This window comes from Allomesorhizobium camelthorni (assembly GCF_011045125.1).
Classification (GTDB): domain Bacteria; phylum Pseudomonadota; class Alphaproteobacteria; order Rhizobiales; family Rhizobiaceae; genus Allomesorhizobium; species Allomesorhizobium camelthorni.
In genome coordinates this window covers 1-55807 of sequence record NZ_JAAKZF010000028.1, presented here as the reverse complement: position 1 = coordinate 55807, position 55807 = coordinate 1, and the positions used below count along the sequence as shown (strand labels likewise).

Sequence of the window (55807 nt, the reverse complement as noted above, 5' to 3'; positions counted from 1 at the left end):
CCGCGCGACGTCGGCAAGCACCCCGAAAGCGCCAAGATGATCTCCGCCGGCCTCGGCCGCTACGGCCCCTTCGTGCTGCATGACGGCACCTACGCGAACCTGGAAAGCATCGAGGACGTGTTTTCGATCGGCCTCAACCGGGCGGTTTCGGTGATCGCCGAAAAGCAGTCCAAAGGCAGGGGTGGCCGGAACGGCGGCACGCCAGCGGCGTTGAAGGACCTCGGAGAGCATCCGAACGGCGGTGGATCGATCACCGTGCGCGACGGTAAATACGGACCCTACGTCAATTTCGGCAAGGTCAATGCGACGCTGCCGAAAGGCAAGGATCCGATGTCCGTCACGGTCGAGGATGCAGTGACGCTGATCGCCGAAAAGGAAGCGAAAGGCGGCGGCGGCAGGAAGCCGGCGCGCGGCGCGAAGGCGGCGGCAAAGAAACCGGCCGCGAAGAAATCCACGGCCAGGAAGCCGGCGGCGAAGAAAAAGGACTAGGACGAATTGGCGAGAAGCATTTCCGGAAGCAAGGGCAGCGGCGGGAAAACCCGCTCCTCCGACACGCCTGCCTCCGGAAGCGCTGCCCGCGATTTCCGCCCGTCGCGCGACGACATCCTACGCTATATCGCATCCAATCCCGAAAAGAGCGGCAAGCGCGACATTGCCAAGGCGTATTCGCTGAAGGGCGAGGACCGCCTGTGGCTGAAGGACCTGCTGCGCGACCTGCAGGATGAGGGACTTCTGACCAAGGACCGCAAGCGGCTGATCCGCCGCGGCGCCCTGCCCCATGTGGTGGTGCTCGACATCTTTTCGCGCGATGCCGAAGGCGGGCTTCTGGCGCGGCCGGCAGAGCGCTCGACCGAGGACGACGAGTTCAATCCGATCGTGTCGATCAAGCTGCGCCGCGACGCAAGCGGACCGGCGCCTGGTGTCGGCGACCGCGTTCTCGCCAAGACGTTCCCGACCAACGACCCGACCGGCCCGGCCTATACGGCGCGGGTGATGAAGGTATTCGACCGGCAGCGCGAGGCGGTGCTGGGTGTGCTGCGGGTCGGGCATGACGGGACGTTCCGCATCGAACCGGTGGAACGGCGGCAGGCCGAACTGGTGGTCGAGGCGGAATTTTTGAACGACGCCAAGCCAGGAGATCTGGTCGAGGCCGAGCCGGTGCGCGCCGGCCGCTACGGCCTGCCACGCGCCAAGGTGCTGACGGTGGTCGGCTCGCTGACCAGCGAGAAGGCGGTCTCGATGATCGCAATCCATGCCCACGAAATCCCACATATCTTCCCGAAGGACGTGATCTCCGAAGCCGAGGCGGCGAAGCCGGCCAGTCTCGAAGGCCGCGAGGATTGGCGCGACCTGCCGCTAATCACCATCGATCCGGCGGACGCCAAGGATCACGACGACGCGGTGTTCGCCGAGCCGGACAGCGACCAGAAAAACCCCGGCGGCGTGGTGGCGACCGTGGCGATTGCCGATGTCGCCGCCTATGTGCGCTCGGGCACGGCAATCGACCGCGAGGCGCTGAAGCGCGGCAATTCGGTGTATTTTCCGGACCGTGTCGTGCCGATGCTGCCGGAGCGCATCTCCAACGACCTCTGCTCGCTCAAGGAAAAGGTCGACCGGCCGGCGCTCGCGGTGCGAATGGTTTTTGCCGCCGACGGCCGCAAGATCCGCCACTCCTTCCATCGCATCATGATGCGCTCGGCGGCGCGGCTCGCCTACCGACAGGCGCAGGCCGCGATCGACGGCGCGCCGGACGAGACGACCGGCCCTATCCTCGAAACCATTCTGAAGCCGCTCTGGGCGGCCTATGAGGTTCTGAAGCGCGGCCGCAACGCCCGCCAGCCGCTGGAACTCGACCTGCCCGAGCGAAAGATCCTGCTCAAGCCCGACGGCACGGTCGACCGCGTCATCGTGCCCGACCGGCTCGACGCCCATAAGCTCATCGAAGAGTTCATGATCCAGGCCAATGTCGCGGCAGCCGAGACGCTGGAGGCCAAGAAGCAGTTGCTGGTCTACCGCGTCCATGATGCACCGTCGCTGGCCAAGCAGGAATCGCTGCGCGAATTCCTGGCGACGATAGGGCTGTCGCTGGCGCGCGGCGCGCAGATGCGGCCCGCCCAGTTCAACGGCATTCTCGAGCGCGTGCGCGGCGAGGACAATGAAGCCCTGGTCAACGAGGTGGTGCTGCGCTCGCAAAGCCAAGCGATCTATTCGCCGGAAAACCTCGGCCATTTCGGCCTCAACCTGCGGCGCTACGCGCATTTCACCTCGCCGATCCGCCGCTATTCGGATCTGATCGTGCATCGTGCGCTGATCGGTGCGCTCGGGCTCGGCAAGGACGGGCTGACGCGAAGCGAGGAAGAGCGGCTGGAGGATATTTCGGCGCTGATCTCGGCGACCGAGCGCCGCGCCATGGCCGCCGAGCGCGACACGGTCGACCGGCTGATCGCCGCCTATCTCGCCGAGCGGCTCAACGACACGTTCGACGCCCGCGTTTCCGGCGTCACCAGGGCTGGGCTGTTTGTCCAATTGCCGCAGTACGGCGCTGACGGCTTTATTCCTGTGTCATCTCTCGAAGGCGACTACTATATGTTCGACGAAGCCGCCCGTTCGCTCTTCGGCGAGCGCACGGGCAAGGGCTTTCAGCTTGCAGATCGAGTCGAGGTTCGCCTGGTCGAGGTCGCGCCGCTGGCAGGAGCCATGCGCTTTGAGATGCTGACCGATCCAAAACCCCTGCCCGGGTCGAAGCGGTCGTTTCACAAGGCGAAGGGCCAGAGATCGCGGGCCCGCGCATCGCAACCGCGCGGAGGCTCCAACAGGAGACGATGATGGAACAACAGGCTTTTGGCGGCGTGCACCATACTGGCCGCCCCGTGCGGCCGCTGTGGGAAGCCATGAAGCGCGGCTTTCTCGGGCGTTGCCCGCATTGCGGCGAAGGAAAGCTGTTCTCGTCGTTCCTGACGACCGTGGAGCGCTGCGAGCATTGCGGCGAGGAGATGCATCACCACCGCGCCGACGATCTGCCCGCCTATCTGGTCGTCGTCATCGTCGGCCACATCGTCATCGGCGCGTTCATGAGCGTCGAAGCGACCAGCACGCTTTCGACCTGGCAGCATCTCGCCATATGGGTGCCGCTGACCATCATTTCAGCGCTGGCGCTGCTGCGACCGATCAAGGGCGCTGTCATCGGCCTGCAATGGGCATACTACATGCACGGTTTCGGCGGCGAAGAGGATCGCATCGAAACGCATCCCGAGATGTGAACCTTCCAGCCTGGCGCTGGAACAACAGTCAATCGGGTGGGACAATTCCGTTCCGGCGGGCGGCACGGTAGGAACTTTGCATGGACGGCATGACCAGAAAACAGGTCGACAAGGCCGAATCGCGCGATTTCGCGCTCGGGCCTGGACCGTTGCGGCCGCGCGACGCGGCGACCCTCATCCTGCTCGACAAAGAGGGCGGCGAAATCCGGGTGCTGATGGGCCGCCGCCATTCGCGCCACGCCTTCATGCCCGGAAAATTCGTCTTTCCAGGCGGCCGCACCGACCCGGCCGACAGCCGCGTGCCTGTCGCCGAAAACCTTCATCCCGACGAGGAAGCCAAGCTGGCCGGGGCGCCGGGGCGCACCAGCCCTGCCCGCGCTCGCGCCATCGCCATGTCGGCGATACGCGAAACCTATGAGGAGGCAGGCCTGCTGATCGGCCGCAAGGGGCCGTTCGCGACAGCCAAATCCGACTGGCAGGGCTTTGTCGATCAAGGCGTGCAGCCTTCGCTTGAAGTTCTGCGCTTCGTCGCCCGCGCGATCACCCCGCCCGGACGGGTGCGCCGCTTCGACACGCGCTTCCTGGCGGCATGGCGAAGCGACGTGGCCGTCGAACTCGCCGATGGCGGGCCGACCAACGAACTCGAGGAACTTGTCTGGCTGCCGCTTGGCGAAGCCAAAGAGGCGGACGTTCCGACGATTACAAGGACGGTGCTGGACGAACTGGAAAAGCGGCTGGCGGAGGACCCGCTGCTGAGGCCGGGCGGCGCGGTGCCGTTCTACCGCATGATCCGCAACCGCTTCGTCCGCGACGTCCTCTAGCTTTCCCGGCCAACAATGTCCGAGACCATTCAACCGCAAGCCGAAGCCGTGCGCATGCGCTGGCTGTCGATCTCGGCCGCCATCGCCTCGATCAGCGTTGTCGGCATCGCCATCGGGCTCGGCATGCCGCTGCTCAGCATCATCCTGGAGACGCGCGGCCACTCGGCCAGCATGATCGGCCTCAACACCGCTATCGCCGGTCTCGCCTCGATCGCGGCGGCGCCGCTCGCGACCCCGCTCGCGGTGCGCTTCGGCGTCGTCTGGACGATGCTGGCAATGATCGTCGCCGGCGCGCTCGCCTTTGTCGGCTTCTATTTCGCCACCGCCTTCTGGATGTGGTTTCCGCTGCGCGTGGTCCTGCACATCGCGCTGACCGTGCTTTTCATCCTGTCCGAATTCTGGATCAGCACCTCGGCGCCGCCCGAAAAGCGCGGCTTCGTGCTCGGCATCTATGCGACCGTGCTGTCGCTGGGCTTCGCGGCCGGACCCTGGCTGTTCTCGCAGATGGGCAGCAGCGGCTTTCTTCCTTTCGGCGCAGTCTTCGTGCTGGTCATGCTGGCCACAATTCCGGTGCTGGCTGCGTGGCGCGAAAGCCCGAAGATCATCGTCGACGGCGACGGGTCGCGCGACTTCTTCCGCTATATCTGGCTGGTGCCGACAGCGACGGCCGCGGTGCTGGTCTTCGGCGCTGTGGAGACCGGCGGCTTCGCGCTGTTTCCGGTCTATGGCAGCCGCATCGGCTATTCGGAAGGGGACGCTGCGCTGCTCCTCACCATGATCGGGCTCGGCAACGTCGTCATGCAGATTCCGCTCGGCATGGTCAGCGATCGCATTCGCGACCGCCGGCACCTCCTGCTCGCCTGCGCGACGGTGGGGCTTGCTGGCATGATCGTGCTACCGCTCGTATCCGGCAACTGGCACCTGATGGCGGCGCTGCTCTTCGTCTGGGGCGGCGTGGTTGCGGCGCTCTACACGATCGGGCTGGCGCATCTCGGCTCACGGCTTTCCGGCCATGACCTTGCCAATGCCAATGCAGCCTTCGTGCTGTGCTACGGGCTCGGGATGGTGCTCGGCCCGCAGGCGATCGGCATCGGTATGGATCTCATAGGAACCGACGGCTTCGGCTGGTCGCTGGCGCTGTTCTTCGCGGCCTACATTGTTCTGGCCGTCAACCGCATCGCCGCGAGCCGGCGATAGCGCGGATCAAACGGTGTTTGCGAACCCGCTCGACGGCCGCCGGGGTAGTGTCTCAGTTTGAATTTTGGCTCACGACCCCTAAGCCAACCTCGCCTATTCAGGCTTCCGCACTGTAATGGCAACCCAAGGCCCTTGCTGACCATCATAGCCGCCTCCCAGATGCTCGGTGACTGACACGATTTCCCATGGACCGGAGCAGCGATATGCTTCGGTGACGTCCTCTCGCGAGAGATAGTTGAAGTAACGACCGTAACGGTCGCGCCCTTCTGTGCCCCCACCCTTGTAACTGGCGAAGTGTAGGCCGCCGGGTTTCAACGCCTTGAAGACAAGCGCGAGTATTTGCGGCAGGGCCTCTCGGGGCACGTGCAGCAGGCTCGCACTCGCCCAAACGGCGTCATAAACCTCAACGGCATCAAGTTCATCAAAGCGCATAACGCGGACGTTTCGGCCAAGACATTCCTCGGCCTTTCGGGCGATTTCAGGCGTACCGTCCGTTGGATCGACCTCGAACCCTGCGGCGATCATTGCTTCGGCATCTCGCCCTCCGCCGCACCCAAGCTCCAAAATGCGCGCTTCCGGCGGGAGCAGATCGAGAAAGGAGGCAAGATGCCTGCTGACCCTCCCGATCCCGCTCGCTACATACACCGGGGCCGATGCGGAGTAGAAATCCAGCGTTGCGCTGTCTCGTGCGGTATCCAATTGCATCTCTCTTGATCGTCTGGGCAGGCCGACATCTAGCAGACAACCGGTCCTATAGGCTACGTCGGCTCACCACCAGCCGCCGAAATTCAGGCTGAGACACTACTGCCGCCGTCTCATATGTCCTGAACCCGGACACGGACTTGACATTCCGGCAACGTTCTTTATGTGTCGCGCCAAGTTTTCCGCGTCCGGGTGATCGCCCGTGTTCCGCCGGCTCGAACTCCAGACACATTAACGGACGAAAATCATGGCCAAAGCCGCAAACATCAAGATCAAGCTTCTGTCGACCGCCGATACCGGCTTCTTCTACGTGACCAGCAAGAACAGCCGCACCAAGACGGACAAGCTGTCCTTCCGCAAGTACGATCCGGTCGCCAAGAAGCACGTCGAATTCAAGGAAACGAAGATCAAGTAATCTTCATCCTGCACGGGTAACGCAAAGCCGCCTTCGGGCGGCTTTTTTGTTGCCTGCTCGGCCTATGCGAGCTTCTGGATTTGCGTCGGTTGGGAAAAAGGGGGCCGGCCAGCGATCTGACAGCGGTACGAGGAGGCCACTATGTGTCAGTGCCGGCCGGCCAACCCCATGGACCCAGGAGATGCGGCGGACCTGAGCATCATGGGGTATCCTGCTTGCGCCGCGCCAACGTCCCTCGCACCGGCGCTTTCAGAAGACATTTGCGCAAGAGCTTTTAAAAATCAATAGTTTCTTAACCAAGCCTGCCGAATCGCTTGGAACAAGGTTAAATTCCCGGTTTTGGGGGCCTGTCTTCACCCCATGGGGCGGGCGGCGTCAGGCAGCCTTGGCGACCACCCGGTTGCGGCCGCCGGTCTTGGCCTCGTAGAGCGCCAGGTCGGCCCGCTTCATCAGCGCCTCGACCGTGTCGGTTCCGCGCTTCAGGGACGAGACGCCGACGCTGACGGTGACGTCCATCGTCTGGCCCGACTTGCCGACCGGAAACGGCGTCTGCGCGATCTCGGCGCGGATGCGCTCGGCCACCTTTTCGGCGACGCCGCCATCGGTGTCGGGCATCACCACGACGAATTCCTCCCCGCCGAAACGGCAGGCGAGATCGATGCCGCGCACATTCTTGCGCAGGCGCCTGGCGAATTCGCGCAGCACATCGTCGCCGCCGTCATGGCCGTGCGTATCGTTGATCAGCTTGAAACGGTCGAGGTCGGTGATCATCACCGAAAGCGGCCGGCGGCGCGCCACCGCGCGGTCGAACAGCGTTTGCAGATGGCTATCGAGGTAGCGCCGGTTGTGCAAACCGGTCAACCCGTCGGTTACCGCCATCTCGATGGTCTGCGTGACGCTGGCGCGCAGATGGTCGTTGTAGCGCTTGCGCCGGACCTGGGTGCGCAGCCTGGCGATCAGCTCCTGCTGGTCGATCGGCCGGATCAGATAATCATTGATGCCGAGTTCGAGGCCGCGGATCAGGCGCGCATCCTCGCCCTCTTCCGCCAGCAGTATGATCGGCAGGAAGCGCGTGCGATCGAGCGAGCGCAGCTGCGAGCAGAGCCGCAGCGGATCGAAATCGGCGAACGACGTGGAGACGATGACGCATTCATAGGGCTCCTCCGCCGCCTGGAAGAAGCCGGCATGCGGATCGGTGGCGACATCAAGGTCGGCCTTGTCGCGCAGCATCTTCCTGACGCGGTCGCAGGAGGACTGGCGCTCGTCGATCAGCAGCACCTTCGGCCGCGTCTCCTCAGCGGCGGGCTTGCGGCTCAGCAGCTCCTCTATGCCGATGTTGCGCGTGGTCGAGGCGCGCAGGCGCAATTCGTCGGTGAGCACCTTCAGCCGGACCAGGCTTTTCACGCGGGTCATCAGCTGGAGGTCGTTGACCGGCTTGGTCAGGAAATCGTCGGCGCCGGCTTCGAGGCCGCGGATGCGGTCGGAAACCTGGTCGAGCGCGGTGATCATCACCACCGGGATGTGCGAGGTGGCCGGGTCGTTCTTCAGCCGGCGGCAGACCTCGAAACCGTCCATGTCGGGCATCATCACGTCGAGCAGCACGACGTCGACCTTGCCGTTCTCGCAGGTTTCGATCGCGTCCGGCCCGCTTGTCGCGGTCAGCACCTCGAAATATTCGGCCAGAAGCCTCACCTCGAGCAGCTTCACATTGGCTGGAATGTCGTCGACGACAAGGATGCGGGCGGTCATGCTAGTTAAGCTCCGGAACGGGCATCAGGCGTCGCCCAGATAGGATTTTATCGTTTCGACGAAGCGCGGCACCGAAATCGGCTTGGAAATATAGGCCTCGCAGCCGCCCTGGCGGATGCGCTCCTCGTCGCCCTTCATGGCGAAAGCGGTGACCGCGATGACCGGAATGGTGTGCAGGTCGTCGTCCTCCTTCAGCCATTTGGTCACTTCGAGGCCGGAGACTTCGGGCAGCTGGATGTCCATCAGGATCAGGTCCGGCTTGTGCAGACGGGCGAGATCGAGCGCTTCGAGGCCGTTGCGGGTGCGCACGGTCTCGTAGCCGCTGGCCTCTATCAGGTCGCGAAAGAGCTTCATGTTCAGCTCGTTGTCCTCGACGATCATCACTTTCTTGGTCATAGAATTCCCGTCCCGATCGCTGCTTTCGCATCCGCGACCACCATGCACCCGCCAAGGTGCATCAAACCCCGCCGCAAGGCTAACCCAAGATGATTGACGAAACGGAAACCTGGACGCGGAAACGTGTCAGGACTTTCTCGTCGATGATCGCAGGGCGGGCCGGCGGCCTTGCCGGGCGGGGCGGTTGCGGATACTGCGAAGTTGAGTTTCCATTCTAACCGCACGAAAGCCGATATGGCCAACAATCGCTCAACGCGCGAGAACGCCGAAAGCATCGCCATCGAGGCGCTGGGCTTCGTGGCCGCCGACCCGGAGCTTCTGCCGCGCTTCCTGGCGATCACCGGCATCGAGGCGCAGGCGATCCGCCACGCGGCGCGCGAGCCGGGATTCCTGGCCGGCGTGCTGCAGTTCATACTGGCGCATGAGCCGACCCTGCTCCGCTTCGCGGCCGAATCGGGCGTGGCGCCCGCAGACGTGGCGAAAGCCATCCGCTACCTGCCGCTCGGCGACGACCGCCACGACATCTCGACCTGACCCTGCCCTGCGGTCACAGAACGAGGCGCATCAGAGGCCGGCCGGCCTTGCGCTCGGCGAGCCGTTCGAAGCCGGCACTTTCGAAAACGCGCGTCGAGCCGACGAACAGGCCGAGGGAGCGCGAATCCTTCGACTGGTCCATCGGGCAGGCTTCGAGGAAGCGCGCGCTGCTTTTCCTGGCGAAATCGACGCCGGCCGCGACCAGATGGTGGGTCAAACCTTTGCCGCGCGCGCTGTTGCGGATGAAGAAGCAGGAGATCGCCCAGACCGCGGGATCGGCAGCGTCGGCCGGATCGACCGGGGCGGAGCCCCTGCCCTTGTTGTTCCACTGCGGCACGTCGGCGCGCGGGCCGATCTGCATCCAGCCGGTTGCAATATTGTCCTCGAAAGCCAGAAGACCGGGCGGCGGACCCGATTCGATGAAGGCGCGGATGAAATCCTTGTTGCTGGCGTGACTTGCGTCGCGGCGGGCGGCCGGCGGGAGACGGAAATAGGTGCACCAGCAGCCGTAGCAGGCGCCCTGCTTACCGAACAGATCCTCGAAAGCCGGCCACAGATCGGGGGTAAGCGGGCGAATGTCGGGGACCATGAAGCACCTCCGCGGCCGCCGCCTTGCCGGCGGGCGTCAGCTATCCTACCATTTGCGATGTTCCGCATATGTTCTCAGAGATGACCCTTCCTGTCAACGATCCCATGCATGGTTTTTGCCGCGACTGCTTCGCTCCGCAGCCGCGCGCAACCATGCGCTGCGCAAGCTGCGGGAGCCCGCGGCTCGCCCGGCATCCGGAACTCTATTCGCTGGAGATCGCGCATATCGATTGCGACGCCTTCTATGCGGCGGTGGAAAAGCGCGACAACCCCGAGCTGAAGGACAAGCCGGTGATCATCGGCGGGGGCAAGCGCGGCGTCGTCTCGACCTGCTGCTACATCGCCCGCATCCACGGCGTGCGCTCGGCCATGCCGATGTTCAAGGCGCTGGAGGCCTGCCCGGAGGCGGTGGTGGTGAAGCCGGACATGGAAAAATACGTCCGCGTCGGGCGCGAGGTGCGCGAAATGATGCTGGCGCTCACCCCTCTGGTCGAGCCGATCTCGATCGACGAGGCGTTTCTGGATCTCGCCGGCACCGCGCGGCTGCACGGCAGGCCGCCGGCGCTGGTGCTGGCCGGCTTCGCGGCTTCCGTCGAGAGGGAGATCGGCATCACCGTTTCGGCGGGGCTCTCCTACTGCAAGTTCCTGGCCAAGTTGGCGTCGGATTTTCGCAAGCCGCGCGGTTTTTCGATCATCGGCGAGGCCGAGGCCGTGGGGTTCCTGGCGGAGCAGCCGGTGACGATGATCTGGGGCGTGGGAAAAGCATTCGCGGCGACGCTGGAGCGCGACGGCATCCGGCTGATCGGGCAGTTGCAGCGGCTGGAGCGCGGCGAGCTGATGCGGCGCTACGGCGCGATGGGCGACCGGCTTTTTCACCTGTCGCGCGGCATGGACGAGCGCCGCGTGCATCCCGAGCACGACGCAAAGAGCGTGTCGGCCGAGACGACGTTCGACACCGACCTCGCCTCGCCCGCCGACCTCGTGCCGATCCTGCGTGCGCTGTCCGAAAAAGTCTCGGCGCGGCTGAAGAAGGCGGGGATCGCCGGGCGCACGGTGGTGCTGAAGCTGAAGACGCAGGATTTCAAGCTGCGCACACGCAACCGCCAGCTCGGCGACCCGACCAGGCTCGCCGACCGGATTTTCCAGACCGGGCTGCAACTGCTGGAGAAGGAGACCGACGGGACGAAATACCGGCTGCTAGGCATCGGCGTTTCCGACCTTTCCGGCTCGGAAAAGGCCGACCCGCCGGATCTGGTCGATTTGCAGTCGCGAAAGCGGGCGATGGCCGAGGGCGCTATCGACGCGCTGCGCGAAAAATTCGGCGGGCGGGCGGTGGAGACGGGATACACGTTCGGCCGGGGCCACCGCGGCCGCCCCGCGGGCGCGGAGGAGGATGACGAGCCGGAAGTGCGGCATCCGTGGGAGCGGATTTGAGGGGTGCGTCCTTCGAGGCTCGCTGCGCTCGCACCTCAGGATGAGGGAGGTTGGTGGCTCCGGCGGTCCAGTCCAATGCCGCTGGTACTAGCTGGGAATAAGGCCGGTGTTCGCTGCGCGGAGGTTTCCTCGATTCATGCGAGCTAAGCTGAGATTTTCCGCTACGGACTTGCGCTGAAAATATGCTCTCTGTGAAAGCGCAGCAGTTGACGATCAGGAAGAAAACGACGTGGCATTTTGAGAGTAGGGGCATTCGCCAATTGGAGCATCTTATCGCGCGTATCAGGCTTTAATCGTGGGGAAAACACCATGTATCCGTCATCTTCAAACGTTATCAAGCCCTTGTCGAACGCACGGTCGTGAAGCCGATTGAGACAGATTCCGTTTGTGGGATCAAGTCGGCGACCGATTTCCAGAGACCACGGCTTTATGTGGCCGGCGACGAGGAGTTCGGGCTGCTCAATTCCGGTAACAGCGCACCGATAGTCATAGGCACTGAGAACCATAGTCCGAAAAAGATCCTGTCTCGATCGTTGTTTGGCAATTCCGAATCGATCCAATGAAGTTCCATCGTGGACGTATTCGTTAGTAGACTCCTCATGAAACGTCAGAGAACTATGCAAGCTTTCTTCCAGAGCGTGCGATTCATACAAAAGTGTTTGGAAAAATTCTGACCAAACTGTACGATCCAAGGCGCTGGCGTTTTGCATCCCGGCTCGTGGCAATGTCTCGTCCAGAGCAGCCAAGTTCGCAAGTTTCAATGCTACAGATGACGGAGATCTGTCGATCCCCTTGGACAGTTCGATGATTTCTGGATTTCGAGAATGAATCCGCCCGAACGGTATCTGAACGTATAGAGCGATAGCCAGACGTACTTCATCCGCTGTCCACAATCGTCGCGTCACTAGAACCATCCCTGTTGGGATGCCTTTCTGATCCGGTGTCGAAATTCGCTGGCCGTCATTTGAAATTTCCGCCCTTCGACCGCCCGGCAGTCTTCGATAGAATGCAGCAGGTGATCGTCATCATTTGTCGCGTCTGGCCGGAGCGTAGCGAGGCCGATCTTATCGGGGATGAAGAACTCGCCATCGAAAAGATATTCCTTTAACTCTTCGGCACTTAAGCTCTCCAAGCACACAGAAGTCGCCTCGAAATTTATAATTGGAGGCGTCTCTATATAGATACGTTACTTGGGTCAGCAGGGTCATTCTGAATCAGCTTGCGTTCGGTGCCGACGCTCAAGAGCAGACTAGGCAGTCGGATGCTAGAATGATGCACATGAATTGTCGACATTCATTCTGCTGCCACCGCAAGATGATGGCGGCGATCTGAACACGGCATTTTTCCTCGAATCAACGCGCTGGGACAATTTCGGAGATAATGTCACGAACGTTCCAAGATGCAACGCCAAGTTCATTTTTGTTCCCGACAGTAATAACTCGCGCCCAACCAAGTGCATCGCCGTCCGCCAATGCCTGTTCTATATTCGGTTGACCTCTGCGCATGGGGTGAATCAAGGAGTCCCCTCACACCAGTTCCACCTCCACCACCCCCGGTACGGCGCGCATGGCGGAGGCGATCTGGGGCGAGATGCGGTAGCGGTCGGGGAGGCCGATCTCGATCTCGCCCTGCCCTTCCGGCTTTATCACCACGACGCTGACCTGGCCGTCGCCCTTGACGGTCAGTTGGCTTTGCAGCGCCGGCACCGGGCGGTCGTCGCGGACGAAGATGCGCAGCGCCTTCTGGACGCGGCTTGCCTCGTCCTCCAGCGAATGCACGGTCTGGATGCGCAGGTTTATGCCTTCCGGCCGGTCCTCGGCGGCGACGGTGATGACCACCGAGCGGCCGGCCTCGAGCAAATCGCGATATTGCGCCAGCCCTTCCGAAAACAGCACCGCTTCGTACTGGCCGGTGGTGTCGCTGAGCGCCACGACGCCCATCTTGTTGCCGGTGCGCGTCTTTCGCTCCTGCCTGGAGGTGACGGTGCCGGCGAGCCGGCCAGCGGAGGCGCCGCGCTTCACGGCCAGCGAGAAATCGGCGTAGTTCTGCACCCGCATTCGCTCCAGCACCGCCTTGTACTCGTCGAGCGGATGGGCCGAGAGGTAGAAGCCGACGACCTGGAATTCGCGGTGCAGGCGGTCGGCCGGCAGCCACGGGTCGGCCGCGGGCAGGATGAGCGTCTGCGACTGGCCGGCGAGCGAGACGCCGAAAATGTCGGCCTGGCCGGAAGCGGCGTTTTCCTGGGCGCGGGCGGCGAGCCCCATCATGCGCTCGACGCCCGCCATCATGGCGGCGCGCTCATGGCCGAAGCAATCCAGCGCGCCGGCGGTGATCAGGCTTTCGAAGACGCGCTTGCCGACGATCTTCGGGTCGATGCGCTCGCAGAAATCGGCGAGGCTGGCGAAGGGCTTTTCGCGGCGCTTTTCGACGATGTGCTCGACCGCCGCCTCGCCGACGCCTTTCAGGGCGGCCAGCGCGTAGAAGATGCGGTTTTCCTCGACCTCGAAATCGCCGAACGAGGTCATGACCGAGGGCGGCACGACGTCTATGCCCATGCGCATCGCGTCCTGGCGGAAATCGGCAAGCTTGTCGGTGTTTCCCATGTCGAGCGTCATCGACGCGGCCAAAAACTCGACGGGATAATGCGCCTTCATGAAGGCGGTCTGGTAGGAGACGACCGCATAGGCCGCGGCGTGCGATTTGTTGAAGCCGTAATCGGCGAATTTTGCCAGGAGGTCGAAGATGAAGTCGGCCTGCGGCTTGGCGAGACCCTTCTCCATCGCACCCGAGACGAAGCGGGCGCGCTGCTGGTCCATCTCGGAGCGGATCTTCTTGCCCATGGCGCGGCGCAAGAGATCGGCTTCGCCGAGCGAATAGCCGGCAAGCTCCTGCGCGATCTGCATGACCTGTTCCTGGTAGACGATGACGCCCTGGGTCTCGCGGACCAGATGGTCGATCATCGGGTGGATGGAGGCGATCTCCTCCTCGCCATGCTTGCGGGCGTTGTAGGTCGGGATGTTCTCCATCGGGCCGGGGCGGTAGAGCGCCACCAGCGCGATGATGTCCTCGATGCGGTCGGGCTTCATGCCGATCAGCGCCTTGCGCATGCCGGCCGATTCCACCTGGAAGATGCCGACCGTCTCGCCGCGCGACAGCATGGCGTAGGTCTTTTCGTCGTCGAGCGGGAGCTTTGCCAGGTCGATCTCGACGCCGCGGCGGCGCAGCAGCTTGACCGTGGTTTCGAGCACGGTGAGCGTCTTCAGGCCGAGAAAGTCGAATTTGACGAGGCCGGCGTCCTCGACCAGCTTCATGTTGAACTGGGTGACCGGCATGTCGGAGCGCGGATCGCGATACATCGGCACCAGTTCCGACAGCGGCCGGTCGCCGATGACGATGCCGGCGGCGTGGGTCGAGGCGTGGCGGTAGAGGCCTTCCAGCTTCATCGCCATGTCGAGCAGTGTCTGGACGATCGGCTCCTTCTCCGCCTCCTCGGTGAAGCGCGGCTCGTTGGCGACCGCTTCGGCGAGTTTCACGGGATTGGCCGGGTTCTGCGGCACCATTTTGCAGAGGCGGTCGACCTGGCCGTAGGGCATCTGCAGCACGCGACCGACGTCGCGCAACACCGCACGCGCCTGCAGCGTGCCGAAGGTGATGATCTGGCCGACCTGGTCGCGGCCGTATTTGCCCTGGACGTAGCGGATCACCTCCTCGCGGCGGTCCTGGCAGAAATCGATGTCGAAGTCGGGCATCGAGACGCGGTCAGGGTTCAGGAAGCGCTCGAACAGCAGCGAGAAGCGCAGCGGGTCGATGTCGGTGATGGTGAGCGCGTAGGCGACGAGCGAGCCGGCGCCCGAGCCGCGGCCGGGACCGACAGGAATGCCTTGCGCCTTCGCCCATTTGATGAAGTCGGCGACGATGAGGAAGTAGCCGGGGAATTTCATGCGCTCGATGATGCCGAGCTCGAATTCCAGCCGTTCGCGGTACTGCCCCTCGCTGTAGCCTTGCGTCAGCCCGGCGGTCTCGAAGCGCATTCGCAGGCCTTCGCGGGCCTGGCGGCGCAGTTCGTCCGCCTCGGCCTTGAGCGCGGCGGTCGGGTCGGCTTCGTCGCCGCCGGTGAAGCGCGGCAGGATCGGCGCGCGCTTCCTGGGATAGAAGGAGCAGCGCATGGCGATCTCGACCGTATTGTCGACCGCTTCGGGCAGATCGGCAAAAAGCTCCGCCATCTCCTTCTGGCTCTTGAGGAAATTGTCGGGCGAGAGCCGCCGCCGCTCGTCCGAGGCGATCACCGCGCCCTCGGCGATGGCGATCAGCGCGTCATGCGCCTCGTAATCCTCGCGGGCGGGGAAAAACGCCTCGTTGGTGGCGACCAGCGGCAAAGCGAGGCGGTAGGCGAGGTTCACGGTGGCGGCCTCGACGGCGCGGTCGTAGCCGGAGACGCGTTCAAGCTCGACATAGAGCCGGTCGGAAAACAGCGAGATCAGCGATTGCAGCCGGCTTTCGGCGAGATCCGCATGGCCGGCCTTGAGCGCTGCGCCGATCGGCCCGCGCGGTCCGCCGGTGAGGCAGATTAGCCCGTCCGACATGCCGGCCAGCCATTCGGTGGTGATCTGGACGGGCTCGCCGGGTGGCGTGTCGAGATAGGCGCGGCTGACCAGGCGCACCAGATTGCCGTAGCCGGCCTCGGTGGCGGCGATGAGCACGACCGGATAGAGGTCCGGCCCTTGGCGGCGGTGGCCGTTGCTTCTTGAAGCTTCGCTGGTCTCGCCGGCGAAAAGCAGGTCGGCCTGGCAGCCGATGATGGGCTGGATGCCTTCCTTCACCGTCTTCTGGGCGAATTCGAGCGCGCCGAACAGATTGTTGGTGTCGGTGATGGCGATGGCCGGCGCGCCGTCCTTGACGGCATGGCCGACGATCTTGCCGATCGGCAGCGCGCCTTCGAGCAGCGAATAGGCCGAATGGACGCGCAGATGGATAAACGCGCGGCTGGCTGGAGCCGGCGCTGCCGTTCTGGCCATCGCCTCCCGCATCAGCGGATCGCGTGGAAGTCTCTCATCCGCCATGGTTTTTGCCGCTCGAAGGACTCAGGGGAAAGGTGAGATGTATTGTCCGGGAACGCGCCGCGCCAGTCCAGCCTGAATGGACGCCGGCCACAGGCTTTTGAATGCGCAGCGCAACCGGAATATGTCCGGGCTTTATTCTGTGCGGCTAACCCGTTTGGCTAACTGTTTGCGCGCAAGCGTCAGGAAGCGTTGCCGCACGTGTTCAAATAGACCTGGTGGCAGATAGCCGAGCGCCACTGTCTCCGGCTTCTTCCCTGTAGCGGACGAAGGTCTGGGCCAGGCCACAGGAAGTCATTCCATTCACTCAACATGATCCAAGAACGTTGATCGTCGAGGCGGAGCCGTCGTTTCGTCTCTTGCGGCAATTCGATAGCAAATTCCATGTCTCTGGGCGGCGAATGGGTTATTGGCAACGCCAGAACGCGTTTTCGCTCGCCAACGCCGGCTGCGACGACAACGATCGCACACGGGCGGTCTTTCAAGCCTTCTTCGCGGCCAGAAGCGGCTTCGGAAAGCCAGAGATAGGAATATCGTATAACCAGACCGGGCTTAGGGTCCGGCCAAGTCAAGGCCGCCAGCCCTTTAATTCTTCGTCGAGTTCCTCATGTCCGGCTTCCATTCTGGAATCTTCGATGAGTTTCAGGTCTTCATCGGTGATGTCTTCGATCGACACGACCCGCCGATCGCGTCGCTTCAGCCGCTCATATTCGTCCGCCGAGATCAGCACCAGCCGCGGGCGGCCGTTGCGGGTGATCGTCACCGGCTCGGACAGCGCAGCATCGGTGACGCTGCCGTATTTCTTGATGAACTCTGCCGACGTGACGCGCATCTCCGAACCTCCGAAACATTCGAATGCTTCGAATTATACAGAAAACGAGAAAAGCTGCAAAGTCGACACTGCTACGTGCCGTTCCCAGCCTCCGGCGCCCACTCAAAGCAGCGCGGCGATCGATCCCCGCAGTTCGGCCGGGCTGGCGATGATGCGCGCCGCGCCGGCGGTCTCGAGTTCCTGCCGGTCGCCATAGCCCCAGAGCACCCCGATGGCCAAGACGCCGTTGGCGTTGGCGCCGGCGACATCGTGCGCGCGGTCGCCAATCATCACGGTGCGGCGGGCGTCGAGAGCTTCGACGGCGAGTATATGGGAAATGAGTTCGGCCTTGACGGAGTTTTGGCCGTCCAGTTCGGAGCCGTGGACCACGCTGAAATAGCGGCGAAGGTCGAAATGATCGATGATTTCGCCGGCATAGGTCTTCAGTTTCGAGGTCGCGACCGCCAGGAAAAAGCCGTCGGCGACGAGTTCGGCCAGCACCTCGGGAATGCCTTCGATCAGCGTGTTCTCGAACTTGCCGATTGCCGCGTAACGCTCGCGGTAGAGCCGGACGGCCTCGCCGATCACCGCGGCGTCCTCGGTTTCGAGCAGCACCGCGAAGGAGGACTGGATCGGCGGACCGATGCACCAGCGCAGGTCATCCGCCGCCGGCGCGGCGCGGCCGAGCTTTTCCAAGGCGTAGCCGAGCGACCTGGTGATGCCGACGAACGGGTCCGTCAGGGTTCCGTCGAGGTCGAAGAGAACGGCCTGGCGGCCCGACGATACGTCCATCCTACAAGAACTCCATGATAACGGCGTCGACGGCCAGGCTGTCGCCGGGTTTTGCGTTGATCTTCGCGACGGTCAGATCGCGCTCGGCGCGCAGCACGTTTTCCATCTTCATCGCCTCGACCACCGCCAGCATTTCGCCGGCCTTCACTTCCTGCGCCTCTGCAACGAGGATCGAGACCACCAGTCCCGGCATCGGGCAGAGCAGCAGCTTCGAAGTGTCGGGCGCGATCTTCGCCGGCATCAGGCGGTCGAGCTCGGCGGTGCGCGGGCGCATCACACGAGCCGTCGCCGCCATGCCCTTCCAGGCGATGCGGACGCCGTTCTCGACGGGGCGGATTTGCGCGGCGACCTGCCGCCCGCCGACGGTTCCTCGCCAGACCGGCTCGCCAGGCCGCCAGTCCGACGCCACCGTCAGCGGAGCGCCCTCCTCCACCGACATATCCATTTCGAGCGGAATCGAAACCATGCCTTCGCCGAGCGCAACGTTCAGATATTCATTGCCGAGGCGGACCACCCAGTCGGGTTTCAGCGCGCCGGAATGCGGCGCCAGCCTGCCCGACAGCCGGTCGAGCCGGTCGCGGCGTAGAAGCTCGACGGCGGCTGCGACCGCCGCCAGCACCGCCTTTTCATCGGCGTCCGGAACGATCGCCGCAAAGCCGTCCGGATATTCCTCGGCGATAAAAGCCGTTGAGATGCGGCCCTCGCGCCAGCGCGGATGCCGCATCAGAGCGGCGAGGAACGGGATGTTGTGCTCGATGCCGTCGACCACGAATTCGTCGAGCGCCTCCGACATGGCGTCGATGGCCTGCAGCCGGTCGGGCGCCCAGGTGCAGAGTTTTGCGATCATCGGATCGTAGTGCATCGAAATCTCGGAGCCTTCGGTGACGCCGGTATCGTTGCGGATGACGATGTCGCCGGATTTGCCTTCCTCCGGCGGGCGGTAGCGCGTCAGGCGGCCGATCGACGGCAGGAAGTTGCGGTACGGATCTTCGGCATAGAGCCGGCTTTCGACCGCCCAACCGGTCAACTTCACGTCGTTTTGTTTTATCGCCAGCTTCTCGCCTGCCGCGATCCGGATCATCTGCTCGACCAGGTCGATGCCGGTGACGAGTTCCGTCACCGGATGCTCGACCTGCAAACGCGTATTCATTTCAAGGAAATAGAAGTTTTTCTCCGCGTCGACGATGAATTCGACCGTGCCCGCACTCTGATAGTCGACGGCCTTGGCCAGCGCGACCGCCTGCTCACCCATGGCACGCCGTGTCTTCTCGTCGAGAAAGGGCGACGGCGCTTCCTCCACGACTTTCTGGTTGCGGCGCTGGATCGAGCATTCGCGCTCGCCGAGATAGATGCAATTGCCGTGGGCGTCGCCCAGGACCTGGATCTCGATGTGGCGCGGATCGACGATGAACTTTTCGATGAAGACGCGGTCGTCCCCGAACGAGCTCTTGGCCTCGTTCCTGGATGACTGGAAGCCGTCGCGCACCTCACGCTTCGACCAGGCGATGCGCATGCCCTTGCCGCCGCCGCCGGCCGAGGCTTTGATCATGACAGGATAGCCGATCTCGCCGGCGATCTTTTCCGCATGGGCGGCGTCTTCGATGACGCCGAGAAAACCAGGAACGGTGGAGACCTTCGCGGCGTTGGCGAATTTCTTCGATTCGATCTTGTCACCCATGGCGCGGATCGCCTTGGGTTTTGGGCCGATGAAGATTATGCCCTCGGCTTCCAGCGCCTCGCAGAAGGAGGCGCGCTCGGAAAGGAAGCCGTAGCCTGGATGCACCGCTTCGGCGCCGGTGGCCTTGCAGGCTTCGATGATCTTCTCTGGCAGGAGATAGCTTTGCGACGCAGCCGCCGGCCCGATATGCACCGCCTCGTCCGCCATCTCGACATGGATCGTATCGCGGTCGGCGTCGGAATAGACGGCGACCGTCGCAATGCCCATTTTCTTCGCGGTCTTGATGACGCGGCAGGCGATCTCGCCGCGATTGGCGATCAGGATTTTCTTGAACATGCGAGCGGCGTCCCTCCCGGCGTGGCGCTCCGTTCTATGGGCTAAGCGGGAATGTCTCAAGCGCCCGAAACGTCATCATGCGAGCGGCTCAAAAATGCATGTCGCGTTGGAACGGGCCGAAGCGGATTCCGGAAGTGACCATATAGGCCGCCGACCAGCCGATGATCAGGAAGCCGGTGACGCCCTCCAGTGAGGCGAGCAAACGCCATTTCTCGGCCGGGGCGACGTCGCCGAAGCCTATGGTCGCGAAAGCCGAAGTCGAGAAATAGAAGGCGGTGTCGAAATCGGCAAAGGCGCCGACGCCGACCAGGCCTGCCGCCCACAGGGCCATTTCCACGCAGAGGAGGATCATGAGACCCGACGCCAGCGCCAGCAGAGCCACCACTTTGGCCCATGAGCGATTTTCCAGAACAGGGCGCGCGACGAGGAAGTCCATGAGGCGGGTAAGCGCCACCAGCCCCATCGCATGGATGAGGAAGGTCAAGAGGTTCAGAATCGCCGCAAGCAGGAGATTTGCCGCCATGGCGGATGCTTAGCGCGGGAACCGCGTCCCGGCTATGCCGAAAGCCGGCGCTCTACACGTCATGAGTGCTTGATCGGGCGGTGAAAAGCTGAAACTTTGCCGACCGAATCCGTATGGGAGCAAGAAGATGAAAACACGCGCCGCCGTGGCTGTCGGGGCCGGAAAACCGCTGGAAATCATGGAAGTCGACCTGGAGGGACCGCGCGAGGGCGAGGTTCTGGTCGAGATCAAGGCGACCGGCATCTGCCACACCGATGAGTTCACGCTGTCGGGCGCGGACCCGGAAGGCATCTTTCCGGCGATTTTGGGCCATGAGGGCGCCGGCGTGGTGGTCGATGTCGGCCGCGGCGTCAGTTCGCTGAAGAAGGGCGACCACGTCATCCCGCTCTACACGCCGGAATGCCGGCAGTGCCCGTCCTGCCTGTCCAGGAAAACCAACCTCTGCACGGCTATTCGCGCGACACAGGGCCAAGGGCTGATGCCGGATGGCTCGAGCCGGTTCTCGGTCGGCGGCGAGAAGATCTTTCACTACATGGGCTGCTCGACCTTCTCCAATTTCACTGTGTTGCCAGAGATCGCGCTGGCCAAGGTCAATCCCGACGCGCCCTTCGACAAGATCTGCTACATCGGCTGCGGCGTCACCACCGGCATCGGCGCGGTGATCAACACGGCCAAGGTCGAGATCGGCGCGACGGCGGTGGTGTTCGGGCTGGGCGGCATCGGGCTCAACGTCCTGCAGGGCCTGAAACTCGCCGGGGCCGACATGATCATCGGCGTCGACATCAACAATGACCGCAAGGCATGGGGCGAACGCTTCGGCATGACACATTTCGTCAATCCGAAGGAGATCGACGGCGACATCGTGCCTTACCTCGTCAACATGACCAAGCGCGGCGCGGACCAGATCGGCGGGGCCGACTACACGTTTGACTGCACCGGCAATGTGAAGGTGATGCGCCAGGCGCTGGAAGCGAGCCATCGCGGCTGGGGCAAGTCCGTGGTCATCGGGGTGGCCGGCGCCGGCCAGGAAATCGCGACCAGGCCGTTCCAGCTGGTCACCGGGCGAACCTGGATGGGCACCGCCTTCGGCGGCGCGCGCGGCCGCACCGACGTGCCGAAGATCGTCGACTGGTACATGGACGGAAAGATCCAGATCGACCCGATGATCACCCACACGATGCCGCTCGACGACATCAACAAGGGTTTCGACCTGATGCACAAAGGCGAGAGCATCAGGAGCGTGGTCATCTATTAAGGTCGCTGTAAGCTCAACTCCGCCGGCAGATTAGTTAGCAACTGCCACACGCCGTCCACCGAGGAGGTATGCACATGCTCTTCCCATCGACGATAGCCGGCAGTCTGCCGAAACCGGGATGGCTGGCCGAGACCGAAAAGCTCTGGCCGAAATGGAAGCTGGAGGGCGAAGCGCTGGACAGCGGCAAGCGCGACGCGGCGCTGATCTGGATCAAGGAGCAGGAGGACGCCGGCATCGAGACGGTGTCGGACGGCGAGCAGTTCCGCACGCATTTCGTGCACGGCTTCCTTGAGACGGTGGAAGGCATCGACTGGACGCTGATGACCAAAATGGGCATCCGCAACAACCGCTATGAGGCGGATGTGCCGACGGTGACCGGCAAGCTGCGGCGCAGCGGCCCGGTGCATGGCGACCAGGCCGCATTCTGCCGCCAGCACACCAAGAAGCGCCTGAAATTCACCCTGCCCGGCCCGATGACCATCTGCGATACGCTGGCCGACGCTCATTACGGCCGGCGGGCCGACATGGCTATGGCTTTTGCGGAAATCCTGAACGAGGAGGCGCTGGAGCTGGAGGCTGCGGGCGTCGACGTGATCCAGTTCGACGAGCCGGCCTTCAACGTGTTCATGGCCGAGGTGAACGATTGGGGCATCGCCGCGCTGGAGCGCGCCGCGCGGGGACTGCGCTGCGCGACGGCGGTGCATATCTGCTACGGCTACGGCATCGAGGCCAATCTGAAATGGAAGGAGACGCTGGGGTCGGAATGGCGGCAATATGAGGCGATTTTTCCCGCCATCAACGCATCTTCGATCCGCCAGGTCTCGCTGGAATGCGCCAACTCGCGCGTGCCGATCTCGCTGATTTCGCTGCTGCCGGACAAGGAACTGCTGGTCGGCGTTATCGACGTGGCGTCGAACTTGGTCGAGACGCCCGAACAGGTGGCCGCGACCATCGCCGAGGCGCTGGGATATGCCGACGCCGAGCGCATCCAGCCCTGCACCAATTGCGGGATGGCGCCGCTGTCGCGCGCTGTCGCCACAGGAAAGCTGCGCGCGCTCGGCGCGGGCGCGGCGCTGGCCAGGAACCTTCAGCCATAGTGCCGATGGAACAGCCGATCATCTATGTCGACGCCGATGCCTGCCCGGTGAAGGCGGAGGTGGAGAAGGTCGCCGAGCGGCTCGGGCTGGTCGTTACCTTCGTGTCGAATGGGGGCCTGAGGCCGTCGCGCGACCCGATGATCAGGCATGTCGTGGTGCCGAAGACCGCCGCAGACGCCGCCGACGACTGGATCGTCGAGAATGCGAAAGCCAACGACATCGTCATCACGGCCGACATTCCGCTGGCGGCGCGCGCGGTGGCGCTGGGGGCGTATGTGCTCGGCCCGACCGGAAAGCCGTTCACGCCCGAGACGATCGGCATGGCTGTGGCTATGCGCGACCTGAAGCAGCATCTGCGCGAGACCGGCGAGAGCAAGGGCTACAATGCCGGCTTCACGCCCGCCGACCGCTCGCGCTTTCTGGGCGCGCTGGACCAGATGGCGCGCAAGGCGATCAAGGCGACGGAATAGCGCCCACACTGGCGCATCGCCCAGGTTGCAAAGAATTCTCCACGCCGACCGCGATCCGGATTAAGGTCTGCGCTTGCAACTTAAGCGATGAGGAGGACCGTTTCATGCCAGTGCATTTCATCGGAACCGTTTCCGTTTCCTGGCTCACACAGCCGGGCGCCGACCGCGACGTGAAACTGGATCAGGACTTCGGGTTCGAGGATTCCGGCGGGCTCGTCTGGACCGCAAAGAAGAAAGCGATCGTCAACGGCGCGTCGATACCGCAGATCTTCTGGTCGACTTTCGGATCGCCCTTCATCGGCGACTATCGCCGCGCCTCAGTGCTGCACGACTATTATTGCGAGGTGCGGACCCGTCCTTCGGCCGCGACGCATCTCATGTTCTACGAAGCCTGCCTGGCGGGCGGCGTCGGGCCGGTGAAGGCGAAGACCATGTACATCATGGTCAAGACGTTTGGACCAAGCTGGACCGTGGTGGCCGAGAGCATCGTGGTCAACGGCCACACCGTGATCGAGAAAGGCGGCATGCTGACATTCTCGCGCACCATGCCGCGAGCCGAGTTTTCCGAGATGATCCAGTGGATAGAAACGGAGAACCCGCCGATCGCAGACATCGATGCGGAAATCGAGAAACGCGCCGTGGTGGTGCCCGTTCTGCCGCTCGCGGAACTGGGAATTGAGGTTGATTGAGTTGAGGAGCCGGCGCACAAATGATATCATTACGATATCAGGGAGAGATTTGTGATGGGCAGTATGGTGATCAGAAACATTCCGGACGATGTACTCGAGCGATTTAAGCAACAGGCCCGGAGCGAGGGTAAATCGGCAGAGCAGCTTGCCCGCGAGGCCTTAGCCGAAAAAGCCAAACCGTCGCGAGAAGAGATTATTCGCCGCATGGACGAAATACGCTCTCGATCCCAACCGGTGGATCTGGAAACCGCGCTTCGCATCATGGAGGAGGCGCGCGCCGAACGGGATGCAAGGCCCTATGTACCGGGCCTCGATAATGATCATTGATGCAAACGTCGCTACGTACTGGTGCGTACAGACGCCCTTGACTGCCTCGGCCAAAGCGATTTTAGCCCGGTCGGACTTGCGAGCGCCCGCTCTGATAAGGATCGAAACCACCCATGCTCTGTTGAAATATGTGCGCGTAGGACTGATCACACATGACCAATTTCGCGACGGCATCCAGAGTATCCAGGACGCAATCTTTGAATTTGCCGATGACGGACATCTCTTGGGCGTCGGAACGGAGATCGCGCTCGCAAACAGTCACGCCATCTACGACTGCCTCTACCTTGCGCTGGCGCTTGAACGGCGCGAGCCGTTGGCGACGGCTGACAAACGCCTGGCCTCGCTGGCGCGAAGCCTCAACATCGAAACGCAACTGATCGGGCCTGAACCTTGAAACCAATCTCTCTCTCAAAATCCCATGGCGGCATCCAGGGCGTCTATTCGCATGCGTCGGAGGCCTGCGCCTGCGACATGAATTTCGCGGTATTCGCGCCGCCTCAGGCGGTGGAACAGCACTGCCCGGTCGTCTGGTACCTGTCCGGCCTGACCTGCACGCACCAGAACGTCATGGACAAGGGCGAATACCGGCGCATGGCCGCCGAACTCGGGCTGATCGTCGTCTGCCCCGACACCAGCCCGCGCGGCGCCGAGGTGCCCGACGAGAAGGACAACTGGCAGTTCGGCTGCGGCGCAGGCTTCTATGTCGACGCGACGCAGGCGCCCTTTGCGAAGAACTACCGCATGTATTCCTATGTCATGGAGGAGCTTCCGACGCTCATCGGCGAAAACTTCCCGGTCGACATGGATAGGCAGGCGATCTTCGGCCACTCCATGGGCGGGCACGGCGCGCTGACGATGGCGCTGAGAAATCCGGGCCATTTCAAAAGCTGCTCGGCCTTCGCGCCGATCGTCAATCCGATGACCGCCGGATGGTCGAAGCCGGCGCTCGAAAAATATCTCGGACCGGACGAGGCCGCGTGGCGGGCATACGACGCCTGTGCGCTGGTCGAGGACGGCTATCGCTTTCCGGAGTTTCTGGTCGACCAGGGCACGGCGGACGGCTTTCTCGACGACGGGCTGCGGCCGTGGCTGTTCGAAGCGGCTTGCGCAAAGGCCGGCATTCCGCTGACGCTGCGCATGCAGGAAGGCTACGACCATTCCTATTTCTTCATCTCGACCTTCATGGAAGATCACCTCAGGTGGCATGCGGCGAAGCTTGGCGCGTAACGGCGGGCTCGCGAAAATTTCACTCCTGGCCTGAAACACGCCATTAGGGCGAAGCGTATCTTAGCGGCAGTCTCATAAACGTTGCGGCCGCCGAGCCGCAGGGAGGAACCGCGCATGGACAACCCGCATATCCGCGAAATGGCCGACGCAGCTTCCGCGTCCGCCGAGGCCGGGACGCTGGTCTACCGGCAATCGGCCTGGACCCGCCTCACCCACTGGGTCTGGGCAATCTCGCTGTTTTTCCTGCTGCTCAGCGGCTTGCAGATCTTCAACGCGCACCCGACGCTTTATATCGGCGACCAGTCCGGGTTCGGCTTCGACAATGAAATCCTCGCGATCAGGGCGGAAAACACGCCGGAAGGTCCGGTCGGCTATACGCGAGTGTTCGGCCAGCGCTTCGACACGAGCGGCGTGCTCGGGCTCTCCTGGGTTGGAGACACGCCGGTCGGGCGTGGCTTTCCGGCCTGGGCGACGATCCCGTCCTACCAGGATCTGGCGACCGGGCGCGTGGTGCATTTCTTCTTCGCCTGGATCCTCGTCGTCACGCTGCTCGTGTGGCTTGCGGCCAGCCTCGCTAATGGCCATCTGCGCCGCGACCTAGCTCCGCAGCTCCAAGATTTGAGGCGGCTGCCGGGCGACATAGCCAGCCATGTGCGGCTGCGCTTTCACCATGCGCGCGAATACAACACGCCGCAGAAGCTCGCCTATGGCGGCGTGCTCTTCATCCTGCTGCCGCTGATGATCCTGACCGGGCTGGCGATGTCGCCGACGATGAACGCCGCGATCCCGTTCCTGGCTGATGCGCTGGGCGGGCGCCAGACGGCGCGCACAATCCACTTCGCCGCAATGCTGCTCCTGGTCGGCTTCTTCATCATCCACATGCTGATGATCCTTGCCGCCGGGCCGATCAACGAACTGCGCTCGATCGTCACCGGCTGGTACCGCACCGACCCGCCTATTGATGGCGAAACCAATTCCGGAAGGAGCGCGTGACCATGCAGAAATTCCAGATAAGCCGCCGTAAATTCCTGACCGCCGCCGGCATCGGGGCGTCCGGCCTGGCGCTGTCCGGCTGCGACGTCTTCGACGGGCTCGCCCGCGACAGCGCGGTGCGCGATTTCATGGAAGGCACCAACGGGCTCACCTACCGCGTGCAACGGCTGATAACCGGCCGCGATGCGCTGGCGCAGGAATTCACCGAGGCCGACATCCGCCAGCCGCAGCGACCCAACGGCGTGACCGCGCCGGACGACGAATTCTACAAGGGGCTTTTGCGCAACGATTTCGCCGACTGGCGGCTGGAGGTCACGGGCCTCGTGGAAAAGCCGCTGTCGCTGTCGCGCGCGCAACTGCTCGCAATGCCATCACGGACGCAGATCACCCGGCACGACTGCGTCGAGGGCTGGAGCTGCATCGCCAAATGGACGGGGGTGCCGCTGTCACTGGTGCTCGACGAGGCGAAGGTGAAGCCGCAGGCGCGCTATGCCGTCTTCCATTGCATGGATCCGATCGAGCAGGGCCTGGCGGGCGACATCAAGTATTACGGCTCGGTCGATTTGATCGACGCGCGCCATCCGCAGACCATCCTTGCCTACGGCCTCAACGGCAAGCCGCTGCCGGTCGAGAACGGCGCGCCGCTGCGGGTCCGGGTCGAGCGGCAACTCGGCTACAAAATGCCCAAATATCTGCACCGGATCGAGCTGGTCGACACTTTCAGCGCAATCGGCGGCGGCAAGGGCGGTTATTGGGAGGATAATGGTTACGACTGGTATGGCGGAATTTGAAGATTCAGGTGATGCCGGCCTGCAATGGCGGCTTTCTGCGCTGCCAGTGCTCACGTATCCGAAAGTGCGCTCCGCTCCGGTTCTCGAAATCCACCATTTTGGTCGCGGCACGCCTATCTTCGATTCCGGCTCGGCCTGACCTGAATCTCAACAAACCTTAGCTGGTCTCCAGTCAAAGAATTCCCACTTAAATACAAGCGTTTGCTCGATAATTCCTTCGAGAGGGTTGTACTCCCAACTCCTGTCCGCCATTATTGTCGTCCGATCCACGCTCATTGCGGGCGCGGCGATTTCAGCCACCACAGGAGGTATATCGGGTGTCCGACACCACGAACATTTACGAAGAAACGCCGGATCTCGACACGATCGGCGGCCGTCTGTCGCGAGCCCGCGAGGGAAGCGGACTCAGCCTTAAGGAGCTTGCCCTGCGGCTTGGGGTGAAGACGGCGACAGTCCAGGCATGGGAAAGCGACCGCTCGCAGCCCGGTTCGCACCGGCTGACAAAACTGTCCGGCCTGCTCGGCGTCAGCCTTTCATGGATACTCCACGGCGTCGGTATCGCGCCCTCGGAAGAGAGAGATGCTTCTCAAAGAGCCGATCTCGTCAACGCTCAACTCGCCCGCCTGGTGCTGCTGCACGCCGAAACCGGCCAGTTGATCAACCGTTTGCAGAACGACGTGGAACGGCTGGGCGCAACTCGCTAACCGGATCTGCTTCAGGCCACCCTGTCGATCAGCGGCAGCAGGTCGGGGTGGATGGACGGCGACACCTGCTTGATGAACTTCAGCAGTGCGCGCTCGTTTTCGTGCAGCGCCGGCTTGCCGCCGATCCGCTCGACCAGCCACCTGGCTTCGCAGGCGTCTATGGCTTCGGCGCGGCGGGCCTGCGCCTCGCGCGAAAGATTGTGGGCTTCCCAATCGGTGTCGATGCTCGCCGACGGGCTGTAGGCGTCGAGTATGCCGGCGACGCTGCCAGCGGCCATGCGTGCGAAAAAGCTTCCGATGCCAGCTTCAGGCGCGTCAACGAAGGCATCCTGGTGCAGTGCCTTCTCGCGCGTCGGCGCCTCGTAGCCCGATCCGCACATGACGAAATTGGCCATCGCCTTGACGAAAAGGTCGTTCCACGACGGATCGTTCTGGGCGCCGGCGGCGCGCTCGTTGATCGTCAGCAGCACCTCGGCCTCGGCGCGGGTTATGGCGATGTTGCCGTCGCCGCCGAAGGCGTAAAGGATCCGGCGCAGCAGATCGACTTCGCCCCTGGTGATGCGACCGGGCGCAAGCTCGCCGCCCTTGGTCAATGCCCCCTTGCCGTCCACGACCGCATGCATGACCTGCTGCAGCGCGTAGGCCGAGAGCTTGTCCGGCGAGAACTTCGCCTTTTCCAGCACCGTCACCAGAAGTTCGAGTTCGGCCCGCGTGTCGACCACGCCGTCGCGCGAGACGACGCCGATCAGCCACTCGGCATTGGCGGCCGAGACGTAGCCGGAGGGCTTTTCCTGATGGACGATATAGTCGGTGATCGCCTCGATGAAGAAGACCGGCCATTCCGCGCATTTCTCGATCGCGGAAACGTCGAGCGCGAACAGTGATTCGGCCTCTTCGGATGTGACGACACCGTCGCGGAACACCTGGCCGCGCAGCAGGAGCACGTCGTCAGCGGTGATGCGGTTCTTCGCTGCAAGTCCGCCAACGGGTGCAGCCACGATGCCTTCGCCCATTTTCCCGTCCCCAAACCAACGAAAGCGGTCATTGCCGCCTCCAAGCCGGGAGCAAGACTAGCAGCATTGGTTTGAAGAACAGGTAAAGGGCGTGGTTAGCGAAGGGTTGTTGAAAGCCATGTCGCAAGCACGTGACAAAGTGTCGGGCATGAGCTACACACGGGCCGTCGAGGGGCTTTCGAGTCCCTACCTGTTTGCGGGAGAGAGCAGCGAGAGCTGCCGCCGAAGGGGAAATCGCCCGAAATCTCTCAGGCAAAAAGAACCGTAGACGGGAAAGACACTCTGGAAAGTCGGGGCTGGACCCCGCGCCGAAGGTGTAAGCGTCGCCGACAGAGTTCCGGTTGCGCGAGTCTCTCAGGCTTCAGACAGAGGGGCACGGAATGGCCGCCATAGCGGCCGCTTGCGTGCGCTCTGGAGAAGTCATGACCGACGGATCGACAAGAACACTACCCCTCGATGATCTGCACAGGTCGGCAGGCGCGCGCTTCGGAGCGTTCGCGGGCTGGTCGATGCCGCTGACCTATCCTGCCGGCGTGATGAAGGAGCACCTTCACACACGCGAACAGGCAGGGCTGTTCGATATTTCCCACATGAAGCTGTTCGAAGTGTCCGGGCCGGACGCCGCGGCGCTGCTGTCGAAGGCCTGCCCGCTCGACGCCAATGGCCTCGAAGTTTCGCAATCGAAGCTGACTTTCTTCCTGAACGATCAGGCCGGCATCCTGGACGACCTGATCGTCACCAGGCTCGGCGCAGACCGCTTCATGGTCGTGGCCAATGCAGGCAATGCGGCAGCGGACGAAGCGCATCTGCGCAATCTGGCGAAGGGCTTAGACTGCAAGGTCGATCTGCTCGACCGCGTGTTCCTGGCCATTCAGGGGCCGGAAGCCTGGGCCGTGCTTTCCCGCGCCGGGATCGAGACCGGATCGCTCACCTTCATGCACGGCATCGAGCCCCGACAAAACTGGTTCATGAGCCGGTCGGGCTATACGGGCGAGGACGGGTTCGAGATCGGCCTGCCGGAAGCCGACGCGCGGGCGCTGGTGGAGAAACTGCTCGCCGACGAGCGCGTCATGTGGATCGGGCTTGCGGCGCGCGACAGCCTGCGGCTCGAAGCCGGGCTTTGCCTGCACGGGCAGGACATTACGCCGGAAACCGATCCGGCGAGTGCGGCGCTGATGTGGGCCATTCCCAAGGATCTCCGCGCCGCCGGCGCTTTCATCGGAGCGGAAGCCTTGCGTGAGATCGCTGCGCGCGGACCGGCGGAAAAGCGCGTTGGCCTGAAGCCGGAGGGCCGCCAGCCGGTGCGCGCCGGTGCGCAGCTTTTCGACGAGAACGGCAATCCGGCCGGCCGGGTCACGTCGGGCGGCTTCGGTCCTTCGGTCGGGCACCCGGTCGCCATGGGCTACGTCTCGTCCGGCTTGGCCAAGCCCGGAACGAAACTTTTCGCAGATGTGCGCGGCACCAAGATCGCCGTCGACACGCATCCCCTTCCCTTCACGCAGCATCGCTACCGCAAAGGATAGTTTTTCATGGCGACCACCTATTACACCGAAGACCACGAATGGATCCGCGTCGAGGGCGGCGTCGCGACCGTCGGCATCACCGACTATGCGCAGGAGCAGCTAGGCGACCTGGTGTTCGTGGAACTGCCGGAGGCCGGGCGCAAGGTCGCCAAGGGCGACGTCGCAGTCGTCGTCGAATCGGTAAAGGCGGCGTCCGACGTCTATGCGCCGGCGGACGGCGAGATCGTCGAGGCCAACACCGCGCTCTCCTCCGACCCGGCGCTGGTCAATTCGTCGCCCGCCGGCGACGGCTGGCTGTGGAAGATGAAGCTGTCCGACGACAGCCAGTTGACCGGCCTGATGAACGAGGCCGGCTACAAGGCAATGATCGGCTGAGGAACTGGACATGACAGACAACCGCGCTGAATTCGCCGGCCGCCATATCGGGCCCGGCCCTGCCGATACGAGGGCGATGCTCGCCGCGCTCGGCCTGCCCTCCGTCGAAACGCTGATCACGCAGACCGTGCCGAAATCGATCCGGCTCAACCGGCCGCTGCACCTGCCCGGTCCGGCGACCGAGGCCGAGGCGCTGGCCGAGCTTTCCGAGAAGATGGGCCGCAACCACGTGCTGAAGAGCTTTATCGGCCAAGGTTATCACGGCTGCCGCGTGCCGCCGGTGATCCAGCGCAATCTGTTCGAGAACCCCGCCTGGTACACAGCCTACACGCCCTACCAGGCCGAGATCAGCCAGGGCCGTCTCGAACTGCTGTTTAATTTCCAGACGCTGGTCACCGAACTGACCGGCCTGCCGGTGGCGTCGGCCTCGCTGCTGGACGAGGCGACCGCGGTGGCCGAAGCGGTAGGGATCGCGTTCCGCCACCATCGCGAGAAGCGAAGCCGCGTCGTCCTGGCCGGAGAACTGCACCCACAGATAGTGGACGTGGTGAAGACCCGCGCCGAGCCGCTGGGGATCGAGGTCAATGGTGGCGAGATCGACGCCGACACGGCGGCGGTCATCGTGCCGTGGCCCGACACGTTCGGTGTTTTCCACGACCACTCGACAGTGATCGCGAAAGCAAAAGCCGCGGATGCGCTGGTCGTCGTCGTCGCCGACCCGCTGGCGCTGACGCTGCTCGAAGCACCGGGAAAACAGGGCGCCGACATCGCCGTCGGGGCCATGCAGCGCTTCGGCGTTCCCATGGGCTACGGCGGTCCGCACGCCGCCTATCTCGCCGTGTCGGACCGGCTGACGCGGCTGATCCCCGGCCGGCTGGTCGGGCAGTCGACCGACACCAAAGGGCGGCCGGGATACCGGCTGGCGCTGCAGACGCGCGAGCAGCACATCAGGCGCGACAAGGCGACCTCGAACATCTGCACGGCGCAGGCGCTGCTGGCAAACATGGCGGCTGCCTTCGCGATCTGGCACGGGCCGCAGGGTCTGCAGACCCTGGCACGGCGGGTCCATGCGCCGGCGGCGCGGTTTTCGGCCGGGCTCACGGCGGCCGGATTTGCGGTCGCTGGCAAGGAGATATTCGACACGGTTACAGTGACGGTCGAAGGGCAGGCCAAAAGAATTGCCGCCGAGGCCGAACGCACCGGCCGGCTGATCCGCGTGATCGACGAGAACCGCGTCGGGATCAGCTTCGACCAGACTTCGGTCGAAGAAGACCTGCAGGCGCTGTCGGGCCTGTTTGGGGCTACGCCGCCTTCGGAAGCGGAGCTGATGCTGCCGGAACGGCGGCGCGGCGAGAACTTCATGACGCAGCCGGTGTTCCACGAGGTCCGTTCCGAAACGGAGATGATGCGCTATCTCAGGCGGCTGGCCGACAAGGACCTGGCGCTCGACCGCACCATGATCCCCCTCGGCTCGTGCACGATGAAGCTCAACGCGGCGGCCGAGATGATGCCGGTGAGCTGGCCGGAAGTGGCGAACATGCACCCGTTCGCGCCGGCGGAGCATGCCGTGGGCTATCGCGCCATGACCGACGAACTGGAGGGATGGCTCGCCGAAATCACCGGCTTCGACAGGGTCTCGCTGCAGCCGAACGCCGGCAGTCAGGGCGAATATGCCGGCCTGCTCGCCATCCGCCGCTACCACCACTCGCGCGGAGAAGCGCACCGCAAGGTCTGCCTGATCCCGTCCTCGGCGCATGGCACCAATCCGGCGAGCGCCCATATGGCCGGCATGGATGTCGTCGTCGTGCGCTGCACGGAGGAAGGCGATATCGACACCGCCGACCTCACGGCGAAGGTGGAGCAGCATTCGCAAAACCTCGCGGCGCTGATGATCACCCATCCCTCGACGCATGGCGTGTTCGAGGAAGGCGTGAAGGACATCTGCGCGCTGGTGCACGAGCATGGCGGACAGGTCTATCTCGACGGGGCCAACCTGAACGCCCTGGTCGGCCTGGCGCGGCCGGGCGACATCGGCGGCGACGTCTGCCACATGAATTTGCACAAGACCTTCTGCATTCCGCATGGCGGCGGCGGACCGGGCGTCGGGCCGATCGGCGTCAAGTCGCATCTGGCGGCGTTCCTGCCCGGCCATGTCGAGGCGGGGACGGAACACGCTGTGTCGGCCGCGCCCTATGGCAGTGCGTCGATCCTGCCGATCACCTGGATGTACATCCGCATGATGGGCGGCACCGGCCTCAAGCAGGCGACGGAACTGGCGATCCTCAGCGCCAACTACATCGCCGAGCGGCTGAAGGCGCACTATCCGGTGCTGTTCAAGGGCCGCAATGGGCGCGTCGCGCATGAGTGCATCCTCGACACGCGCGTGTTGAAGGAAAGCGCGGGCATCGGTGTAGAAGACGTCGCCAAGCGCCTGATCGACTACGGTTTTCATGCGCCGACCATGTCGTGGCCGGTGGCCGGGACGCTGATGGTCGAGCCGACCGAATCCGAGCCGAAACGGGAGATCGACCGCTTCTGCGACGCGATGATCGCGATTGCGAGGGAAGCCGAGCGCGTCGCCAAGGGCGAGTGGCCGGCCGGCGACAACCCGCTGGTAAACGCGCCGCATACGGCCGCCGAAACGCTCGCCGCCGACTGGACGCATCCCTACACGCGGCTCGAAGCCGCCTATCCGGATGGCGATCCGGACAGTTCGGCCAAATACTGGCCGCCGGTCTCGCGCATCGACAATGTCGCCGGCGACCGCAACCTGGTGTGCTCGTGCCCGCCGATCGAGGCGCTGGCCAGCTGACAGCGAGCATTTCGGAGGAAAAGGCCGGCACCACGCCGGCCTTTTTCAATTCGATCGCCGTGATGTGGTGAACGGCGGCCACCCTTACGCGATCGTGAAAATCTAGAACGGGATCGCGGTTGTCTCCTTGGCTGTGCGGATCACGAACATTGTGTAGTAGCGCGCGACGTTGCTGCGGTCCCGGAAAAGCCGCTCGCACAGTGCATCGAACTCGTCCATGTCGCCGAGGCGCAGCATCAGGATAGCGTCGGTCTCGCCGCTCACGCTGTAGGCTTGGATCACCGCCCGCTCCCTGGCGGCAAGGTCGAGAAAGCGGCGCATGTGCTGCTCGCCATGGCGCTCGAGTTCGACTGTAACGATCGCCCTCAGTCCCTTGCCGGCCTTGGCCGGATTGAGGATGGCAACAACGCGCTCGATGACGCCGGTGGATTTGAGCCGCCGGATACGGCGTAGACAACTCGAAGGTGAAAGTCCGACCTCCTCCGCCAAGTCGGCGTTGGTTCGGGAAGCGTCCTGTTGCAAAAGGTCGAGGAGTTTCCTGTCGATTTGGTCCATTTTGTCCGCCAACAGATACGAAGTCTCTTCATGCAATATTATTGCATGAAACCGCAAATTTTGACCACAAATGCGAATGGCACCGCGCTAATCATTTTGGCGGCAACTACGGAGACACCGCAATGACTATGCGATCTGCCCTTTATCGAAGGACTCTGGAAACCCTTGAAATCTATTGGGAACTCGTGCGCATCATCGTACCGATCACGCTCGTCACGCAAGTCTTGGTGGAACTTGGATTCATTCGAGCGGTCTCACCGTACCTCGCGCCGCTCATGAAGCTGGTTGGCCTGCCGCCCGAACTCGCCCTTGCCTGGTTGACAGGATTGCTTGTGGGAATCTGGGGAGCGGTGGTGATTGTATTCACGCTGGCACCGATTTCCGCGCTGAGCGCTGGAGACATGACCGTTTTTTCAGCACTTTTGCTGTTCGCGCATGCCCTCCCCATCGAACAACGCATCATTCAGAAGGCTGGACCAAGTTTCGTGGTCACCGTCGTGCTTCGCATAGGCGGCGGGCTAATCTTTGCCGCGCTGCTGCACCAGATATTTTCGGTAACAAGCTGGTTGTCCGCGCCGTTGGAACCGGCGTGGGTACCCATGAGCGATAGTACCGACTGGAGCGATTTTACTCTAAGCACAGTAAAGACCCTGGCAATCATGCTGATCATTTTGCTGGGCCTGAGCTGGTTGATGGAGCTTCTTAAGGTATCCGGCATCTTGGGCTGGCTGAACAAGGGGCTTACGCCACTCTTCCGCCTAGCCGGCATTCAGTCACAAACCGTACCGTTCGCCGCCGTCGGCCTGTTTCTTGGAATCTCATACGGTGGAGGGCTGCTTATCCGTGAGGCCCGTGTGGCGTCCATCGAACCACGTCAGATCTTCCTTGCCTGTGTCTTCATGGGTTTTGCCCACAGCATCATAGAAGACACTTTGGTTGTCGTCGCTCTGGGCGCCGACTTTACCAGTGTTTTCTTCGGCCGTTTGGTTTTCGCTGTAGTTGCGACAGCACTGATTGGGCGGACAATAGGCTCGGTGTCAGATAGTATGTTTTTCAGGACGTTGTTCCGTGAGAACAGCCCAAAACTTCCACAATCGGAACCTGCGCTTGGCAGCTGATTGCGTTGCCAATCGGCTGGACAGCACCTGGTGCTCTCCAGACTGTGTGGAAATGCACTGCCTCCAAGCGAGAGCGCTTTCCGCGTGCCGCGCGGAACGGTCGTTCCGTGTTGTTCGTTATGCTGTCGATTTCAACCGGAATCCGTCCCAAGGATCCGACCGGAAACCGAAGGCCGAATGTATTTCATCGCGTTCGCAACGGACTATGACGGCACGCTCGCGCATAATGGGTTGGTCACAGCCGCCTCCCTGGACGCGCTGAGGCGTCTGAAGGAAAGCGGCCGGAAACTTATCCTCGTCACAGGGCGCGAGTTGCCGGATCTCAAGCATGTATTTCAAGACCTGGCCATGTTCGACAAGGTCGTGGCTGAAAACGGCGCGCTGATCTACACGCCGGCCAGCGAGGAGGAGCGCACTATCTCGCCCCCGCCGCCGCCCGAATTCGTCGAGGCGCTGGCGCGGGGCGGGGTCGCGCCGCTGTCGGTAGGACGCTCGATCGTGGCGACGTGGGAGCCACACCAGACCACGGTGCTCGAAGTAATCAAGGATCTCGGCCTCGAACTCGAGATCATCTTCAACAAGGGCGCGGTCATGATCCTGCCAAGCGGCATCAACAAGGCCGCCGGCCTCGCCGTCGCGCTGGAGGAACTCCGGCTGTCGGCCCACAATGTCGTCGGCATCGGCGACGCTGAGAACGACCATGCCTTCCTGCGCGCCTGCGGCTGCAGCGCCGCGGTCGCCAACGCGCTTCCCGCCGTCAAGGACACGGCGGACCTCGTTACGCGTGGGGCGCGGGGAGAAGGGCTGGAAGAACTGGTCGAGCAGTTGATCGCGCGCGATTGGGACCTCGGTTTCTGCCGCCGAAACGGCATTCTTGTCGGCACGGAAGAGGACGGAAGCGAGGTTCACCTGTGGCCGACGGACACCGTGCTCATTGCCGGAAGTTCCGGCATAGGCAAATCGACGCTCGCAACCGCGCTGACCGAACGCTTCATCATGCAAGGCTTCCAGTTCTGCGTCTTCGATCCCGAAGGCGACTATCACGACCTGGAAGGCGCGGTCACGGTCGGTGACGGCTCCGTTCCGCCGACGCTGGACCAGACCATGAAACTGCTTGAGAAGCCGGTCGACAACGTCGTGCTCAGCACGCTCACGCTCGACGTCGAGGAACGTCCGGATTTCTTCGCCGATTTCCTGCCGGAACTCGGCCGTTTCCGCTCCCGCACGGCAAGGCCGCACTGGCTGATCGTGGACGAAGTGCATCATCTCTTGCCGAAGCGGCGGAACGACACGCCGCTCGTGCTTTCGATGCAACTGCCGGGCACGATCCTCATCACCGTTCACCCCGACGCGGTGGCGACCGACGCGCTCGGTCTTGTCTCCGCCGTGATAGCGCTGGGGCCGCAGGCGGACGAGGTGATCCGCGTGTTCTGCCGCGAGACAGGTATGCAGCCGCCTGAAGGGCTGGTCGCCCCGGACGACGATCGCGTGCTGTTCTGGCGGCCGAAATCCGGAGAGGCCGCCAAGTTGATCAAGGCGGAAAAGCCAAAGCAGTCGCGCAAGCGGCACACGCGCAAATATGCGGAAGGGCAACTCGACGAAGCGGGCAGCTTCTATTTTCGCGGGCCCGACGACGCGATGAAGCTGAGGGCGCACAATCTGATGATGTTCGTCCAGATCGCCGAAGGCATTGACGATAAAACCTGGCAGCATCATCTGCGCAACGGGGACTATTCCGACTGGTTCCGCAGGCAGATCAGGGACGACGCGCTGGCGGATGAGACCGCCGAAGTCGAGGCCGACCAGGCGCTTTCCGCCGAAGAAAGCCGCAAGCGCATTGTCGGCGCGGTTCGCCGGCGCTATACGGCGCCTGCCACTGCCTCCTGATCGGCCGCCGAACGGAACGCGAACCTCTGTCGCACGCCGAAAAAAACGGGCAGTATCCCAGCCTATTCGAATCACCGGAACGCCTGCCACTTCATGGATGAAAGCAACGACCTCTTCGCCGGGCTGGAAAAGCCAAGCCAGCGCACGCCAGCTCGCCCGGCCGATCCCCTTGTGCAGGCGGCGGCGGTCGCCAAGCGCGGAGCGACGCCGCAGGTGAAGGACGGCAGCGAAGGCTACAGCGCCGCCGACATCGAGGTGCTGGAAGGGCTGGAGCCGGTGCGCCGCCGGCCGGGCATGTATATTGGCGGCACAGACGAAAAGGCGCTGCACCACCTCTTTGCCGAAGTCATCGACAATTCGATGGACGAGGCGGTGGCCGGCCACGCCACCTTCATCGACGTGGAGCTTTCCGCCGACGGTTTCCTGACGGTCACCGACAATGGCCGCGGCATTCCGGTCGATCCGCACCCGAAATTCCCGAAGAAATCGGCGCTCGAAGTGATCATGTGCACGCTGCATGCCGGCGGCAAATTCGATTCCAAGGTCTACGAGACCTCGGGCGGCTTGCACGGCGTCGGCGTTTCCGTGGTCAACGCGCTGTCGGACAATCTGGAGGTCGAGGTTGCGCGCGGCCGCCAACTCTATCGCCAGCGCTTTTCACGCGGCATTCCGCAGGGCGGACTGGAATCGCTCGGCGACGTCCACAACCGGCGCGGCACAAAAATCCGCTTTCATCCCGATCCGGACATCTTTGGTAAGGGTGCGCATTTCGAGCCGGCGCGGCTCTACCGCATGGCGCGCTCCAAAGCCTATCTGTTCGGCGGCGTCGAGATACGCTGGTCCTGCGATCCGCTGCTGATCAAGGAAAAGGACCCGACGCCAGCCAAGGCGGTGCTGCATTTCCCCGGCGGGCTGAAGGATTACCTGAAAGCCTCGCTCGGTGACGAATTCCAGGTCACGCGGGAAATCTTTGCCGGCAAAAGCGAAAAGCAGGGCGGACACGGCTCGATCGAATGGGCCGTCACCTGGTTCGGCGGCGACGGCTTCGTCAATTCCTACTGCAACACCATCCCGACCGGCGAAGGCGGCACGCACGAGACCGGCTTCCGCAACGTCTTGACGCGAGGCCTGCGCGCCTATGCCGATCTCACCGGCAACAAGCGCGCCTCGGTGGTGACCAGCGAGGACGTGATGATCTCGGCGGCCGGCATGCTGTCGGTGTTCATCCGCGAGCCGGAATTCGTCGGCCAGACCAAGGACAAGCTCGCGACCGTCGAGGCGATAAGGCTGGTCGAGACGGCGATCCGCGACCCGTTCGACCATTGGCTCGCCGACAATCCGCAGGAGGCTTCGAAGCTTCTCGAATGGGTGATTGCCCGCGCCGACGAGCGGGTGCGGCGGCGCCAGGAAAAGGAAGTGTCGCGCAAGAGCGCGGTGCGCAAGTTGCGGCTGCCGGGAAAACTTGCCGACTGCACGCAAAATGCCGCGGCCGGCGCCGAACTCTTCATCGTCGAGGGCGATTCGGCCGGCGGCTCGGCGAAACAGGCGCGCGACCGGCAGATGCAGGCCATCCTGCCGCTCCGCGGCAAGATCCTCAACGTCGCCAGCGCGGGCCATGACAAGCTGACCGCCAACCAGCAGATTTCCGACCTGATCCAGGCGCTGGGCTGCGGCACGCGCTCGAAATACCGTGACGAGGATCTGCGCTACGACCGCGTCATCATCATGACGGACGCCGATGTCGACGGCGCGCATATCGCCTCGCTGCTGATCACCTTCTTCTACCAGGAGATGCCGGATCTCATTCGCGGCGGCCATCTCTATATGGCCGTGCCGCCGCTCTACAGCATCCGGCAAGGCGGCAAAGTAGCCTATGCGCGAAACGACGCTCACAAGGACGAATTGCTGCGCACGGAATTCACCGGCCGCGGCAAGATCGAGATCGGCCGCTTCAAGGGCCTCGGCGAAATGATGGCGGCGCAGCTCAAGGAAACCACGATGGATCCGAGAAAGCGCACGCTGCTTCGGGTCGACGTGCTGGACGACGAAGCGGCGACCAAATCCGCCGTCGACGCGCTGATGGGCACAAAACCTGAGGCGCGCTTCCGCTTCATCCAGGAACGGGCCGAGTTCGCGGCAGCGGAAGAACTGGATATCTGAGGGCCGTAAGGTGGGCATCCCGTGAGCGCCACCAAACTCCTGCTCGTCCTGCCGCTCGTCGCGGCTCTAGGCTACCTGGCGCTGGTCGGCCTGATGTATTTCTCCCAGCGCGCCCTGCTTTACCCCGGAGCCGGCGCAGCATTCGCCCCGGCATCACGCGCCGAATGGGGCGAGCAGGTCTCGATCGCAACGCCGGATGGCGAGACGCTGCATGCGCTTTTCAGCAAGGGCGAAGCCGGCAAGCCGTCGGTGCTTTTCTTCCTCGGCAATGCCGACCGGGTCGGCAATTACGGCTTCCTGGCGCAAGCGCTTGCGGCGCGCGGCATCGGCCTTCTGGCGATTTCCTATCGCGGCTATCCGGGCTCAACCGGCTCGCCAAGCGAGGAAGGCCTGCTGACGGACGGATTGGCGGCGTTCGACTGGCTTTCGGCTCGCACCGAAGGCCAAATCATCGTGCTCGGCCAGTCGCTGGGCAGCGGCGTCGCAATCAATACGGCAGCGCAAAGGCCGGTGGCTGGTGTCATCCTGGTGTCGGCCTATCTGTCGGTGCTGTCGCTCGCGCAGACGCACTATCCGTATCTGCCGGTTGCCCCCCTCATCAAAGATCCCTTCCGCTCCGATCTCAGGATTGCGAAGGTCACGCAGCCAAAACTGTTCATCCATGGCCGGCGCGACGACATCATCCCCCTGTCCTCCGGCGAAGCGCTTTACGCCATCGCGCCTGAGCCCAAACAGATGCTGGTCCGTGACGCCTACGGCCACAACGATCTGTGGAACGAGGGCATGACCGGCGAGATCATCCGGTTTGTGGAGGCGCTGAGCAGGAATGGCGGTTAGGCGGCGCTCATCCTAAGCCTTTCCAAGAGCGTCGGGTTGCTTGATCTCGATCTCGACGAACGCAATCGGGTGTTCTGAGCCGTTCATCACGTCGTGCTTGATTCCAGACGGTCTACGGTAGGCTTGGCCTGCCGCGAGAGGAACGTCGGCGACATTGACCCCGTCGTGAACCCGAAGAGTTCCGGCCGTCAGCATGATGACGAAATAAGGCCACCCATGTTCGTGCCATCCGGTGGCCGCACCCGGCTCGAAGTCCCAACGTGTGATTTTCACCGCGTTGTCATCCAACTGGACCGTGGGCATAGCCGGTATTTCGCATTTGAACGCCAATTCAGTCTCCGTCGTTCATAGAACCGTTTCGGCTCAAGCCGCAGCGATTGCCAGTGCGTGGCCGCGGGCGTTTTCGCGCAGCGCGTCGAGGTGGATGGATTTCAGCAGGCCGGCGAGGTCGCCGGTTGCCGCTTGCCCGCCCAGTTCCTTCAGCATCAGCCAGGTGACCTCCTGTGCGCCGGCAACGCGCTTGCCGTTGGCGACCTCGCGCCAGATTTTCAGCGCGCGCAGGATGACGGCATGGGTGCCTGCGGCAAGCCCGGCGCTGCGGAACAGCGCCGACAGCGCCCCGTCGTGACCGCCGGAGAGCAGCGCCCTCACCCGGGGCTCGGCCTGTCCGGTCAGCGCCACCATGGCCGAGCCGAAGAAATCGACCTTGCCGTGGGCGATGGCGCGGATGATGAAGCTCGACGTCAGGTCGCCGCGCAGGCGCAGATGCTCGATAAGCGCGCCGTGTTCTTCGGCGCGCGTGTTTTCGATGACGGTGAGCGAAGCCTTCACGCAGGCGTCGCGCATGACGCGGTCCGCGCGTGATCCCATCAGCGCCGCGATCAGCGGCGCCTGCTTCAGCGCGTCGCCGAGCTTGACCAGCAGCATGTGCCGGCAATCGGCCGGCAGGCGCGGATCGGCGATCATCGCCTCGCGCACCGAAGGCAGATGACCGTGGCGTTCGGCCATGCGGCGGAAGCTGAGAGCGGCAATGGCAGCACCGGAATTGGCGATAAGCTCGACGCAGGCCTCCGGCTCGCCGATCTCGGCGAGGGCCGCGGCGAGCGCCATCGACACGACCGGACGCCCGGCGACGAGCTTCTGCACGGCTTTGGAACCAGCCGCAACGCGGTCGATCAGGTCGGCATCGGTCAGAAGCGGCGAACGCGCCAGCACGAAGGCGGCGACCTCGGGCTGGTCGGAAGCGAGCGCCGCAATGATCTGGATCGGCGCGTGATGGCTCATCGACAGTGCTTCAGCCATGGCCAGGCGGACCTTGGCGGATGGATCGTCAAGCAGCAGCGTGAGTGCGGCCTCCGCCGCACAGCGATCCTCGAACGGCAGGTCCCGCTCGACATAGGCGCGGGCGAGCGCGCTCACGGCCGCGGCTCTTTCGGAGACGCGGGCCGTGCCGATCCATTTCAGGAAATGCCCCACTACCATGAATGTCACTCGCACCCTGCCGGCAAAGATTCCGGCCCCCGGAAGGACGCTAGGCAGAAATGGTTTACGAAGCGTTCACCATACTTCTTAACCGGCTTGCCCGCCGGGACGGCAGCGCCTATCAAACGGGCGTGCAACGGAGGAACACGGCATGGCTGGACTGTATCTCGAGGAGTTCGAGCCTGGCCGGACGTTCAAGCACACGCTGCGCAAGACCGTTACCGAAAGCGACAACATGCTGTTTTCGGTGATGACGCTGAACCCGCAGCCGCTGCACATCGATTTCGATTTCGCCGCCAAGAGCGAATGGGGCAAGCCGCTGGTCAACTCGCTGTTCACGCTCGGCCTGATGATCGGCATTTCGGTGAACGATATAACCGTCGGCACGACGGTCGCCAATTTGGGAATGCGGGAAACGGTGTTTCCGCATCCGGTGTTTCATGGCGACACGATAAGCGTCGAGACGGAGGTGTTGTCGGTCCGCGAATCGAAATCCAAGCCCGACCGCGGCATCGTCGAATTCGAGCACCGTGCCTTCAACCAGCACGGCGTGCTGGTCGCCAAATGCACCCGCCAGGCGATGATGCTGAAGAGGCCGGCCTGATGCGCTCGCTGCTGTTCGTGCCGGGCGATTCGGAAAGGAAGCTGGAGAAAGGCTTTTTGGCAGGCGCCGACGTGGTCATCGTCGACCTCGAGGATTCGGTCGCGGCCGGCAACAAGGCGGCGGCGCGGAAGATTGCGGCGGATTTCATTCGCGACAACCGTGCGCGAACATCTGCCGCGATCTATGTGAGAGTAAACGATCTTTCGTCCGGCCTGACCGACGACGACCTCGCTTCGCTGATGCCGGCGAAACCCGACGGCGTCATGCTGCCGAAGTCGAACGGCTTCGCTGATGTGCAGCAGCTTTCGGCCAAATTGCGTGTCCGCGAGACTGAAAACGGGCTTCCGGACGGCGGGACAAAAATCATCCCGATCATCACCGAAACGGCGGCGGGCCTGCTGGCGGCGGCAAGCTACAGCGCGAGCCCCCGCCTCTCCGGCCTGACCTGGGGCGCGGAAGACCTTTCCGCCGCGACCGGCGCGCGGGCCACGCGTGACCAGAGCGGGCGCTATACCGACGTGTTCCGGCTGGCGCGGGCAATGACCGTGCTTGCCGCCTCGGCAGCCGAAACAGCGGCGATCGATACGGTGTTCGTGAATTTCCGCGACGTGGAAGGCCTGCGCGCCGAATGCCTCGACGCGGAGCGCGACGGGTTTACCGCCAAGATGGCGATCCATCCGGATCAGGTGCCGGTCATCAACGCGGCGTTCACGCCTTCGCCGGAAGCGGTGGCCCATGCGCGGGCGGTGGTCGAGGCGTTCCGGGAAGCGGGCGATCCGGGCGTCGTCGGGATCGAGGGCCAGATGTACGACCGGCCGCACCTGCGCCGCGCAGAGAGGCTGCTGGCTCGGGCTCGGGTTGCGGGTATAGAGTAAGGGTGCGTCCTTCGAGGCTCGCTGCGCTCGCACCTCAGGATGAGGGAAGTTGGTGCTGGGCCGACAATCTCAAAGGTCGGCGCTGGAACCTCGAGGCCGGTGTTGGCCGGCACCTCAAAAAGGCGGGTGTTGGACGATGATCTCAATGTTGGTGGGTCAACTTCGAAGATTTGACTTAGGTACCCTACGGTCCTCATCCTGAGGTGCGAGCGCAGCGAGCCTCGAAGGACGCACGAAGAACTGGGACGGCTAAACAGCCTCAGTTAATCCTTGCCCCAGCGCGGGCGGCGCATCTGGAAAGTCTCATTGACCATGGAATAGTCCATGTAGCCGAGGCGGGCGACGTTGCCGGCCTTGACCGCATCGAACAGGCCGTCGGTGAGCATCGCGTCGTCGATATGGACGCCGACCACCTCGCCGGTGACGACGAACACGCCGGCATCGCTGCCATCGAGCGCCTTGGGGCGCAGGATTTCCGTCACCTTGCATTCGAGCGCTGCGGGAGCTTCGGCCACGCGCGGCGGCGTGACCAGCCGCGACGCCGCGGGCGTCAGGCCGGCATAGGCGAATTCGTTGACGCCGCGCGGCGCATCGACCGCGCTGCGGTTCATCTGCTCGACGAGCGCGCGCCCAACCAGATTGACGACGAACTCGCCGGTTTCGCGCGCGAAGCTGGCGCTGTCCTTCTCGCCTTCCGACGAGAACCAGACCAGGAAGGGACTTGTCGAGAAGGCGTTGAAGAAGGAATAGGGCGCGAGGTTCACGTCGCCATTGAGGGCGATGGTCGAGATCCAGCCGATCGGGCGCGGCGACACGATCGCCTTGAACGGGTCGTGCGGCAGGCCGTGGCCTTTTGCCGGCTCGTAGAACACGCTATGCCTCCCACGGCCCGGCATAATCGGCGTAAAGCGCCGCAGGGTCGGGACGCGGGCGCTCCGGCGCGGGGCCTTCATAAGAGCCGATATGCACGAAGCCGACCACGCGCTCATGCGGCGCAAGGCCGAGTATGCGCCTGCCTTCCTCCACATCGGAATACCAGTTGGTGATCCAGTTGGTGCCGTAGCCGAGCGCGCTTGCCGCGAGCACAAGGCTCATTGCCGCCGCGCCGCCGGACAGAAACATCTCCCATTGCGGGATTTTCGGATTGTCCTTCGGGCTCGAAATCACGCCGATGACCAGCGGCGCTCGCGAGAATCGGGTCAGTTCCTGGTTGCGGCGGGCTTCCGTCAGCGGGCCTTCGCGCTTCTCGGCGAGTTCGGCGAGCTTTTCGCCGATCTCCTCGCGCGCTTTGCCGCGATAGAGGATGAAGCGCCATGGCGCGAGCCGGCCGTGATCGGGCACGCGAGTGGCGATCCTGATCATCGTTGCGATTTCATCGTCACCGGGTGCCGGTTCGCGCAATTCGGGGATGGGCGCTGAATTGCGCTTCAGCATGAAGTCGATGATCGGCGAGGTCATGTGGAACTTTCCTGATTGGCAAGGCTCGCAACGGTCGCGCCCGCCGCGGCGATCAATGTGCCGGGTTCGGCCGCGAATACCGCATCATGCGCTCCGGCGGCGGCCCAGACGCGGTCGAAGCGCAGCAGCGCCGCGTCGGCGAATGCCGGGATGGCGGCGAGATGGCCGATCGGCGAGACGCCGCCGATAGCAAAGCCGGTGACCTCGCGAATATGGCGCGGATCGGCGCGTTTCAGCGGCTCGGCCGCAAGTGCCGCCGCCTTGGCGAGATCGAGCTGATGCTCGCCCGAGAACATGAACAGATAGAGCCGGCCGGTCCGCTCGCCCTGGAAGATCAGCGATTTGACGATCTGCGCGACCGCGCAGCCGCATTGCTCAGCCGCCTCGGCGGCGGTGCGGGTCGAGGCGCCCATGCGGCGGATCTCGATGTCCAGACCGGCGGCGCGCGCGGCCTCGGTGATCCGCGCAATGCTGCCGCTTGCGTTAGGTTTGTCGTCCATCACTCTGATTCCAATGGTATTTCAACCACCATGCCATCATAGGCCGGTTCGACATTGTCCGGCGTTTCGCGCATCACCGTTGCATAGTCGAGAGGGACGTGCATGTGGGTCAGAACCGCGCGCTTCGGCGCCAGGCGCTCGATCCATTCCAGCGCTTCCGAAAGCGACAAATGGCTCGGATGCGGGCGGTATTGCAGCGCGTCGATGACCAGTACGTCGAGGCCGGTGAGCCGCGCAGCCGTCGCCTCGGAAAAACCGCTGACATCGGGGCAATAGGCGACCGAGCCGATGCGGAAGCCGAGCGACACCGCGTCGCCATGGATCTGCGGCAGCGGCTCGAAGGTGAGCGCCCCGCCCTCGCCTTCGATGGTGAAAGGAACCGCGTGGTCGATGAGATTGGCGCTGACGATCGGCGGATAGGAACTGCCTGGCGGCCTCGCGAAGCAGTAGGAGAAGGCTTCGCGCAGCCGCGCGAGGGTCGGGCCGTCGCCATAGACCGGGATCAGTTGCCGCTGCTCCAGCCAATAGCCGCGCAGATCGTCAATGCCGTGTATGTGGTCGGCATGGGGGTGGGTGTAGACGACGGCGTCGACGCGGCGCACCTTGGCCATCAGCATCTGCTCGCGGAAATCGGGTCCGGTGTCGATGACGACCGTAGTCTTGGCGCCATTCGGCGCGATGCGCTGCACCAGCGCCGCAGCGCGCAAGCGGCGGTTCTTCGGCTCGAGCGGGTCGCAATCGCCCCAGTCGCCGGTGATGCGCGGCGTGCCCGGAGACGAGCCGCAGCCCAAAATGGTGAAGCGCAGCAGGCCCGCCACGCTCAGGCGTTCCCGGCCGGACGCGGCATCTTGGTGAACAGCCGGAAGAAATTGGCGGTGGTGATTTTTGCGATTTCGTCGGCGCTGACGCCAATCGTTTCGGCAAGCATCGCCGCGGTGTTGGCCACATAGGCCGGCTCGTTGCGCTTGCCGCGAAAAGGCATCGGCGCGAGATAGGGCGCGTCGGTCTCGACAAGCAGGCGGTCATGCGGCACCGAGGCAGCGATGTCGCGCAATTCGCCGGAATTCTTGAAGGTCAGTATGCCCGAGAATGAGACATAGCCGCCGAGTTTGACGCCTGTTTCGGCGAGTTCTGGCCCCGAGGAAAAGCAGTGCAGGATGAAAGGGAAAGCGCCCTTCTGCGTCTCCTCCTCAAGTATCGCGGCCATGTCGGCGTCGGCGCTGCGCGCATGGATGACCAGCGGCAGGTCGGTTTGCCGCGCCGCAGCGATATGGGTGCGGAAGCCCTTCGCCTGCGCGTCGCGCGGGGATTTGTCGTAGTGGTAGTCGAGGCCGGCCTCGCCGATCGCCACCACCTTCGGATGCGCCGAAAGCCGGACCAGGTCCTCGGCCGTCACGTCGGGTTCCTCGGCGGCATTGTGCGGATGCGTGCCGACCGAGCAATAGACTGCGTCGAACGCCTCGGCGATCGCCAGCACGTCGGGAAAGCGCCTGACCCGGGTCGAGATGGTGACCATGCGCGCCACGCCCGCCCTGGCCGCGCGCTCGACGATCGCCGCGCGGTCGTCGGCGAAGTCCGGGAAATCGAGATGGCAGTGGCTGTCGACAAGCATGCTTTGGAAAGCCCTACTGTTCCGCCGCCGCCGGCTCGACATAACGTGGGAACACCGCCGCCGGCGCGGGCAACGGGGCGCCCGGCTTCAGCGCATGCGCCTCGCCGGCATGCTCGAATGCCCGCTCATCGGCCGGCACGGCCAGAAGGTCGAGCAGCTTTGCCGCCGATGTCGGCATGAAGGGCTGGCACATCAGCGCGACGCGCCGGATGGTCTCGGCGGTGGTGTGCAGCACCGTCTCCATGCGCGCCGGATCAGTCTTCTTCAGCGCCCACGGCTCCTGGCCGGCGAAGTAACGGTTGGCCTCCGCCACAACGCCGAAGATCGCCGCCAGCGCCTGATGGATCGACTGCTCGGCCATGGTCCTGCGCGCGGTGGCGAGCGCTTCGTCGGCCATGGCAAGGATCGCCCGGTCGGCATCGGCAAGCACGCCGCGCGCGGGCACGACAGCGCCGCAGTTCTTGGCGATCATCGACAGCGAGCGCTGCGCCAGATTGCCGAGGTCGTTGGCGAGATCGGCGTTGGTGCGGTTGACGATGGCTTCGTGGCTGTAGCTGCCGTCCTGGCCGAATGGCACCTCGCGCAGGAAGAAATAGCGCACCTGGTCGAGGCCGTAATGCTCGATCATGGCGAACGGATCGACGACGTTGCCGACTGACTTCGACATCTTCTCGCCGCGGTTGAACAGGAAGCCGTGCGCGAACACCCGCTTCGGCAGTTCTATCCCGGCCGACATCAGGAAGGCCGGCCAGTAGACGGCGTGGAAACGCACAATGTCCTTGCCGATGATGTGCGTCGCCGGCCAGAAATCCCACTTTTCGCCCGTCGTGTCGGGGAAGCCGGCCGCGGTGATGTAGTTGGTCAGCGCGTCGACCCAGACATACATGACATGCTTTTCATCGCCCGGCACCGGCACGCCCCAATTGAAGGTGGTGCGCGAGACCGAGAGATCCTTCAGCCCGGATTTGACGAAGCTCATCACCTCGTTGCGGCGCTCGGCCGGCGCGACGAAATCCGGTCGCTGTTCGTAGAGCGCGAGAAGCTTGTCCTGGTAGGCCGAGAGGCGGAAGAAATAGGTCTCTTCTTCGTTCCATTCGACCGGCGAGCCGAGCGGCTCGCGGCGCACGCCGTCCTCGCCGACGGTGGTTTCCTTCTCGTCGAAATAGGCTTCCTGCCGCACCGAATACCAGCCGCTGTAGCGGTCGAGATAGATGTCGCCATTCGCCGCCATGCGCTCCCAGATCGCCTGGCAGGCCTCGTAGTGGCGCGGCTCGGTGGTGCGGATGAACTCGTCATTGGAGGCGCCGACGGCCTGCTCCATCTCGCGGAAGATTGCCGAATTGCGGTCGGCCAATGTCTTCGGCGCCACACCCTCCTGATCGGCTGTCTGCTGCATCTTCAGCCCGTGCTCGTCGGTTCCGGACAGGAAGAACACGTCCTTGCCGTCGAGCCGCTGGAACCGCGCCATCGCGTCGGTGGCAATCACATTATAGGCATGGCCGATATGCGGCTTGCCGTTCGGATAGAAGATCGGGGTGGTGATGTAGAATTTTTCGCGTGACATGAAAGGCCGTTCGAAATGGCGACTTGGGAAAACGTCGCGGTGAGATAACGCATCGGGCTGGCGATTGCCATACGGCAAGGCGGCAGCGTCACATTCGAAGCGCCTCGTTGAGGCGGATGATCATGCCGAGCGCGTGCTGTTTCTTGTCGAGATTGTAGGTCTCGGTCTCGGTGACCGAAGTCAGCGCCTCGTGCCAGCTCTCGGTCAGCCGGTTGGCGCGCGGCCCCTGGCCTTCGAGTGCGGCACGGCTCGCGGCATCAGCCAGAAGATCGAGCGCGTGGCGGTTGAAGATGTCGAACGGGATGTCCTGGCCGCGGCCGCCGGCGACTTCGGCGAGCTTGTGGGCGGCGGCGATGTCGAGTTTCGGCGCGGCCACCATCCTGTCCATCGCTTCGGCGATTTCCAGCCCGCCATACTGCGTCAGGAGGATCGCCTCGCGCACGCTGCCCGCCGCCCGTTCGGCGAGCGCCGCGCGGGCGGGCGCATCCTGCGGCGGCTCCTGGCCTGTATCTTCCAGCGCCGCCATGAGCTCGCCCGGCTCGAGCGGTCCCAGCCGGACGATCTGGCAGCGCGAACGGATGGTCGGCAGCAGGCTGCCCAGCGCATGCGCGATCAGCACGAAGATCGTGCGGGCCGGCGGCTCCTCCAGATTCTTCAGAAGCGCATTGGCGGCGTTGACATTCATGTCGTCGGCGGGATCGACGATGACGACGCGGTAGCTGCCGTCATGCGAGGTCATCGACAGGAAACGGCTGACGCGACGGATCTCGTCGACCGTCACCACTGTCTTGAAAGTTTTGGTCTTGTCGTTGAACGGCCGTGTCAGATGCAGGACGGAGGGGTGCGCGCCCATCGCCACCTGCCGGAACAGCGGCGACGCCGGATCGGGCGCGACCAGTTCGGCCGGCGCATCGCCATGCGAAGGATGGCGCAAAAGGTGGCCCGCCAGATGAAAGGCCAGCGTCGCCTTGCCGACGCCCTGCGGCCCGGCAAACAGCAGCGCGTGCGGCAGCTTGCCCGAGCGATAGGCCGCGGCCAGCATATTCGACGCTGCTTTATGACCATGCAGATGCGGGTTTTCCGAAGGCTCGGGCACGCCTTCGAGGGTGTCGTGCTGTTCCGGCGCGATACGTTCGAACATCACCCCTCCTTCGCCCGGCGCGGCTCGGCCCGCGCCTGGAGCGCGGCGAATACCGCGGCGGTCACCGCATCTTCGACTTCATCGGGGCTTGCAGAGGCGTCGATGACAACGCAGCGCTCCGGCTCGCTGCGTGCAATGGCGAGAAAGGCTTCGCGGCGACGCTCGTGGACCGCCAGCGTCTCCTTCTCGAAGCGGTCGGGCGTGTCGTCGCCGCGGCGCACGTTTGCGCGCTTCAGCCCCTCGGCAGGGTCGATGTCGAAAATCAGCGTCAGATCGGGGATCGTGCCGTTGACCGCGACCCGCTCCAGCGCCGTCATGAAGCCGGGATCGAGGTCGCCTGACCCGCCCTGATAGACACGCGACGAATCGAGAAAGCGATCGCAAAGCACAATGCTGCCGCGCGCAATCGCGGGAGCGATCAGCTGTTCGACATGGTCGGAGCGGGCGGCGGCGAAAAGCAGCGCCTCCATCTCCGGCCCGAACGGCTCGGCGGCGCCCGACAGGATGACGTGGCGCACGGCCTCGGCGCCAGGCGAGCCACCAGGTTCGCGGGTGACGACGAGGTCATAACCCTTGGCGCGCAGCTTCGCGGCGAGCCGGGCGATCTGCGTCGACTTGCCGGCCCCTTCCCCGCCTTCGAAGCTTATGAAAAATCCGCGCGCCAACTGGCCCGATCCTCTGCGTATGTTTTGAGAACACCGGTAATAACCCCCGATGGAAAAAAGTCCACGCCGAACGCCGCCTCAGCGCAGCCAGCCGACCAGCAATTCGCCGACCGCGTCGAGGGCGCGTTGGTGCAGCGCGCCGGTGTCGACGCTTTCGGCGGCGTAGAGCGGCGTTTCCTGGCTGAGCGTCTCGCCGATGAAGACGCGCAGCGACCCGATCTGCGTGCCTTCCTCGACCGGCGCGATGACCGGCCCTTCATAGACGATGCGCGCGGTCAGCCGGTCGCGGTTGGTGATCGGCACGAAGATCGAAATCGGCCCATTGGCCTTCAGCGCCACGCCGGATTTCGCGCCGCCATAGACCTGCGCCTCGCCGACAGTCTCGCCCTCGGCGAAGAGTTCGCTCTTCTCGAAGGCCCGCATCCCCCAATCGAGGATCTTGCGCGCTTCCTCGGCGCGCTCGCGCTCGGAGGTCATGCCGCTCAAGGCAACGAAGAGGCGCCTGTCGTCTCGCGCGACGGAGCCGACGATCGCATAGCCGGATTCCTCGGTGTAGCCGGTCTTCATGCCGTCCGCCCCGATGTTCATCGCGAGCAGCGGATTGCGGTTGCGCTGGGTGATCTTGTTCCAGGTGAAATCCGGCTGGGAATAATATCTGTAGAAGTCCGGATACTCGCGGAAGATGTGCAGCGCCAGCTTCACCAGCTCGCGCACCGTCACCATCTGGCCCTCGGCAGGCAGGCCGGTGGAATTCCTGAACACCGATTGGGTGAGGCCAAGTTCGCGGGCGCGTTCGGTCATCAGCGCGGCGAAATTCTCCTCGCTGCCGGCCATGCCTTCCGCGATGATGATGCAGCCGTCATTGGCCGACTGGACGACCACGCCCTGGATCAGATCTTCCAGCCTGATCTCGGAATTGAGTTCGGCGAACATCGTCGAGCCGCCCGACACCGCCCCGCCGGTGCGCCAGGCGTTCTCGCTGACCACGAATTTGTCGTCGAGCGAATAGCGCCCGGCCTCGATGGCGTTGAACACCAACTCCATTGTCATCAGCTTGGCCAGCGAGGCCGGCGGGATCGGCTGGTTCGGATTTTTTGAAAACAGGATCGTGCCGGTTTCGGCGTCGATCATGAAGGCCTGCGCCGCCTTGGTCTCGAACAGTTGCGCCTGCGCCGGGGCGATGGCGCCGAGCGCCGCCACGAAGCCCAAAATGCAAGCCAACGTCGCCCGGCGGAATTCCATCAACATCGCTGCCCTGCCCTTGTGCATGCCATGCACGATGGCAAGGCTAGCAGGGATTTAGACGCCGGATCAACATGGACAAGGTCGCGCCATACGCGCGGCCGGAGAAGGCGGCTTCAATCGCGGATTGTCATGGCGTCGGGGGCGCCGTTCGCCCACGCGGCTTCCAGCATGGCGTCGAGCCCGTTGCGGCCATCGGAATAGAGATTGACCGAATGGAGCTGTGCTCCGTCGATCTCCGCGGTCTCCAGCGTGGCGCGGCCGAAGCCCGACAGCGCGCGGGCGACCTTCTCGGCCTCGGCCAGCGTGGCGAACGAGCCGGCGGCGACATAGGGTTGCACCGCGGCGCCCGCCCCTGCCGGGTTGAGCCGCTTCCAGGATCGCGCGACATCGTCCGGCGACATGGCGTCGCGTTCGAGTGCGGCGAAGGCGGTTGCCGCCTTCTGCAACCGCTCGGGCGCGTAGGACATTGTCGCCAGCGCGACCTGGGTTTCGAAGATCATGTCGACGCCCGGCCGGTCCGGCGCGATCGGGCCGAAGGCAGGCAAAGCGAGATCGCCGAACGCTCCGGCGTCGGCCGCCATAACGGACTGGACCTGCGGCTGCGCGGCAGGCGCGCTGTCCGACATCACACCCGGAAAGGCTGCTGATCCAGCGATATCGGCGCTTGGCGTCGGACCGTTCATGGCGATCATGACGCCGGTGGCGAGGCCGTCGGACGGGTCTGGAGCACGGTTGCCGGGCCGGTACGAGGCCATCAGGAACTGGTCGTCGCGGCCGTGCAAAGGCGCGCGGCCGACATATTCCACCTGCACCTTGGCGGTACCGACATGGGTATAGTCGAGCAGTTCGGCGGCGCGCTTCGACAAATCGATGAGTCGGCCATGCGAATAGGGGCCGCGGTCGTTGACGCGCACGATGACCGAACTGCCGTTCTTCAGATTAGTGACGCGGGCGTAGCTCGGTAGCGGCATGGTCGGATGCGCCGCCGTCAGATGCGTCATGTCGTAGACTTCGCCATTGGCGGTCAGCCGGCCATGAAAGGCGTAGCCATACCAGGAGGCGGCGCCGACCTTTTTGTAGTTCTTGTCTTCCTTCGGATAGTACATCTTGCCGCGCACCTTGTAGGGCCGGCCGAGCTGGTCGCGGCCACCGCCGCGCTGCAAGTTCGATTTTTTGGTGGTGACGCGCGGGCTCGCCTTCACGCCATATTCGGACTCGGCAAAGTACTCCTTGGAGCGCTTGTTCTTTGTGTTGACCATGCCCTTGGATTGCGGGGCGCTGCAGGCGGCGAGAAATACCGCAGCGATCGCCAACGCGGCCACAGCGGAAGCGCGACCAGGACGCGTCAGCGCCAGATTGAGCATATGCGATTTATCCCCGACTTTTCAGATTTGCCCGCCGCGCGCCGAGCGGATCGGCGGCGATTGGCGCATGCGAACTCTTCCGGCACCCCTGCCCCGGCCTCTCACTGTATGCCGGAATAGTTTGACACGCTATTAATCGATTATGTCGGGAAACGGGCGGGATTGTGGCGCGGCCGGCGTGCGAAAATCTATGCACTGCGCGCTCGAATCCGCTGTAATCGGCATATCGCGGGCCATGGCTGGCCATATGTCCAAGAAACCGTGCCTTGAAAAAACAGGCATCTTCGCGCATAGAGCGGCTGCCCGGAGGGATGGCCGAGCGGTTTAAGGCACCGGTCTTGAAAACCGGCGTGGGTGCAAGCCCACCGTGGGTTCGAATCCCACTCCCTCCGCCACTTGCCCTTGTTTTAATTGATCTTTTCGCGATTTCTGCCGGAATACGTACAAAACTAGGTGCAATGAAAAGACGCCGGTTCCCCCCGCCAACGCTCCCGTTGATTTCCAAGGGTTTCCTGCCACTATCGGCGTGCGCCATGCGCGACATGGAGGGGGCTTATGGAGCAGGATTGGGATCACATCCGCCGCACTAGGTATTCGCCCAACGACGTGCCACCTGATTGGCCCGACGGCGTAAAGGGCATCAGCATGAACGGGGCCGCCCTACTTGGCGTCCATGCCGCTACCAATCAGCTATACTGGGACGGCCAGCCCCTCGTAACCGAGCGCCGGTTGGCCACGTTTGAAAGGATAATGGCCGGGATCGTTACCGCCTCCACAGCAATCGTTGCTGTGGTGGAGGTTGGACGCGCTGTTGGCTGGATTACGCTCTGAAAGGGAAAAGCCCGCCACTTGAGCGGCGGGCGCTAGTTCGGGAGGAAAAGCCCGCCAATCCACTCCCCAATGGATGGCGCGCGGTCAGTGTCTTTGCCCCTTTGCCTGTCAACGACGATATGCCTCGGTTAGCTGGATAATAAGCGCGCGGCGGTTGAAGCATTGCATATTCGAGTGGTGTGACTTTGCCGCCACAGACATGAAAATGGTGCGCCACCGTTTCCTGCACGGCCGCTGTTGCCTGTGCGACATGCGCGCGACATGGAGCCCGCTCACCCCAGCCTTCAAACCCTGTGTCCCGCCTTATTTCGCCTTTTGCTAAAGTAGCAATCTGTTATGGTTATTCGCTACGATGGGAAGAGATCGGAATGGCTATTCGGTGGATATGTGACACCGAGGGGAAGCCCGCATATTACCAGGAGGGCCAGCGCATCTACGCACTCCAAACCGCGACTTGCGAATTCTGCGAAAACGGCGGCTGGTGGTATCAAATGGAGCGCGGCGCAGCGGCCTATTACGTCAAAGATGATCAGGTCTTCACACCGGACGGCAGGCCAGCTTTCCATTATGCATGAACAACGAAAGCCCGCCAGGGCAAGCAGAAGCTCATCGTGATACGTTCCCTGCCATGGGCCGGATCATAGACGCCCTCGCTATACTCATCTCAGCCGCCGCTGCCGCCGTGGTCGTCGCCCTGTGGGTCGGCGTCGTCGCGCCGACGGTCGCGATGAAATTGGTCGCAGCGCTGGCCATCGCGGCCGCTATCCTCATCGCCTTAGCCTTCATTGTCCATAAAAGGGAAAAGTGAACCGGCGTCGCTTTGTGCCCCAAAGAAAAGCCCGCCAGGGCGAACCGTGGCGGGCTCTCGATTGGTCGCGGGGCTGGCCCGTCGCGGCCGTCATCCTCATTGGCGTACTGCGATTGCGGAGCCCGAATATCCGCCGAATTCTGACGTTGTCGCTTCCGGCCCCGCTCCTACATGCGTACCGCAAGACATAGGAGTTTCATGTGTCCGGAACCGGTTGGCAAATTGCGGTAGACGATCGCGGGAAGACACGACACTTTATCGTTGGGGTTCGCGATATAGAGGTCGCACAGGCGAAGGCGTTAGCCCAGTGCGAAAGCGCCACGGTTCTGTCGCGAACGAAATTGACGGAAGAAGATTTTGACAAGCTTGGACTAGTGGACGGCTGTCTAATTGAAGCGACAGGCCGGGACTGAAATCATGCCCACCGGACCTGAAGGCCGGAATTGAAAGAGGCGATCGAATTTCTCCGGTCGCCCCTGTTCGATTCGGCGCTGCCGCTCTGCGTATCGCATCTGGCGCTGTTGAACGGACCCACTGAAGGGTGCTGTCAAGCTCTGCTCTGGCGATCCGCTGTGACAACGAGCGCTTCATCGCTCGCTGGCCGAAACCAGCAATGGGATCATGTCACCAAATACAGTGGAGGGCAAACGCCAAATCGCAACGGGTCGGCAAACATCGACGTGCAGCCACCCCAAGGAAAAAAGCCCGCCACTGAAGCATCGGGCGCGCCTCATTGGCAAGGTTCTTGTCTATGCCCGCCTCGGCGAGAGTGATAGGTGCATCACTGGGTTTTTTCCGTAACCCGGTGGTCGCCGCCACCACGAGACAGCATCCCCGCTTCCCGCTGCGCGGCCATCAACTCGCCAAGGCGGCGCGTGGCGCGGATGCGGATTTCGGCGGCGTCGGTTTTCAAGCTGCTTGTTCTTCGCCTTGCCCGACCCCTTAATTTGCCGGTGCTGGTTGGGCAGGTTGTTCGGTGGTCGCAGGCGGTGCCGTCGTCTCAGCCGTAGGCCGCATGACGAAATAAAGGCCGGCAATGATGAGTAGAACCACGACGGCAGCGATAATCCAGGTTTGCGTGCTCATATTCATGGGTAGGCCCTCCCGTACGCGCCCCTGGCCTCAGGCGAGAATGGCACCCCGCAACGCGAAGACAATGCTCGCCACCGAAGCAGCGGGCCAGTTTCCTCTGGCGCCTAACGTCTACGCGTTTGACTGTCGGGGAAATAACGCGCCGACAATGTTTGGCAAGACGATCTGCCATGAAAAACGCCCGCAGCCGAAGCCACGGGCGCTCTAGCCTGGGTGGGACGCACAACCAAGACCGCTACCCGTTCAGTTTTCATGATTTCGTTTGGGCAGTCATCAAAAGCCGGGAAGACGAGTTCTTGCAAAAGGAGGCTGAATTTAAAAGGCAGGAAGCTGAAGAAAAGCGCCGGCCAGGACGATAGAACAACGGGCGTAGGCGTGCGCGAGACCACGCTCAGGGTATCGGGTGCGCCGGATCGCCCGCACACGTCCTGCACAGCGCT

At 63.5% G+C, this 55807-nt stretch carries 56 protein-coding genes, 1 tRNA gene and 1 riboswitch (1 of these 58 cut by a window edge); of the genes, 31 read left to right on the top strand and 26 right to left on the bottom strand.

Translation table 11 applies throughout. The annotated features are described in order from the left end of the window. From topA to G6N73_RS18985, 5 genes are all read left to right on the top strand, one after another. Positions 1 to 489 carry the 3' end of a type I DNA topoisomerase gene (topA, locus tag G6N73_RS19005; RefSeq protein WP_165030393.1) on the top strand. Its footprint begins 2136 nt before the window's first position, so 489 of the gene's 2625 nt are visible here — the last part of the coding sequence; its start codon lies beyond the left edge, outside the window; it ends in the stop codon at positions 487 to 489. 6 nt (positions 490 to 495) lie between these two features. Next, a complete protein-coding gene (rnr, locus tag G6N73_RS19000; RefSeq protein WP_165030390.1) occupies positions 496 to 2826 on the top strand; it encodes a ribonuclease R in 2331 nt (776 codons plus the stop codon). Continuing rightward, the gene (locus G6N73_RS18995; RefSeq protein ID WP_165030388.1) at positions 2826 to 3260 is read left to right on the top strand and encodes a DUF983 domain-containing protein; all 435 of its coding nucleotides are present in this window, start codon (positions 2826 to 2828) and stop codon (positions 3258 to 3260) included. The genes rnr and G6N73_RS18995 overlap by 1 nt, the downstream gene beginning before the upstream one ends. 80 nt (positions 3261 to 3340) lie before the next feature. Further along, a complete protein-coding gene (locus tag G6N73_RS18990; protein ID WP_165030386.1) occupies positions 3341 to 4081 on the top strand; it encodes an NUDIX hydrolase in 741 nt (246 codons plus the stop codon). A gap of 15 nt (positions 4082 to 4096) precedes the next feature. After that, on the top strand, positions 4097 to 5278 hold the full coding sequence (locus G6N73_RS18985; RefSeq protein WP_165030384.1) for an MFS transporter: 1182 nt from the start codon (positions 4097 to 4099) through the stop codon (positions 5276 to 5278). Positions 5279 to 5371: 93 nt separating this feature from the next. Here the strand turns inward: G6N73_RS18985 and G6N73_RS18980 are convergent, their stop codons facing one another. After that, positions 5372 to 5983, bottom strand: coding sequence for a class I SAM-dependent methyltransferase (locus tag G6N73_RS18980; protein WP_246252247.1), 612 nt, complete (start codon positions 5981 to 5983; stop codon positions 5372 to 5374). A gap of 244 nt (positions 5984 to 6227) precedes the next feature. On the opposite strand from G6N73_RS18980, the gene rpmG reads away from it, so the two are divergent. Then, the gene (gene rpmG, locus G6N73_RS18975) at positions 6228 to 6395 is read left to right on the top strand and encodes a 50S ribosomal protein L33 (RefSeq protein WP_006201775.1); all 168 of its coding nucleotides are present in this window, start codon (positions 6228 to 6230) and stop codon (positions 6393 to 6395) included. Between the two features lie 375 nt (positions 6396 to 6770). Here the strand turns inward: rpmG and G6N73_RS18970 are convergent, their stop codons facing one another. Both G6N73_RS18970 and G6N73_RS18965 read right to left on the bottom strand, forming a co-directional pair. Next, complete coding sequence (locus G6N73_RS18970; RefSeq protein ID WP_165030382.1) at positions 6771 to 8144, bottom strand: PleD family two-component system response regulator; 1374 nt, start codon at positions 8142 to 8144, stop codon at positions 6771 to 6773. Positions 8145 to 8168: 24 nt separating this feature from the next. Then, on the bottom strand, positions 8169 to 8525 hold the full coding sequence (locus G6N73_RS18965) for a response regulator (RefSeq protein ID WP_281352910.1): 357 nt from the start codon (positions 8523 to 8525) through the stop codon (positions 8169 to 8171). A 249-nt stretch (positions 8526 to 8774) separates the two neighbouring features. Here G6N73_RS18965 and G6N73_RS18960 point away from each other — a divergent pair, with 249 nt between their 5' ends. Next, positions 8775 to 9074 (top strand): DUF3572 domain-containing protein, encoded by a 300-nt coding sequence (locus G6N73_RS18960; protein ID WP_165030378.1) that lies wholly within the window; start codon positions 8775 to 8777, stop codon positions 9072 to 9074. Positions 9075 to 9087: 13 nt separating this feature from the next. On the opposite strand, the gene G6N73_RS18955 is transcribed toward G6N73_RS18960, so the two are convergent. Beyond that, a complete protein-coding gene (locus G6N73_RS18955; RefSeq protein ID WP_165030376.1) occupies positions 9088 to 9663 on the bottom strand; it encodes a GNAT family N-acetyltransferase in 576 nt (191 codons plus the stop codon). 68 nt (positions 9664 to 9731) lie between these two features. Here G6N73_RS18955 and G6N73_RS18950 point away from each other — a divergent pair, with 68 nt between their 5' ends. Beyond that, positions 9732 to 11096: a DNA polymerase IV gene (locus tag G6N73_RS18950; RefSeq protein WP_165030374.1), complete on the top strand. Its 1365-nt coding sequence runs from the start codon at positions 9732 to 9734 to the stop codon at positions 11094 to 11096. Positions 11097 to 11257: 161 nt separating this feature from the next. Here G6N73_RS18950 and G6N73_RS38315 read toward each other — a convergent pair whose 3' ends face one another. The 6 genes from G6N73_RS38315 to G6N73_RS18920 form a co-directional block, all read right to left on the bottom strand. Further along, positions 11258 to 12001 (bottom strand): HNH endonuclease, encoded by a 744-nt coding sequence (locus tag G6N73_RS38315; RefSeq protein ID WP_165030371.1) that lies wholly within the window; start codon positions 11999 to 12001, stop codon positions 11258 to 11260. Positions 12002 to 12622: 621 nt separating this feature from the next. Continuing rightward, positions 12623 to 16123 carry a DNA polymerase III subunit alpha gene (gene dnaE / locus G6N73_RS18940; RefSeq protein ID WP_206078953.1) on the bottom strand — a complete coding sequence of 1167 codons (3501 nt, stop codon included), beginning with the start codon at positions 16121 to 16123 and terminating at the stop codon, positions 12623 to 12625. Positions 16124 to 16721: 598 nt separating this feature from the next. Next, the gene (locus G6N73_RS18935; protein ID WP_008837863.1) at positions 16722 to 16985 is read right to left on the bottom strand and encodes a type II toxin-antitoxin system Phd/YefM family antitoxin; all 264 of its coding nucleotides are present in this window, start codon (positions 16983 to 16985) and stop codon (positions 16722 to 16724) included. Positions 16986 to 17087: 102 nt separating this feature from the next. Next, a complete protein-coding gene (locus G6N73_RS18930; protein WP_165030366.1) occupies positions 17088 to 17756 on the bottom strand; it encodes an HAD hydrolase-like protein in 669 nt (222 codons plus the stop codon). Position 17757: 1 nt separating this feature from the next. After that, a complete protein-coding gene (locus tag G6N73_RS18925; protein ID WP_165030364.1) occupies positions 17758 to 19770 on the bottom strand; it encodes an acetyl-CoA carboxylase biotin carboxylase subunit in 2013 nt (670 codons plus the stop codon). A gap of 88 nt (positions 19771 to 19858) precedes the next feature. Further along, positions 19859 to 20293, bottom strand: a complete 435-nt coding sequence (locus G6N73_RS18920; RefSeq protein ID WP_165030362.1) for an ion channel — start codon at positions 20291 to 20293, stop codon at positions 19859 to 19861. A 127-nt stretch (positions 20294 to 20420) separates the two neighbouring features. Here G6N73_RS18920 and G6N73_RS18915 point away from each other — a divergent pair, with 127 nt between their 5' ends. The 11 genes from G6N73_RS18915 to G6N73_RS18865 all read left to right on the top strand — a co-directional run bounded on the left by G6N73_RS18915 (position 20421) and on the right by G6N73_RS18865 (position 27846). Beyond that, a complete protein-coding gene (locus G6N73_RS18915) occupies positions 20421 to 21548 on the top strand; it encodes an S-(hydroxymethyl)glutathione dehydrogenase/class III alcohol dehydrogenase (RefSeq protein WP_165030359.1) in 1128 nt (375 codons plus the stop codon). A 74-nt stretch (positions 21549 to 21622) separates the two neighbouring features. After that, on the top strand, positions 21623 to 22645 hold the full coding sequence (locus G6N73_RS18910; protein ID WP_165030356.1) for a methionine synthase: 1023 nt from the start codon (positions 21623 to 21625) through the stop codon (positions 22643 to 22645). Positions 22646 to 22650: 5 nt separating this feature from the next. Continuing rightward, on the top strand, positions 22651 to 23115 hold the full coding sequence (locus G6N73_RS18905; protein WP_165030428.1) for a YaiI/YqxD family protein: 465 nt from the start codon (positions 22651 to 22653) through the stop codon (positions 23113 to 23115). Positions 23116 to 23219: 104 nt separating this feature from the next. After that, complete coding sequence (locus G6N73_RS18900) at positions 23220 to 23804, top strand: DUF1353 domain-containing protein (protein WP_165030353.1); 585 nt, start codon at positions 23220 to 23222, stop codon at positions 23802 to 23804. Between the two features lie 54 nt (positions 23805 to 23858). After that, positions 23859 to 24131 carry a FitA-like ribbon-helix-helix domain-containing protein gene (locus tag G6N73_RS18895; protein WP_165030351.1) on the top strand — a complete coding sequence of 91 codons (273 nt, stop codon included), beginning with the start codon at positions 23859 to 23861 and terminating at the stop codon, positions 24129 to 24131. Further along, positions 24103 to 24525, top strand: coding sequence for a type II toxin-antitoxin system VapC family toxin (locus G6N73_RS18890; protein ID WP_165030350.1), 423 nt, complete (start codon positions 24103 to 24105; stop codon positions 24523 to 24525). Before G6N73_RS18895 ends, G6N73_RS18890 begins: the two co-directional genes overlap by 29 nt. Then, positions 24522 to 25358, top strand: coding sequence for an S-formylglutathione hydrolase (fghA, locus tag G6N73_RS18885; RefSeq protein ID WP_165030348.1), 837 nt, complete (start codon positions 24522 to 24524; stop codon positions 25356 to 25358). The genes G6N73_RS18890 and fghA overlap by 4 nt, the downstream gene beginning before the upstream one ends. 114 nt (positions 25359 to 25472) lie before the next feature. Then, entirely contained in the window at positions 25473 to 26351 is an 879-nt protein-coding gene (locus G6N73_RS18880) for a cytochrome b/b6 domain-containing protein (protein WP_165030346.1), read from the top strand. A gap of 2 nt (positions 26352 to 26353) precedes the next feature. Continuing rightward, the gene (locus G6N73_RS18875; RefSeq protein WP_165030426.1) at positions 26354 to 27142 is read left to right on the top strand and encodes a molybdopterin-binding protein; all 789 of its coding nucleotides are present in this window, start codon (positions 26354 to 26356) and stop codon (positions 27140 to 27142) included. After that, positions 27129 to 27281 carry a hypothetical protein gene (locus G6N73_RS18870; RefSeq protein WP_165030344.1) on the top strand — a complete coding sequence of 51 codons (153 nt, stop codon included), beginning with the start codon at positions 27129 to 27131 and terminating at the stop codon, positions 27279 to 27281. Before G6N73_RS18875 ends, G6N73_RS18870 begins: the two co-directional genes overlap by 14 nt. 178 nt (positions 27282 to 27459) lie before the next feature. Further along, on the top strand, positions 27460 to 27846 hold the full coding sequence (locus G6N73_RS18865; RefSeq protein WP_165030342.1) for a helix-turn-helix domain-containing protein: 387 nt from the start codon (positions 27460 to 27462) through the stop codon (positions 27844 to 27846). An 11-nt stretch (positions 27847 to 27857) separates the two neighbouring features. Here the strand turns inward: G6N73_RS18865 and G6N73_RS18860 are convergent, their stop codons facing one another. Continuing rightward, entirely contained in the window at positions 27858 to 28859 is a 1002-nt protein-coding gene (locus G6N73_RS18860; protein WP_165030340.1) for a hypothetical protein, read from the bottom strand. A 187-nt stretch (positions 28860 to 29046) separates the two neighbouring features. Next, positions 29047 to 29134: riboswitch (glycine riboswitch) on the top strand. Between the two features lie 147 nt (positions 29135 to 29281). Here G6N73_RS18860 and gcvT point away from each other — a divergent pair. The 3 genes from gcvT to gcvP are packed head-to-tail and all read left to right on the top strand — an operon-like array spanning position 29282 to position 33569. Continuing rightward, positions 29282 to 30382, top strand: coding sequence for a glycine cleavage system aminomethyltransferase GcvT (gcvT, locus tag G6N73_RS18855; RefSeq protein WP_165030338.1), 1101 nt, complete (start codon positions 29282 to 29284; stop codon positions 30380 to 30382). 6 nt (positions 30383 to 30388) lie between these two features. Continuing rightward, entirely contained in the window at positions 30389 to 30757 is a 369-nt protein-coding gene (gcvH, locus tag G6N73_RS18850; RefSeq protein WP_165030336.1) for a glycine cleavage system protein GcvH, read from the top strand. A gap of 10 nt (positions 30758 to 30767) precedes the next feature. Beyond that, a complete protein-coding gene (gcvP, locus tag G6N73_RS18845) occupies positions 30768 to 33569 on the top strand; it encodes an aminomethyl-transferring glycine dehydrogenase (protein ID WP_165030334.1) in 2802 nt (933 codons plus the stop codon). A 102-nt stretch (positions 33570 to 33671) separates the two neighbouring features. On the opposite strand, the gene G6N73_RS18840 is transcribed toward gcvP, so the two are convergent. Continuing rightward, the gene (locus G6N73_RS18840; RefSeq protein ID WP_165030332.1) at positions 33672 to 34124 is read right to left on the bottom strand and encodes an Lrp/AsnC family transcriptional regulator; all 453 of its coding nucleotides are present in this window, start codon (positions 34122 to 34124) and stop codon (positions 33672 to 33674) included. 122 nt (positions 34125 to 34246) lie between these two features. Here G6N73_RS18840 and G6N73_RS18835 point away from each other — a divergent pair, with 122 nt between their 5' ends. From G6N73_RS18835 to G6N73_RS18820, 4 genes are all read left to right on the top strand, one after another. Beyond that, positions 34247 to 35242: a nucleoside recognition domain-containing protein gene (locus G6N73_RS18835; RefSeq protein WP_165030330.1), complete on the top strand. Its 996-nt coding sequence runs from the start codon at positions 34247 to 34249 to the stop codon at positions 35240 to 35242. A 177-nt stretch (positions 35243 to 35419) separates the two neighbouring features. Continuing rightward, the gene (locus G6N73_RS18830) at positions 35420 to 37129 is read left to right on the top strand and encodes an HAD family hydrolase (RefSeq protein ID WP_165030328.1); all 1710 of its coding nucleotides are present in this window, start codon (positions 35420 to 35422) and stop codon (positions 37127 to 37129) included. A gap of 93 nt (positions 37130 to 37222) precedes the next feature. Next, the gene (gene parE / locus G6N73_RS18825) at positions 37223 to 39289 is read left to right on the top strand and encodes a DNA topoisomerase IV subunit B (RefSeq protein WP_165030326.1); all 2067 of its coding nucleotides are present in this window, start codon (positions 37223 to 37225) and stop codon (positions 39287 to 39289) included. A 21-nt stretch (positions 39290 to 39310) separates the two neighbouring features. Beyond that, a complete protein-coding gene (locus G6N73_RS18820; RefSeq protein WP_165030324.1) occupies positions 39311 to 40126 on the top strand; it encodes an alpha/beta fold hydrolase in 816 nt (271 codons plus the stop codon). A 12-nt stretch (positions 40127 to 40138) separates the two neighbouring features. Here the strand turns inward: G6N73_RS18820 and G6N73_RS18815 are convergent, their stop codons facing one another. Next, positions 40139 to 40456 (bottom strand): cupin domain-containing protein, encoded by a 318-nt coding sequence (locus G6N73_RS18815; protein WP_165030322.1) that lies wholly within the window; start codon positions 40454 to 40456, stop codon positions 40139 to 40141. A 33-nt stretch (positions 40457 to 40489) separates the two neighbouring features. Further along, positions 40490 to 41608 carry a DUF2336 domain-containing protein gene (locus G6N73_RS18810; protein ID WP_165030424.1) on the bottom strand — a complete coding sequence of 373 codons (1119 nt, stop codon included), beginning with the start codon at positions 41606 to 41608 and terminating at the stop codon, positions 40490 to 40492. 151 nt (positions 41609 to 41759) lie between these two features. Here G6N73_RS18810 and G6N73_RS18805 point away from each other — a divergent pair, with 151 nt between their 5' ends. Beyond that, positions 41760 to 42212 (top strand): MaoC family dehydratase, encoded by a 453-nt coding sequence (locus G6N73_RS18805; RefSeq protein ID WP_165030320.1) that lies wholly within the window; start codon positions 41760 to 41762, stop codon positions 42210 to 42212. Further along, a complete protein-coding gene (locus tag G6N73_RS18800; RefSeq protein ID WP_165030318.1) occupies positions 42212 to 43087 on the top strand; it encodes an HpcH/HpaI aldolase/citrate lyase family protein in 876 nt (291 codons plus the stop codon). The genes G6N73_RS18805 and G6N73_RS18800 overlap by 1 nt, the downstream gene beginning before the upstream one ends. 263 nt (positions 43088 to 43350) lie before the next feature. On the opposite strand, the gene G6N73_RS18795 is transcribed toward G6N73_RS18800, so the two are convergent. The 10 genes from G6N73_RS18795 to G6N73_RS18750 all read right to left on the bottom strand — a co-directional run bounded on the left by G6N73_RS18795 (position 43351) and on the right by G6N73_RS18750 (position 52636). After that, positions 43351 to 43959 (bottom strand): flavin reductase, encoded by a 609-nt coding sequence (locus G6N73_RS18795; RefSeq protein ID WP_165030315.1) that lies wholly within the window; start codon positions 43957 to 43959, stop codon positions 43351 to 43353. A gap of 1 nt (position 43960) precedes the next feature. Further along, on the bottom strand, positions 43961 to 44545 hold the full coding sequence (locus tag G6N73_RS18790) for a nitroreductase family protein (protein ID WP_165030313.1): 585 nt from the start codon (positions 44543 to 44545) through the stop codon (positions 43961 to 43963). Then, positions 44542 to 45045: a YbaK/EbsC family protein gene (locus tag G6N73_RS18785; RefSeq protein WP_165030311.1), complete on the bottom strand. Its 504-nt coding sequence runs from the start codon at positions 45043 to 45045 to the stop codon at positions 44542 to 44544. Before G6N73_RS18785 ends, G6N73_RS18790 begins: the two co-directional genes overlap by 4 nt. Further along, positions 45045 to 45863: an MBL fold metallo-hydrolase gene (locus G6N73_RS18780; RefSeq protein ID WP_165030309.1), complete on the bottom strand. Its 819-nt coding sequence runs from the start codon at positions 45861 to 45863 to the stop codon at positions 45045 to 45047. The genes G6N73_RS18785 and G6N73_RS18780 overlap by 1 nt, the downstream gene beginning before the upstream one ends. A gap of 2 nt (positions 45864 to 45865) precedes the next feature. Continuing rightward, positions 45866 to 46657 (bottom strand): TatD family hydrolase, encoded by a 792-nt coding sequence (locus G6N73_RS18775; protein WP_165030307.1) that lies wholly within the window; start codon positions 46655 to 46657, stop codon positions 45866 to 45868. A gap of 13 nt (positions 46658 to 46670) precedes the next feature. After that, complete coding sequence (metG, locus tag G6N73_RS18770; protein ID WP_165030305.1) at positions 46671 to 48221, bottom strand: methionine--tRNA ligase; 1551 nt, start codon at positions 48219 to 48221, stop codon at positions 46671 to 46673. A gap of 88 nt (positions 48222 to 48309) precedes the next feature. Beyond that, positions 48310 to 49365, bottom strand: a complete 1056-nt coding sequence (locus G6N73_RS18765) for a DNA polymerase III subunit delta' (RefSeq protein WP_165030303.1) — start codon at positions 49363 to 49365, stop codon at positions 48310 to 48312. Further along, positions 49362 to 50027 carry a dTMP kinase gene (gene tmk / locus G6N73_RS18760; protein WP_165030301.1) on the bottom strand — a complete coding sequence of 222 codons (666 nt, stop codon included), beginning with the start codon at positions 50025 to 50027 and terminating at the stop codon, positions 49362 to 49364. The genes G6N73_RS18765 and tmk overlap by 4 nt, the downstream gene beginning before the upstream one ends. Positions 50028 to 50105: 78 nt before the next feature. Then, positions 50106 to 51269: a D-alanyl-D-alanine carboxypeptidase family protein gene (locus G6N73_RS18755; protein WP_165030422.1), complete on the bottom strand. Its 1164-nt coding sequence runs from the start codon at positions 51267 to 51269 to the stop codon at positions 50106 to 50108. 116 nt (positions 51270 to 51385) lie between these two features. Further along, entirely contained in the window at positions 51386 to 52636 is a 1251-nt protein-coding gene (locus G6N73_RS18750; protein WP_165030299.1) for a septal ring lytic transglycosylase RlpA family protein, read from the bottom strand. Between the two features lie 305 nt (positions 52637 to 52941). On the opposite strand from G6N73_RS18750, the gene G6N73_RS18745 reads away from it, so the two are divergent. The 3 genes from G6N73_RS18745 (at position 52942) to G6N73_RS18735 (ending at position 54275) form a co-directional block, all read left to right on the top strand. After that, positions 52942 to 53031 (top strand) — tRNA-Ser (locus G6N73_RS18745). A 160-nt stretch (positions 53032 to 53191) separates the two neighbouring features. Beyond that, positions 53192 to 53467, top strand: a complete 276-nt coding sequence (locus G6N73_RS18740; RefSeq protein ID WP_165030297.1) for a hypothetical protein — start codon at positions 53192 to 53194, stop codon at positions 53465 to 53467. A 571-nt stretch (positions 53468 to 54038) separates the two neighbouring features. Then, a complete protein-coding gene (locus tag G6N73_RS18735) occupies positions 54039 to 54275 on the top strand; it encodes a hypothetical protein (protein ID WP_165030295.1) in 237 nt (78 codons plus the stop codon). A gap of 781 nt (positions 54276 to 55056) precedes the next feature. Here the strand turns inward: G6N73_RS18735 and G6N73_RS37985 are convergent. Both G6N73_RS37985 and G6N73_RS36360 read right to left on the bottom strand, forming a co-directional pair. Beyond that, positions 55057 to 55188 carry a hypothetical protein gene (locus G6N73_RS37985; RefSeq protein ID WP_281352906.1) on the bottom strand — a complete coding sequence of 44 codons (132 nt, stop codon included), beginning with the start codon at positions 55186 to 55188 and terminating at the stop codon, positions 55057 to 55059. A 283-nt stretch (positions 55189 to 55471) separates the two neighbouring features. Beyond that, on the bottom strand, positions 55472 to 55807 hold a 336-nt coding region (locus G6N73_RS36360), incomplete at its 5' end, for a hypothetical protein (RefSeq protein ID WP_206078945.1).

What these genes read in the sequence shown, in the direction of transcription:
- G6N73_RS18995 (WP_165030388.1), top strand. Translation starts at nt 2,826, where the DNA reads ATGGAACAACAGGCTTTTGGCGGCGTGCACCATACTGGCCGCCCCGTG.
- G6N73_RS18990 (WP_165030386.1), top strand. Translation starts at nt 3,341, where the DNA reads ATGGACGGCATGACCAGAAAACAGGTCGACAAGGCCGAATCGCGCGAT.
- G6N73_RS18985 (WP_165030384.1), top strand. Translation starts at nt 4,097, where the DNA reads ATGTCCGAGACCATTCAACCGCAAGCCGAAGCCGTGCGCATGCGCTGG.
- G6N73_RS18980 (WP_246252247.1), bottom strand. Translation starts at nt 5,983, where the DNA reads ATGCAATTGGATACCGCACGAGACAGCGCAACGCTGGATTTCTACTCC.
- rpmG (WP_006201775.1), top strand. Translation starts at nt 6,228, where the DNA reads ATGGCCAAAGCCGCAAACATCAAGATCAAGCTTCTGTCGACCGCCGAT.
- G6N73_RS18970 (WP_165030382.1), bottom strand. Translation starts at nt 8,144, where the DNA reads ATGACCGCCCGCATCCTTGTCGTCGACGACATTCCAGCCAATGTGAAG.
- G6N73_RS18965 (WP_281352910.1), bottom strand. Translation starts at nt 8,525, where the DNA reads ATGATCGTCGAGGACAACGAGCTGAACATGAAGCTCTTTCGCGACCTG.
- G6N73_RS18960 (WP_165030378.1), top strand. Translation starts at nt 8,775, where the DNA reads ATGGCCAACAATCGCTCAACGCGCGAGAACGCCGAAAGCATCGCCATC.
- G6N73_RS18955 (WP_165030376.1), bottom strand. Translation starts at nt 9,663, where the DNA reads ATGGTCCCCGACATTCGCCCGCTTACCCCCGATCTGTGGCCGGCTTTC.
- G6N73_RS18950 (WP_165030374.1), top strand. Translation starts at nt 9,732, where the DNA reads ATGTTCTCAGAGATGACCCTTCCTGTCAACGATCCCATGCATGGTTTT.
- dnaE (WP_206078953.1), bottom strand. Translation starts at nt 16,123, where the DNA reads ATGCGGGAGGCGATGGCCAGAACGGCAGCGCCGGCTCCAGCCAGCCGC.
- G6N73_RS18935 (WP_008837863.1), bottom strand. Translation starts at nt 16,985, where the DNA reads ATGCGCGTCACGTCGGCAGAGTTCATCAAGAAATACGGCAGCGTCACC.
- G6N73_RS18930 (WP_165030366.1), bottom strand. Translation starts at nt 17,756, where the DNA reads ATGGACGTATCGTCGGGCCGCCAGGCCGTTCTCTTCGACCTCGACGGA.
- G6N73_RS18925 (WP_165030364.1), bottom strand. Translation starts at nt 19,770, where the DNA reads ATGTTCAAGAAAATCCTGATCGCCAATCGCGGCGAGATCGCCTGCCGC.
- G6N73_RS18920 (WP_165030362.1), bottom strand. Translation starts at nt 20,293, where the DNA reads ATGGCGGCAAATCTCCTGCTTGCGGCGATTCTGAACCTCTTGACCTTC.
- G6N73_RS18915 (WP_165030359.1), top strand. Translation starts at nt 20,421, where the DNA reads ATGAAAACACGCGCCGCCGTGGCTGTCGGGGCCGGAAAACCGCTGGAA.
- G6N73_RS18910 (WP_165030356.1), top strand. Translation starts at nt 21,623, where the DNA reads ATGCTCTTCCCATCGACGATAGCCGGCAGTCTGCCGAAACCGGGATGG.
- G6N73_RS18905 (WP_165030428.1), top strand. Translation starts at nt 22,651, where the DNA reads ATGGAACAGCCGATCATCTATGTCGACGCCGATGCCTGCCCGGTGAAG.
- G6N73_RS18900 (WP_165030353.1), top strand. Translation starts at nt 23,220, where the DNA reads ATGCCAGTGCATTTCATCGGAACCGTTTCCGTTTCCTGGCTCACACAG.
- G6N73_RS18895 (WP_165030351.1), top strand. Translation starts at nt 23,859, where the DNA reads ATGGGCAGTATGGTGATCAGAAACATTCCGGACGATGTACTCGAGCGA.
- G6N73_RS18890 (WP_165030350.1), top strand. Translation starts at nt 24,103, where the DNA reads ATGTACCGGGCCTCGATAATGATCATTGATGCAAACGTCGCTACGTAC.
- G6N73_RS18880 (WP_165030346.1), top strand. Translation starts at nt 25,473, where the DNA reads ATGGACAACCCGCATATCCGCGAAATGGCCGACGCAGCTTCCGCGTCC.
- G6N73_RS18875 (WP_165030426.1), top strand. Translation starts at nt 26,354, where the DNA reads ATGCAGAAATTCCAGATAAGCCGCCGTAAATTCCTGACCGCCGCCGGC.
- G6N73_RS18870 (WP_165030344.1), top strand. Translation starts at nt 27,129, where the DNA reads ATGGCGGAATTTGAAGATTCAGGTGATGCCGGCCTGCAATGGCGGCTT.
- G6N73_RS18860 (WP_165030340.1), bottom strand. Translation starts at nt 28,859, where the DNA reads ATGGGCGAAGGCATCGTGGCTGCACCCGTTGGCGGACTTGCAGCGAAG.
- gcvT (WP_165030338.1), top strand. Translation starts at nt 29,282, where the DNA reads ATGACCGACGGATCGACAAGAACACTACCCCTCGATGATCTGCACAGG.
- gcvH (WP_165030336.1), top strand. Translation starts at nt 30,389, where the DNA reads ATGGCGACCACCTATTACACCGAAGACCACGAATGGATCCGCGTCGAG.
- gcvP (WP_165030334.1), top strand. Translation starts at nt 30,768, where the DNA reads ATGACAGACAACCGCGCTGAATTCGCCGGCCGCCATATCGGGCCCGGC.
- G6N73_RS18840 (WP_165030332.1), bottom strand. Translation starts at nt 34,124, where the DNA reads ATGGACCAAATCGACAGGAAACTCCTCGACCTTTTGCAACAGGACGCT.
- G6N73_RS18835 (WP_165030330.1), top strand. Translation starts at nt 34,247, where the DNA reads ATGACTATGCGATCTGCCCTTTATCGAAGGACTCTGGAAACCCTTGAA.
- G6N73_RS18830 (WP_165030328.1), top strand. Translation starts at nt 35,420, where the DNA reads ATGTATTTCATCGCGTTCGCAACGGACTATGACGGCACGCTCGCGCAT.
- parE (WP_165030326.1), top strand. Translation starts at nt 37,223, where the DNA reads ATGGATGAAAGCAACGACCTCTTCGCCGGGCTGGAAAAGCCAAGCCAG.
- G6N73_RS18810 (WP_165030424.1), bottom strand. Translation starts at nt 41,608, where the DNA reads ATGGTAGTGGGGCATTTCCTGAAATGGATCGGCACGGCCCGCGTCTCC.
- G6N73_RS18805 (WP_165030320.1), top strand. Translation starts at nt 41,760, where the DNA reads ATGGCTGGACTGTATCTCGAGGAGTTCGAGCCTGGCCGGACGTTCAAG.
- G6N73_RS18800 (WP_165030318.1), top strand. Translation starts at nt 42,212, where the DNA reads ATGCGCTCGCTGCTGTTCGTGCCGGGCGATTCGGAAAGGAAGCTGGAG.
- G6N73_RS18790 (WP_165030313.1), bottom strand. Translation starts at nt 44,545, where the DNA reads ATGACCTCGCCGATCATCGACTTCATGCTGAAGCGCAATTCAGCGCCC.
- G6N73_RS18785 (WP_165030311.1), bottom strand. Translation starts at nt 45,045, where the DNA reads ATGGACGACAAACCTAACGCAAGCGGCAGCATTGCGCGGATCACCGAG.
- G6N73_RS18775 (WP_165030307.1), bottom strand. Translation starts at nt 46,657, where the DNA reads ATGCTTGTCGACAGCCACTGCCATCTCGATTTCCCGGACTTCGCCGAC.
- metG (WP_165030305.1), bottom strand. Translation starts at nt 48,221, where the DNA reads ATGTCACGCGAAAAATTCTACATCACCACCCCGATCTTCTATCCGAAC.
- G6N73_RS18755 (WP_165030422.1), bottom strand. Translation starts at nt 51,269, where the DNA reads ATGGAATTCCGCCGGGCGACGTTGGCTTGCATTTTGGGCTTCGTGGCG.
- G6N73_RS18750 (WP_165030299.1), bottom strand. Translation starts at nt 52,636, where the DNA reads ATGCTCAATCTGGCGCTGACGCGTCCTGGTCGCGCTTCCGCTGTGGCC.
- G6N73_RS18740 (WP_165030297.1), top strand. Translation starts at nt 53,192, where the DNA reads ATGGAGCAGGATTGGGATCACATCCGCCGCACTAGGTATTCGCCCAAC.
- G6N73_RS18735 (WP_165030295.1), top strand. Translation starts at nt 54,039, where the DNA reads ATGAACAACGAAAGCCCGCCAGGGCAAGCAGAAGCTCATCGTGATACG.